This window comes from Microbacterium sp. SZ1 (assembly GCF_002362255.1).
Classification (GTDB): Bacteria; Actinomycetota; Actinomycetes; order Actinomycetales; family Microbacteriaceae; genus Microbacterium.
Map to the genome: position 1 here is coordinate 1 of NZ_LPVV01000009.1, position 52,644 is coordinate 52,644.

The 52,644-nt window shown below is 70.0% G+C and carries 48 protein-coding genes and 1 tRNA gene; 32 read left to right on the forward strand and 17 right to left on the reverse strand.

Annotated elements, in window-relative coordinates:
• Positions 1 to 25: 25 nt before the first annotated feature.
• The 4 genes from AUC47_RS06785 to AUC47_RS06800 all read right to left on the reverse strand — a co-directional run bounded on the left by AUC47_RS06785 (position 26) and on the right by AUC47_RS06800 (position 3,189).
• Complete coding sequence (locus AUC47_RS06785; protein ID WP_096714459.1) at positions 26 to 223, reverse strand: hypothetical protein; 198 nt, start codon at positions 221 to 223, stop codon at positions 26 to 28.
• A gap of 63 nt (positions 224 to 286) precedes the next feature.
• Positions 287 to 1,432 carry a YihY/virulence factor BrkB family protein gene (locus AUC47_RS06790; RefSeq protein ID WP_096714460.1) on the reverse strand — a complete coding sequence of 382 codons (1,146 nt, stop codon included), beginning with the start codon at positions 1,430 to 1,432 and terminating at the stop codon, positions 287 to 289.
• 134 nt (positions 1,433 to 1,566) lie between these two features.
• Entirely contained in the window at positions 1,567 to 2,301 is a 735-nt protein-coding gene (gene pepE / locus AUC47_RS06795) for a dipeptidase PepE (protein WP_096714461.1), read from the reverse strand.
• Between the two features lie 42 nt (positions 2,302 to 2,343).
• Positions 2,344 to 3,189, reverse strand: a complete 846-nt coding sequence (locus AUC47_RS06800) for an IclR family transcriptional regulator (RefSeq protein ID WP_218838209.1) — start codon at positions 3,187 to 3,189, stop codon at positions 2,344 to 2,346.
• 159 nt (positions 3,190 to 3,348) lie between these two features.
• On the opposite strand from AUC47_RS06800, the gene AUC47_RS06805 reads away from it, so the two are divergent.
• The 9 genes from AUC47_RS06805 (at position 3,349) to AUC47_RS06845 (ending at position 15,099) form a co-directional block, all read left to right on the forward strand.
• Complete coding sequence (locus AUC47_RS06805; protein ID WP_096714462.1) at positions 3,349 to 4,362, forward strand: ABC transporter permease; 1,014 nt, start codon at positions 3,349 to 3,351, stop codon at positions 4,360 to 4,362.
• On the forward strand, positions 4,349 to 5,260 hold the full coding sequence (locus AUC47_RS06810) for an ABC transporter permease (RefSeq protein ID WP_096714463.1): 912 nt from the start codon (positions 4,349 to 4,351) through the stop codon (positions 5,258 to 5,260). The genes AUC47_RS06805 and AUC47_RS06810 overlap by 14 nt, the downstream gene beginning before the upstream one ends.
• Before the next feature lie 23 nt (positions 5,261 to 5,283).
• On the forward strand, positions 5,284 to 6,849 hold the full coding sequence (locus AUC47_RS06815) for an ABC transporter substrate-binding protein (protein WP_096714464.1): 1,566 nt from the start codon (positions 5,284 to 5,286) through the stop codon (positions 6,847 to 6,849).
• A 102-nt stretch (positions 6,850 to 6,951) separates the two neighbouring features.
• A complete protein-coding gene (locus tag AUC47_RS06820; RefSeq protein WP_096714465.1) occupies positions 6,952 to 8,238 on the forward strand; it encodes a M20 family metallopeptidase in 1,287 nt (428 codons plus the stop codon).
• A 41-nt stretch (positions 8,239 to 8,279) separates the two neighbouring features.
• Positions 8,280 to 9,233 carry a DUF1177 domain-containing protein gene (locus tag AUC47_RS06825; protein WP_096714466.1) on the forward strand — a complete coding sequence of 318 codons (954 nt, stop codon included), beginning with the start codon at positions 8,280 to 8,282 and terminating at the stop codon, positions 9,231 to 9,233.
• Between the two features lie 44 nt (positions 9,234 to 9,277).
• On the forward strand, positions 9,278 to 10,957 hold the full coding sequence (locus AUC47_RS06830; protein WP_096714467.1) for an ABC transporter ATP-binding protein: 1,680 nt from the start codon (positions 9,278 to 9,280) through the stop codon (positions 10,955 to 10,957).
• On the forward strand, positions 10,954 to 11,628 hold the full coding sequence (locus tag AUC47_RS06835) for an AroM family protein (RefSeq protein WP_096714468.1): 675 nt from the start codon (positions 10,954 to 10,956) through the stop codon (positions 11,626 to 11,628). Before AUC47_RS06830 ends, AUC47_RS06835 begins: the two co-directional genes overlap by 4 nt.
• A gap of 195 nt (positions 11,629 to 11,823) precedes the next feature.
• On the forward strand, positions 11,824 to 14,250 hold the full coding sequence (locus AUC47_RS06840) for a glycoside hydrolase family 2 protein (protein ID WP_256999474.1): 2,427 nt from the start codon (positions 11,824 to 11,826) through the stop codon (positions 14,248 to 14,250).
• Between the two features lie 84 nt (positions 14,251 to 14,334).
• Complete coding sequence (locus tag AUC47_RS06845) at positions 14,335 to 15,099, forward strand: hypothetical protein (RefSeq protein ID WP_096714470.1); 765 nt, start codon at positions 14,335 to 14,337, stop codon at positions 15,097 to 15,099.
• Here AUC47_RS06845 and AUC47_RS06850 read toward each other — a convergent pair.
• The 5 genes from AUC47_RS06850 to AUC47_RS06870 all read right to left on the reverse strand — a co-directional run bounded on the left by AUC47_RS06850 (position 15,033) and on the right by AUC47_RS06870 (position 19,208).
• Positions 15,033 to 16,682: a RecQ family ATP-dependent DNA helicase gene (locus AUC47_RS06850; protein ID WP_096714503.1), complete on the reverse strand. Its 1,650-nt coding sequence runs from the start codon at positions 16,680 to 16,682 to the stop codon at positions 15,033 to 15,035. The genes AUC47_RS06845 and AUC47_RS06850 overlap by 67 nt on opposite strands.
• A 127-nt stretch (positions 16,683 to 16,809) precedes the next feature.
• A complete protein-coding gene (locus tag AUC47_RS06855) occupies positions 16,810 to 17,877 on the reverse strand; it encodes a spore photoproduct lyase family protein (protein ID WP_096714471.1) in 1,068 nt (355 codons plus the stop codon).
• Positions 17,878 to 17,921: 44 nt separating this feature from the next.
• Positions 17,922 to 18,323 carry a sigma factor gene (locus AUC47_RS06860; protein ID WP_096714472.1) on the reverse strand — a complete coding sequence of 134 codons (402 nt, stop codon included), beginning with the start codon at positions 18,321 to 18,323 and terminating at the stop codon, positions 17,922 to 17,924.
• Between the two features lie 78 nt (positions 18,324 to 18,401).
• The gene (locus tag AUC47_RS06865; protein WP_096714473.1) at positions 18,402 to 18,632 is read right to left on the reverse strand and encodes a hexameric tyrosine-coordinated heme protein; all 231 of its coding nucleotides are present in this window, start codon (positions 18,630 to 18,632) and stop codon (positions 18,402 to 18,404) included.
• Between the two features lie 30 nt (positions 18,633 to 18,662).
• Positions 18,663 to 19,208, reverse strand: a complete 546-nt coding sequence (locus tag AUC47_RS06870; RefSeq protein ID WP_096714474.1) for a carboxymuconolactone decarboxylase family protein — start codon at positions 19,206 to 19,208, stop codon at positions 18,663 to 18,665.
• Positions 19,209 to 19,328: 120 nt separating this feature from the next.
• Here AUC47_RS06870 and AUC47_RS06875 point away from each other — a divergent pair, with 120 nt between their 5' ends.
• The 8 genes from AUC47_RS06875 (at position 19,329) to AUC47_RS06910 (ending at position 29,058) form a co-directional block, all read left to right on the forward strand.
• Complete coding sequence (locus AUC47_RS06875; protein WP_096714475.1) at positions 19,329 to 20,180, forward strand: AraC family transcriptional regulator; 852 nt, start codon at positions 19,329 to 19,331, stop codon at positions 20,178 to 20,180.
• 57 nt (positions 20,181 to 20,237) lie between these two features.
• Complete coding sequence (locus AUC47_RS06880) at positions 20,238 to 20,873, forward strand: flavin reductase family protein (protein ID WP_096714476.1); 636 nt, start codon at positions 20,238 to 20,240, stop codon at positions 20,871 to 20,873.
• 113 nt (positions 20,874 to 20,986) lie between these two features.
• Positions 20,987 to 22,093, forward strand: a complete 1,107-nt coding sequence (locus AUC47_RS06885) for a LacI family DNA-binding transcriptional regulator (RefSeq protein WP_096714477.1) — start codon at positions 20,987 to 20,989, stop codon at positions 22,091 to 22,093.
• Positions 22,090 to 23,715 carry an FAD-dependent oxidoreductase gene (locus tag AUC47_RS06890; protein ID WP_218838210.1) on the forward strand — a complete coding sequence of 542 codons (1,626 nt, stop codon included), beginning with the start codon at positions 22,090 to 22,092 and terminating at the stop codon, positions 23,713 to 23,715. Before AUC47_RS06885 ends, AUC47_RS06890 begins: the two co-directional genes overlap by 4 nt.
• A gap of 51 nt (positions 23,716 to 23,766) precedes the next feature.
• Entirely contained in the window at positions 23,767 to 25,074 is a 1,308-nt protein-coding gene (locus AUC47_RS06895; RefSeq protein ID WP_096714478.1) for an ABC transporter substrate-binding protein, read from the forward strand.
• A 4-nt stretch (positions 25,075 to 25,078) separates the two neighbouring features.
• Complete coding sequence (locus AUC47_RS06900; RefSeq protein ID WP_096714479.1) at positions 25,079 to 26,029, forward strand: carbohydrate ABC transporter permease; 951 nt, start codon at positions 25,079 to 25,081, stop codon at positions 26,027 to 26,029.
• Positions 26,019 to 26,948 carry a carbohydrate ABC transporter permease gene (locus AUC47_RS06905; protein WP_096714480.1) on the forward strand — a complete coding sequence of 310 codons (930 nt, stop codon included), beginning with the start codon at positions 26,019 to 26,021 and terminating at the stop codon, positions 26,946 to 26,948. Before AUC47_RS06900 ends, AUC47_RS06905 begins: the two co-directional genes overlap by 11 nt.
• Before the next feature lie 100 nt (positions 26,949 to 27,048).
• Positions 27,049 to 29,058 carry a DUF1349 domain-containing protein gene (locus tag AUC47_RS06910; protein WP_096714481.1) on the forward strand — a complete coding sequence of 670 codons (2,010 nt, stop codon included), beginning with the start codon at positions 27,049 to 27,051 and terminating at the stop codon, positions 29,056 to 29,058.
• A gap of 83 nt (positions 29,059 to 29,141) precedes the next feature.
• Here the strand turns inward: AUC47_RS06910 and AUC47_RS06915 are convergent.
• Positions 29,142 to 29,212: transfer RNA gene (locus AUC47_RS06915), tRNA-Gly, on the reverse strand.
• Positions 29,213 to 29,305: 93 nt separating this feature from the next.
• On the opposite strand from AUC47_RS06915, the gene dcd reads away from it, so the two are divergent.
• Complete coding sequence (dcd, locus tag AUC47_RS06920; protein WP_096714482.1) at positions 29,306 to 29,911, forward strand: dCTP deaminase; 606 nt, start codon at positions 29,306 to 29,308, stop codon at positions 29,909 to 29,911.
• A gap of 1 nt (position 29,912) precedes the next feature.
• Positions 29,913 to 30,431, forward strand: coding sequence for a hypothetical protein (locus tag AUC47_RS06925; RefSeq protein WP_096714483.1), 519 nt, complete (start codon positions 29,913 to 29,915; stop codon positions 30,429 to 30,431).
• A 55-nt stretch (positions 30,432 to 30,486) separates the two neighbouring features.
• Here the strand turns inward: AUC47_RS06925 and AUC47_RS06930 are convergent, their stop codons facing one another.
• Complete coding sequence (locus AUC47_RS06930; protein ID WP_096714484.1) at positions 30,487 to 30,918, reverse strand: DUF6069 family protein; 432 nt, start codon at positions 30,916 to 30,918, stop codon at positions 30,487 to 30,489.
• A gap of 83 nt (positions 30,919 to 31,001) precedes the next feature.
• On the opposite strand from AUC47_RS06930, the gene AUC47_RS06935 reads away from it, so the two are divergent.
• Positions 31,002 to 31,589, forward strand: coding sequence for a TetR/AcrR family transcriptional regulator (locus AUC47_RS06935; RefSeq protein WP_256999475.1), 588 nt, complete (start codon positions 31,002 to 31,004; stop codon positions 31,587 to 31,589).
• Positions 31,590 to 31,659: 70 nt separating this feature from the next.
• On the opposite strand, the gene AUC47_RS06940 is transcribed toward AUC47_RS06935, so the two are convergent.
• Positions 31,660 to 32,391, reverse strand: coding sequence for a hypothetical protein (locus AUC47_RS06940; protein WP_096714486.1), 732 nt, complete (start codon positions 32,389 to 32,391; stop codon positions 31,660 to 31,662).
• Positions 32,392 to 32,493: 102 nt separating this feature from the next.
• On the opposite strand from AUC47_RS06940, the gene AUC47_RS16900 reads away from it, so the two are divergent.
• Together AUC47_RS16900 and AUC47_RS06950 are read left to right on the forward strand one after the other, a co-directional pair.
• Complete coding sequence (locus AUC47_RS16900) at positions 32,494 to 33,072, forward strand: MarR family winged helix-turn-helix transcriptional regulator (RefSeq protein ID WP_256999476.1); 579 nt, start codon at positions 32,494 to 32,496, stop codon at positions 33,070 to 33,072.
• A gap of 128 nt (positions 33,073 to 33,200) precedes the next feature.
• Positions 33,201 to 34,760, forward strand: a complete 1,560-nt coding sequence (locus AUC47_RS06950) for an HNH endonuclease signature motif containing protein (RefSeq protein ID WP_096714487.1) — start codon at positions 33,201 to 33,203, stop codon at positions 34,758 to 34,760.
• On the opposite strand, the gene AUC47_RS06955 is transcribed toward AUC47_RS06950, so the two are convergent.
• The 3 genes from AUC47_RS06955 to AUC47_RS06965 form a co-directional block, all read right to left on the reverse strand.
• On the reverse strand, positions 34,757 to 35,812 hold the full coding sequence (locus AUC47_RS06955; protein ID WP_096714488.1) for a cation diffusion facilitator family transporter: 1,056 nt from the start codon (positions 35,810 to 35,812) through the stop codon (positions 34,757 to 34,759). The two genes, AUC47_RS06950 and AUC47_RS06955, sit on opposite strands and share 4 nt — an antisense overlap.
• Before the next feature lie 39 nt (positions 35,813 to 35,851).
• A complete protein-coding gene (locus AUC47_RS06960) occupies positions 35,852 to 37,264 on the reverse strand; it encodes an MFS transporter (protein WP_096714489.1) in 1,413 nt (470 codons plus the stop codon).
• 178 nt (positions 37,265 to 37,442) lie between these two features.
• On the reverse strand, positions 37,443 to 38,336 hold the full coding sequence (locus AUC47_RS06965) for an Lrp/AsnC family transcriptional regulator (RefSeq protein WP_096714490.1): 894 nt from the start codon (positions 38,334 to 38,336) through the stop codon (positions 37,443 to 37,445).
• Positions 38,337 to 38,558: 222 nt separating this feature from the next.
• On the opposite strand from AUC47_RS06965, the gene AUC47_RS06970 reads away from it, so the two are divergent.
• From AUC47_RS06970 to AUC47_RS06990, 5 genes are all read left to right on the forward strand, one after another.
• Positions 38,559 to 39,881 (forward strand): MFS transporter, encoded by a 1,323-nt coding sequence (locus AUC47_RS06970; protein WP_096714491.1) that lies wholly within the window; start codon positions 38,559 to 38,561, stop codon positions 39,879 to 39,881.
• Positions 39,882 to 39,931: 50 nt separating this feature from the next.
• Entirely contained in the window at positions 39,932 to 41,599 is a 1,668-nt protein-coding gene (locus AUC47_RS06975; RefSeq protein ID WP_096714492.1) for an amidohydrolase, read from the forward strand.
• A complete protein-coding gene (locus AUC47_RS06980) occupies positions 41,592 to 43,220 on the forward strand; it encodes a thiamine pyrophosphate-binding protein (protein ID WP_096714493.1) in 1,629 nt (542 codons plus the stop codon). The genes AUC47_RS06975 and AUC47_RS06980 overlap by 8 nt, the downstream gene beginning before the upstream one ends.
• A gap of 35 nt (positions 43,221 to 43,255) precedes the next feature.
• The gene (gene speB / locus AUC47_RS06985; RefSeq protein ID WP_096714494.1) at positions 43,256 to 44,203 is read left to right on the forward strand and encodes an agmatinase; all 948 of its coding nucleotides are present in this window, start codon (positions 43,256 to 43,258) and stop codon (positions 44,201 to 44,203) included.
• A gap of 108 nt (positions 44,204 to 44,311) precedes the next feature.
• On the forward strand, positions 44,312 to 45,523 hold the full coding sequence (locus AUC47_RS06990; RefSeq protein WP_096714495.1) for an MFS transporter: 1,212 nt from the start codon (positions 44,312 to 44,314) through the stop codon (positions 45,521 to 45,523).
• A 116-nt stretch (positions 45,524 to 45,639) separates the two neighbouring features.
• Here AUC47_RS06990 and AUC47_RS06995 read toward each other — a convergent pair whose 3' ends face one another.
• The gene (locus AUC47_RS06995) at positions 45,640 to 46,557 is read right to left on the reverse strand and encodes a helix-turn-helix domain-containing protein (protein ID WP_096714496.1); all 918 of its coding nucleotides are present in this window, start codon (positions 46,555 to 46,557) and stop codon (positions 45,640 to 45,642) included.
• 94 nt (positions 46,558 to 46,651) lie between these two features.
• On the opposite strand from AUC47_RS06995, the gene AUC47_RS07000 reads away from it, so the two are divergent.
• Positions 46,652 to 47,113 carry a DUF3817 domain-containing protein gene (locus tag AUC47_RS07000; RefSeq protein WP_096714497.1) on the forward strand — a complete coding sequence of 154 codons (462 nt, stop codon included), beginning with the start codon at positions 46,652 to 46,654 and terminating at the stop codon, positions 47,111 to 47,113.
• A 53-nt stretch (positions 47,114 to 47,166) separates the two neighbouring features.
• Here the strand turns inward: AUC47_RS07000 and AUC47_RS07005 are convergent, their stop codons facing one another.
• Positions 47,167 to 48,096, reverse strand: coding sequence for an NAD(P)/FAD-dependent oxidoreductase (locus tag AUC47_RS07005; RefSeq protein ID WP_096714498.1), 930 nt, complete (start codon positions 48,094 to 48,096; stop codon positions 47,167 to 47,169).
• Between the two features lie 210 nt (positions 48,097 to 48,306).
• Here AUC47_RS07005 and dnaK point away from each other — a divergent pair, with 210 nt between their 5' ends.
• From dnaK to AUC47_RS07025, 4 genes are read left to right on the forward strand one after another with little or no spacing between them, the layout of a single operon-like run.
• Positions 48,307 to 50,172: a molecular chaperone DnaK gene (dnaK, locus tag AUC47_RS07010; protein ID WP_096714499.1), complete on the forward strand. Its 1,866-nt coding sequence runs from the start codon at positions 48,307 to 48,309 to the stop codon at positions 50,170 to 50,172.
• A 2-nt stretch (positions 50,173 to 50,174) separates the two neighbouring features.
• Positions 50,175 to 50,813 carry a nucleotide exchange factor GrpE gene (locus AUC47_RS07015; protein WP_096714500.1) on the forward strand — a complete coding sequence of 213 codons (639 nt, stop codon included), beginning with the start codon at positions 50,175 to 50,177 and terminating at the stop codon, positions 50,811 to 50,813.
• A gap of 7 nt (positions 50,814 to 50,820) precedes the next feature.
• Positions 50,821 to 51,804, forward strand: a complete 984-nt coding sequence (locus tag AUC47_RS07020) for a DnaJ C-terminal domain-containing protein (RefSeq protein ID WP_096714501.1) — start codon at positions 50,821 to 50,823, stop codon at positions 51,802 to 51,804.
• Positions 51,805 to 51,849: 45 nt separating this feature from the next.
• Positions 51,850 to 52,281, forward strand: a complete 432-nt coding sequence (locus tag AUC47_RS07025; RefSeq protein ID WP_096714502.1) for a heat shock protein transcriptional repressor HspR — start codon at positions 51,850 to 51,852, stop codon at positions 52,279 to 52,281.
• Positions 52,282 to 52,644 lie beyond the last annotated feature (363 nt).

Here is a 52,644-nt window from a genome sequence, read left to right on the forward strand (position 1 = left end):
CGGGCTCTTCATCTGTGTGCGGAGATCAGCCGCCCGAGGGGTTCTCGACGGGCGTGCCGTCGTCGTCGGTCGTTTCGGCGTCGAGAGTCTCGTCGGAGTCGTCGGGACCGTCGGTCTCGCCCGTGTAGCGCTTGTCGCCCGTGTCGTCGGGTGCGCCGCCCGAGGCCGTGTCGGCCTCTTCGTCGGAACCGGGAGTGCCCTGCGTGTTCGACGGATCGCTCATGTCGTCCTCCTCTGCTCGTGTTCGATCGTGTTCGACGACCCTAGATCCGGCCTCGGATGCGGGTCAGGGGGTTGACCGGTCCCGATCGCGGTGCCAGGGTCGTCCGTCATCCCCGCTGCCGTCCTCTCCGTCGCGCCGACCGGAGGCCTCGTCGCCCTCGTCATCGTTCTCCAGGCGGATGCGACGGCCCTCCTCGACGTCCTTCCGCTCCTTCTCGGCGCGCTTGTCGCTCTGCCGAGTGTCCCGGGCGGGGAGCTGGATGTCGCGCTCGGCCGCTATCCCGCCCTGCAGCTGCCTGCCGCGCTCGAGCTCGGCGTCGAACTCGGCACCGAACAGCAGCGCCAGATTGGCGATCCACAGCCAGAGCAGGAACACGATCACGCCGGCCATCGACCCGTAGGTGCGCTCGTAGTTCGCGAAGGTCGTGACGTAGAGAACGAAACCGAGCGTGGCGATCGCCAGCACGACGATCGCGACGACGGCGCCGACGCTGATCCAGCGGAACCGCGGCTGCTTCGCATTCGGGGTCGCGTAGTAGAGCACCGCGACCAGGAAGATGACGACGAACAGCAGCAGCGGCCACTTGGCGATGCTCCACGCGATCTGCACCGCCTCGCTCGCGCCGATGGCCGAACCCAGCGCCGACACGACGTCGCCGGACAGCACGAGCACGATCCCCACGATCGTGAGCGACACCACGGTGATGACGGTCACGAGCAGCTGCATCGGGCGCAGCTTCCAGAACGGCCGGCCCTCGTCGATCTCGTAGATGCGGTTCATCGCCCTGCTGAACGCCCCGACATATCCCGAGGCCGACCACAGGGCGAGCACGATGCCGGAGACGAGAGCCAGCCCGGCGCCCGGTGCCCGGGAGATCTGCTCGATCGGCCCGCGCAGGGCGTCGACGGTCTCCTTGGGGGCGACATCACCGAGGATGCCCAGGACGGCGTCGGCCGCGGCTCCGTCCTGACCGAGGACGCCGAGGAGCGAGAACACCGCGATCATGCCCGGGAAGATGGACAGCACGGCGTAGTAGGTGAGAGCCGCCGCGCTGTCCATGCACTGATCGGCGGAGAACTCGCGGATGCTCTTGACGAGCACGTACTTCCACGAGCGCTTCTGGAGATCGCCGGGGCTGTCCGGCTTGTCGCCTCGTTCGGGATCGGGCGCGGTGCGTGTTCCGCCCCGGTCGGTCCTGTCCTTCGCCATGATGCCTCCTCGACTCCACCCGCCGGACGGGCGTCCGCCGGGTCTTACGTCGTACGACCAGGAGCAGGTGCGTCACACGGGGGTTGCGCTATCGGGCGAGATGTGAAGGCGATCGAGGATGATGCGGGCGCGCCTCAACCGATGTCGAAGCGAGGCCGGCGGGAGAGCAGCCCGCTGACGTCACCGGCGACCTCGACGGGCGAAGAGCCGCGCTCGAACAGGATCGCCGGCCCTGGTGCGTGGGGCGACACCGCGGTGCCGCCGATGTGCGCCTCGTCGTCGTTCACGCGCAGCCATGTTCCCTCGCGGAGTCCGAGCACGGCAGCATCGTTCTCCTCGAGGAACTCCGTCAGCCGCTGCTCGCGGGTCTCACCGTTGTGGGTGCTCGTCGGATCCGCGTCGACGTAGTGCGGATTGATCTGGAACGGCACGAGACCGAGCGCGTCGAACGACGGCGGCTGCACGATGGGCATGTCATTGGTCGTCCGGATGGTCCGGCCGGCGATGTTCGTCCCCGCGCTCGCGCCCATGTACGGCATCCCGCTGCGCACGCGATCCCGCAGGAGATCGATCAGGCCCGTCGATTGCAGGCGCGCCAGTAGACGGAAGGTGTTGCCGCCGCCGACGAAGACCGCCTCCGCGCCCGTGAGTGCCGCAGCGGGGTCCGCGTGGTGGTGCACTCCGATCACCTCGATGTCGTGCGGGGCGAGAGCGCGGCGCACCGTGGAGGTGTAGCCGTCGTGATCGGCGAGCGCGTAGGGGACGAACGTCAGCGCGCGACCGGCGAGGTGTTCGAGCACGGGCTCGAGCGCGTGGGCGAGGTAGCCGCCGCCGTGGTTGGTGGAGTTCGAGAGGAGGAGGAGGTGCACGACGGTCCTTTCACGGCGGCGCGGCAGGCAGGGAGGGAGGGATCAGGCGCGGTCGATCGGGGGGCGGGGCGCGCGAGAGCGCCCACGCCGCCAGTCGCGATGAGCTCGGGCCTGGTTGCTCGCGAGCAGCGAGGCGAACTGTTCCGCCGCCGCCTGCAGCGCCGGAAGGTGGTCGTGCAGATCGTCGTCGTAGTCGTAGATCTTCGGCTCGACGAGGGTGAGCGAGCCGATCGGCTTCGTGCCGATGCGCACCGGCACGGCGATCGCCCTGGTCGTCGCGTCGTACTCGCCCTCGGAGTACGCCCACCCCGCCTTGTACGTCTCGCGCAGGAGCACTTCGAGGGCGTCTTCGTCGACCTCCGTGATCTCGGTGTACCGAGCGAACGGTCGACCCGCGAGCATGTTGCGCCGCACGAGCGGGTCGAGGAACGCGAAGTACGCCCGTGAGGTCGCGCCGGCGTGCGCCGGATACAGGTCTCCGACGAGCGGATGGGAACGCACCGGGCCGCTGAGGCCGTCGACCGCCGCGATGCATCGTACGTAGAATCCGTCAGGCACGGTGAAGGTGGCGGTTCTCCCCGTCGCCGCGGCGAGCTCCGCGATCACCTGCTCCGCGAGTCGCGCGAGGCCCCCGCCTCGTTCCCACAGTGCTGCCATGTGCCAGAGTGCCGGGCCCAGGCTGTACCGGCGCGAGTACGGGTCGGCGGTGAGGAATCCGCGACTGGCGAGAGCGGCGAGGAGCCGCTGACTGGTCGACGGGTTCAGCTCGAACGCCTCAGCGAGCTCGGTCACTCCCCAGTCCGTACGGCTGTCGCTGAACGACAGGAGGATCTGCAGCGCTCTGTCGACGGTCTGCAGCGGGGATCCGCTCGTGGACGCTGTGTTCAACCCGACCTCCGGTGATTTGGTCGTAAACATAGCAGTCGCGTTCGAAATGTGATCGTAACTTGCACATAGTGAGATGTCCTTGCACTCTCCGCGACGTGGCGCAGAGACTCGTCCACAACCCGGTCCCGAAGCCGGCTGTCCCGATCCTCCGAGGAGAACATGCGCTACGTCCTCCGCCGCGTCCTGGCGATGATCCCCGCGCTGCTCGGCGTCCTCGTGATCGTCTTCCTGATCACGCGTGTGCTGCCGGGCGATCCCGCACGCACGCTCGCCGGCGAGCAGGCGGATGCCAGCACCGTCGAGCGCATCCGCGAGCAGATGGGCCTCGACCGGCCGCTGCCCGCGCAGTTCGTCGACTACGTCACCGGCCTGTTCCGGGGTGACCTCGGCTTCGCCTGGCACACCGGACACCCCGTCGCCGAGGACCTGCTGACGCGCCTGCCCGCGACCATCGAGCTGGCCCTGTTCGCCCTGGGCATCGCGATCGTCATCGGCGTCCCGCTCGGCATCGCCAGTGCCGTGCGGCGCGGGAGGGCGATCGACCAGATCACCCGGGTCATCACCCTGGCCGGCGCCTCCATGCCCCTGTTCTGGCTCGGCCTCCTCGTCATCTTCGTCTTCTACTTCCAGCTCGGGATCGCCCCCGCTCCCACCGGTCGGATCGGCAGTGGCATCCACCCGCCGACCACCGTCACCGGGATGTACGTGCTCGACAGCATCCTCTCCGGCGATGTCGTGGCGCTGGGGTCGGCACTCGCCCACATCATCTGGCCCGCGATCGTGCTCGCCACCGGCGGCCTCGCCATGATCTCGCGGATGACACGGTCGGCCACCCTCGAGGTGCTGAGCCAGGACTACGTGCGCACCGCCGTCTCGAAGGGCCTCTCGCCGCTGGTGGTGGTCGGGAAGCACGCCTTCCGCAACGCCTCGCCCGCCGTCGTCACCGTGATCGGCCTGGAGTTCGGCCAGCTGCTCGGAGGAGCGGTGCTCACCGAGACCATCTTCAGCTGGCCGGGCGTCGGCTCGTACGTGACGCAGTCGATCCTCGCCACCGACTACGCACCGGTGCAGGCATTCACGGTGCTCGCTGCGGCGATCTACCTCGTGATCAACCTGCTCGTCGACCTTGCCAACGCCGCGATCGATCCGAGGGTCCGCTATGCAACGAAGTGACCAGACCCGGACCGCGACCCGGATCGCCACGGACCCCCGCCCGCGGCGAGGCGGTGACGGCACCGGCGTCCTGCGACTGCTGCTGCGCAACCGCCTCGGCATGGTCGGCCTCGGCATCATCCTCTTCTGGACGCTCGGCGGACTGCTCATCGGCGTGCTCAGCCCGTACGGCGCGGCGCAGACCGGGGCGGGCCCCCTTCTCGACGCTCCGAGCATCGCCCACCTGTTCGGCACCGACAACTTCGGTCGCGACGTGCTCACCCGCGTCTTCGAGGGCGCCCGCATCTCGCTATGGACCGGACTCATCGCCGTCGCCCTGTCGGTCGTGATCGGAGTGCCGTTGGGCGGCATCGCCGGCTACGTCGGCGGGGTCACCGGAGGCTTCATCATGCGCGTCATGGACGTCATGCTCGCCTTCCCCTCTCTCGTCCTCGCGTTCGCCATCGCCGCCTCCCTCGGGCCGGGCGTCGGCAGCGCGATGATCGCGGTCGGCATCGTCGGGATCCCCGAGTTCGCCCGCATCACGTACGGCCAGACGCTCGCGCTCACCCAGCGCGAGTTCGTCGAAGCAGGCCGCGCCCTCGGGCTGCGGAACGACACCATCCTGCTGCGTCACATCGTGCCCAATGCGCTCGCACCGATCGTCGTGCGCATGGCACTCGGAATGGGATACGCCATCCTCACCGCCGCGTCGCTCAGCTTCATCGGCCTCGGCGCACAGCCGCCCACACCCGAGTGGGGCGTGATGATCAGCGACGGACGTGGCTACATCATCAGCGGCGAGTGGTGGCTCACCCTGTTCCCCGGTCTCGCGATCGCCACCTCGATCCTCGGCTTCAACCTCTTCGGAGATGCGCTCCGAGACGTGCTCGACCCACGCCTGCGCACCACCCAGTGACCCCCTCACCCAAGGAGAACGACATGCGGAAGCTCGCACTCCCCGCCCTCGCCGTCACGGCGATCCTCCTCGCCGGCTGCAGCGCCAACGCGAACAGTCAGAACGGAGACGCCGACACCTCGGCATCCCTCACCGTCGCCTTCTCCGAAGGCGGCACGACCCTCAACCCGTCCGAGGCCAACGACGTCACGAGCGACACGTTCGTCGTCGCGGCCTACGACCAGCTCGTCACGTACGCGACCGAGGAGGTCGACGGCAAGCTCACCGCCAAGACCGACGAGATCGAGCCGATGCTCGCCAGCGAGTGGGAGGTGAACGACGATGCGACCGAGTACACGTTCACGCTGCGCGACGACGTGACGTTCCAGAGCGGCAACGAGCTCACCTCGGCAGACGTGGTCGGCAGCCTCGATCTCATCAAGGCGTCTGCCAGCGCGAGCTTCCTCTACGGCATGGCCGGCATCGACACCTACGAGGCGATCGACGACCACACGGTGAAGATCACGCTCACCGGCCCGAACCACCTGTTCCTGCAGATCCTGCCGATGTACTCGTTCTCGATCGTCGACACGAAGCTCGTCGAGGAGAACGGCGGCGCCGAATGGCTCAGCACCAACACGGCCGGCTCCGGCCCGTACGTCATCGAGTCGTGGGACCCCTCGACCCAGGCCGTCCTGTCGCGCAACGACGACTACTGGGGTGAGGAGCCCGCGGTCGCCGACGTGACGGTGCGCTTCATCACGGAGGCCTCGAATCGCGTGCAGCTGCTGAGCCGCGGTGAGGTCGACGTCGCGACCGAGCTCCCCGCCAAGGACGTGGCGTCCCTCGAGGACACCGACGGCGTCGTGGTCGACTCCCGCGCGAGCAACAAGATCCTCTTCTTCGCCATGAACAACGCGGTCGCGCCGTTCGACAACCAGAAGGTGCGCGAGGCGATCAGCTATGCGATTCCCTACGAGTCGCTCATCGACGACGTGATGCAGGGACAGGCGAGTCCGCTGACCTCGGCCGTGCCCAGCTCGATGCCCGGATTCGACGACAGCACCTACGGCTACGAGCACGATCTCGACAAGGCGAAGCAGCTGCTCGCCGACGCGGGCTACCCCGACGGGTTCACGTTCGACTTCACCCTCGGAGGCGGCTTCCAGGACTGGTCGGACGACGCCGTGCTGATCCAGGCGGAACTCGCGAAGATCGGCGTCACCATGAACATCAAGAACATGGCTCGCGCGCAGTTCCTCGAAGCGCTCGACACGAAGCAGATCCCCGCGTACATCTCGCGCTGGACATCGTTCGTCAACGACCCGCAGTACCACCTGGGGCTGCTGATGACGACCGACACCTCCAGCAACTACATGAACTACTCCAACCCGCAGGTCGATGAGCTGTGGAAGAAGGCTGCGGCCGAGACCGACGCCGACGTGCGGGCCGAGTACTACAGGGAGATCCAGGAGCTGATCACGGCGGATGCGCCGTGGGCGTACCTCTATGAGTACAACATCGTGGTCGGCCTGCACGAAGGCACCGAGGGGTACACCTCGTACCCCGACGGCATCATCCGTTTCGCTCAGCTGAGCGTCGCGGGCTGACGGCTCGTCCCGGCCGTGGCGCATGCACCACGGCCGGGACGGCCACCCGGATGACACGACATGAGGCGCCGGACGAGCGCGACACGAGAGAAGAAGGACACGATGGACACGGCAGCGTGGGAGGAACGACTCCTCACGGAGATCGACCGCCGCTCGGACGAGCTGCTCGAGCTCGCGGGCGCGATGATCCGCATCCCGAGCGAGAACCCGTCGGGCGACTGCACCGAGATCGCCGACTTCACGGCGTCCTGGCTGCGCGAGCGCGGGCTGGATGCCGACGTGATCGGAGATGCGGCCACCGGCCGTCTCAACGTGCTGTCGCGCAGCGGCGACGCCGCTGACGGCGACCGCCACCTCGTGCTCACCGGACACTACGACGTCGTGCCCGTCGGCGACGTCGAGCGCTGGAGCTTCCCGCCGTTCGCGGGGGACGTCGTCGACGGCTACCTGCGGGGCCGCGGTGCGAGCGACATGAAGGCCGGTCTCGCCGGTGCGCTGTTCGTGTTCGGCTTGATCGCCGAGCTGGGTGTGCCGACGGCCGGATCGCTGACCTTCCTCGGGGTGTGCGACGAGGAGACCGGAGACCGTGGCGGCGCCGACTGGGTGCTCGAGCAGGGGTACCTCGACGGCGTGACCGCGGGGGTGATCGCGGAGCCCGCTGAGCGGTCGCATCCGACGATCGGCCAGAAGGGCAGCAACTGGTTCCGGATGACGATCGACGGCAAACCGGGCCACGGCAGCCTGCAGCCCCTGCACGGCGTGAGCGCCAACCTCCTCGCCGCGAAGGCGATCGTCGCCCTGCAGAAGCTCTGGGACATGGTGCCGAACGCCCCCGAGGACGTGCGTGAGCTCATCGCCGAATCGAAGGCCTACGCCGAGGAGCGCGAGGGCTACGGCGCCGGCATCGGTGACGTGTTCGAACACGTCACCATCAACATCGGCCGCATCTCGGGCGGCACCTCGACCAACGTCGTCGCGGACCGCGCGATCGTCGAGGTCGACACCCGCGTGCCCATCGGACTCACGCGCGAGGAGGTCAATGACCGCATCCTCGAGATCCTCGCGGAGGAGGGCATCGAGGCGACCCTCGAGCCCCTCGGATTCCGGAGCGAGCCGAACTGGACCCTCCCCACCGACCCCATCGTCGAGACGCTGATCGGCGCCCTGCGAGACATCAGCGACCCCGGGGCGAAGGGCGTCCTGCAATGGGCGTCCTCCGACGCCCGCACCTTCCGCAGCCACGGCATCCCCGTGCTGCAGTACGGCCCGGCCGAACTCGCCACGATCCACGGCTTCGACGAGAAGGCTCCTGCCGACGACGTCGTGCTCGCTGCCAAGGTCTACGCCGCCACGACCCTCCGCTACCTCGGCCTGCACGCCGCAGGCTGACCATCGCGGCCCTCCTCCCACACCTCACCGGAAAGATCCTCATGCTCAACCACGTCCTCCCCGTCGTCGACCTGCTCGACTCTCCGACGGCCTCCGGCGCGTCGCTCGCCGACCACCTGCGCGCCCTCGCCCCCGCTGACGCCACCATCGAGGTGGAGACGGTCACCGCCGAGCGAGGTGCGACCGACTTCGTGCGCGTCGTCATCCCAGGTAGCGCCGGGCGCAGCTCCGGAGGTGACGCCCCCACTCTCGGCATCATCGGCCGCCTGGGTGGCGTCGGCGCCCGCCCCGAGCTCATCGGCCTCGTCAGCGACGCCGACGGCGCTGCCGCGGCGCTCGCCGCCGCCGCCAAGCTGCTGCAGATGGCCTCGCGCGGCGACCGGGTCGCGGGCGACGTCGTCGTGTGCACGCACGTCGACCCCGATGCCCCGACCGAGCCGCACGACCCGGTGCCGTTCATGTCGTCGGCCGTCGACATCGCCACCATGAACGCCAACGAGGTCACCGCCGACATGGAGGCGATCGTGTCTATCGACACGACGAAGGGCAACCGCATCCTCAACCATCGTGGCGTTGCGATCTCGCCGACCGTCAAGGAGGGCTACATCCTGCGGCCCGCCCCCGACCTCGTCGCCGTCTTGGAGACCGTCTCGGGCGAGCCTGCGAAGATCCTCCCTCTGGCACAGCAGGACATCACCCCCTACGGCAACGACCTGCACCACGTGAACTCCATCCTGCAGCCGGCCGTCGCGACCTCAGCGCCCGTCGTCGGTGTCGCGCTGACCACGGTGACCGCGGTCGCGGGGTGCGCCACCGGCGCGAGCCACGAGACCGACATCGCGCTCGCCGCGCGCTTCGCGGTCGAAGTCGCCAAGGGCTTCGGCACCGGCCAGGTCGCGTTCCACGACGAGTCGGAGTTCGCGCACATGATCGCGCTGTACGGCGAGAACGTGCGCTTCCAGACGCTCGGCGCTCCCGCGACCGCGACGGTCTGACCCGCACTCGTTCCCGCTGCCCGAGCCCCGTTCCGAGGAGACCCATGACCGAGCTGCTGCGCATCGAAGGCCTTCGCGTCGAGATCCCCACCTCGCGCGGACTGGTCGTGCCCGTCGACGACGTCTCGCTCGACATCCGCCCCGGCGAGATGCTCGGGCTCGTGGGGGAGTCGGGCAGCGGCAAGAGCATGACCGCGATGTCGATCCTGCGGATGCTGCCCACCCCGTCGGCGACGGTGTCCGGACGTGTTCTGCTGGAGGGTGAGGACCTGGCCGCGGCGAGCGAGCGGCGTCTGCGACAGGTGCGCGGCGGCCGGGTCGGCACGATCTTCCAGGAGCCGTTGACGGCGCTGAACCCGGTGTTCACGATCGGCGATCAGCTCACCGAGCCCTTGCGTCGCCACAAGGGGATGGGCCGCAAGGAGGCGTGGCGTCGCGGGGTCGAGCTGCTCGACATGGTCGGCATCCGCCGTGCCGACCGCATCATGACCGACTACCCCTTCCAGCTCTCCGGCGGCATGCGCCAGCGCGTCATGATCGCGATGGCGATGTCGTGCGAGCCGACGCTGCTGATCGCCGACGAGCCCACCACCGCCCTCGACGTGACGACACAGGCGCAGATCCTCGACCTCATGGTGGGGCTGCAGGAAGACCACGGCACCGCGATCCTGCTCATCACCCACGACCTCGGCGTCGTGGCGCAGAGCTGCCAGCGCGTCGCGGTCATGCACCAGGGGTCGCTCGTCGAGACCGCCGAGGTCGCCGAGCTCTTCGAGAACCCGCAGGCCGAGTACACCAAGCGTCTGCTCAGCTTTCGGCCCCCCGCGATCACCGAACCCGTGCGCGCGCGCATCGAGGCGGCGCCCGCCGCGCAGCCGCTGCTCGAGGTCACCGACCTCGTCAAGCACTACACGCGAGGTCGCGGGCGGAGGGCCGAGACCGTCGCCGCGATCGACGGCGTGAGCTTCTCGGTGGATGCCGGGCGCACGCTCGCGATCGTGGGCGAGTCGGGTTCGGGCAAGTCCACCACCGGCCGAGCGGTCCTGCGCCTGATCGAGCCGACGTCCGGCGCGGTGCGGTTCGATGGGCGAGACGTGCTCGGCATGAACCCCGACGAGCTGCGGCGCTGGCGCAGCGACGCCCAGATCATCTTCCAGGACACGTACGCCTCGCTGGATCCCCGATGGAAGGTCGGCGATTCGCTCGACGAGCCGCTGCGCCGTCACACCCGGCTCAGCGCCTCCGAACGTCGCGACCGCGTGGTCGAGTCGCTCGAGCTCGTCGGCCTGCAGGCGGATCACGCCGGCCGCTTCCCCCACGAGTTCTCCGGCGGTCAGCGCCAGCGCATCGGCATCGCGCGGGCCCTCGTGCTGCGGCCGCGACTCGTCGTCGCCGACGAACCCGTCTCGGCGCTCGACGTGTCGGTGCAGGCTCAGGTGCTGGGGCTCATGCGCGAGCTGCAGGACACGCTGGGCCTCACCTACCTCTTCATCACGCACGACCTCTCGGTGGTCGCCGAGATCGCGGATGACGTACAGGTCATGCACCTCGGACGCATCGTGGAACGGGGGCCGGTCGCCGACGTCCTGAGAGAACCGCAGCATCCGTACACCCGTGCGCTGCTCGCCGCGGTGCCGCCATCGGATCCGCAATCCGCGTGGACACGCGAGCACCGCCGCGAGGTCATCGCCGAGGGTCTCGCCGCAGCCGAGGCGTCGGCATGACCGACATGCTCGCGCTCGTGACGATCGGCCAATCGCCGCGCGTCGACGTGCTGCCCGACCTGCTCCCCGCCCTCGAGGGGCGACGCTTCGCCGAGTACGGCGCTCTCGATCACGCCACCGCAGAGGATCTCGTGGCGATCGCGCCCGGCGATGACGAGGTGCCGCTCGTGTCGAGGATGCGCGACGGTTCGCGCGTCTCGATGGTGCACGACCGCGTCCTGCCCCTCATCGCCGCGGCCATCGAGCGTGCGGCCGCCGACGGCGCGGCGACGGCGCTGCTCATGTGCACCGGCCACTTCGAGCCCTTCGCGACGTCGATCCCGGTGCATGCGGCCGAGCCGCTCGCCCAGCGGTCGATCGTCGAGAAGGTCACCGGCTTCGGCGTCATGAATCCGGTCCCGGAGCAGATCGAGGAATCCCGTGCGCGCTGGGAGGCCAGAGCCGGGGCCAGGGTGCCGGTCTCCGCTGCCGACCCGTACACGGCGACGGATCGCGACCTCGCGCGCGCCGCCCGAGAGCTCGCCGCACACGGTGCGAGCTCGATCGTGCTCGACTGCTTCGGGTACTCCGCCGCGATGGCCGCCGTCGTGCACGCCGCCACAGGACTCCCCGTGCACCTCGCCCGGACGATCGCCGTGCGAGCGGCCCTGGCCGAGATGGACGCGGCGTAGCCCAGGGCGGCGCGGTCGGATCGGCAGCGCTCGGCGTGGCCGTCGTGGACAGCGACCCGGATCAGCGTTGACTGGATGCTGCAGATGTGCGCCGATGCGGTCTTCCTCGCGGTGCGCCGGACGCATCCCGAGCCGTGACCGACGAAAGGCACCCCTGTGACCGTCTCCCGACGACCCCTGCACGACGGATGGACTGTGATCGCAGAGCGCGGCCCCGTGCCCCGCGAGATCGCCGAGGCCGGTGCGATCCCCGCGCAGGTGCCGGGCAGCATCCACACCGACCTGTCGGCGGCCGGGCTCATCCCCGACCCGTATCTCGATGAGAACGAGAAGACGCTGTCGTGGATCGGGCTCGTCGACTGGACCTACCGCACCGTGTTCGACGGGACGGGGTCGGATGCCGACGACTGGCACGACCTCGTGTTCGCCGGCGTCGACACGGTGGCATCGATCCGCCTGAACGGCGTCGAGATCGCGAGCGTGCAGAACATGCACCGTCCGCACCGCATCGACGTCACGTCGGCGCTGCGGGCAGGCGAGAACGAGCTGGAGGTGGCGTTCCGGTCGCCGATCCGCGCGGCGGACGCCGCGAGCCTCGTGCTCGGCGCCCGGCCGCACGCGAACCACCACCCGTACAACGCGATCCGGAAGATGGCGTGCAGCTTCGGATGGGATTGGGGCATCGACACGACGACCTCCGGCATCTGGCGTCCCGTCGCTCTCGAGAGCTGGTCGGGCGCGCGTCTCGCGGATCCGCTGATCGCGGGTGACGTCGTGGACGGCGTGCCGCGGGTGCGGGCCACGGCATCCGTCGAGGGAGTCCTCGAGGGTCTGCGTGCGCGGCTCGTCGTCGCGGGCGTGGAGCTCGAGGTCGAGTTCGACGCCGAGGTGCGCGACGGCGCGGTGCTGATCGAGGGCGATATGCCGTCGGCCGAGCTCTGGTGGCCGCGGGGCCACGGCGCACAGCCGCTGTACGACGCGACGCTGGTGCTGCTGCGCGACGGGGAGGAGATCGACGAGCATGCGCGGCGCGTCGGCTTCCGCTCGGTCGAGGCGCGGCTCGAGGAGGACGCGGACGGCGTGGGGTTCGCGATCGTCGTCAACGGCCGGCTCATCGAGATCCGCGGTGCGAACTGGATCCCCGACGACGCGTTCCCGCACCGGGTCGGTCGAGCGCGCTACGCCGAGCGACTGGCGCAGGCGGAGTTCGCCGGTCTCAATCTCATCCGGGTGTGGGGCGGCGGCATCTACGAGTCCGACGACTTCTACGCCGAGTGCGACGAGCGCGGGCTGCTGACCTGGCAGGACTTCCTGTTCGCGTGCGCGGCGTACTCGGAGGACGAGCCGCTGTGGACGGAGGTCGCGCTCGAAGCCCGTGCCGCGGTCACGCGGCTCGCCTCGCACCCGTCGCTCGTGATCCTCAACGGCAACAACGAGAACATCTGGGGCCGGCAGGAGTGGCGCTGGGAGGGCCGCCTCGACGGCCGCACCTGGGGAGCGCGGTACTACTACGAGCTGCTCCCCGCGATCGTCGCCGAGCTCGCCCCGCACGTGCCCTACACGCCGGGCAGCCCCTTCAGCCCCGACCGCGACGACCGGCAGAACGCCGCCGAACGCGGCACCATGCACGTCTGGGACACCTGGAACCAGAAGGACTGGACTCACTACCGCGACCACCGTCCGCGATTCGTCGCGGAGTTCGGGTGGCAGGGCCCGCCGACGTGGAGCACGCTGACGAGGGCGATCGGCGACGACCCGCTCACCCCGGAGTCGCCGGGGATGATCGTGCACCAGAAGGCGATCACCGGCAACGACAAGCTCACCGACGGCCTCGTGCCGCACCTGCCGCTGCCGAACGACATGGACGACTGGCACTGGGCGATGTCGCTCAATCAGGCGGTGGCCGTGCGCACCGCGATCGAGTGGTGGCGCTCGCTCGCCCCGTACAACACCGGCACGATCACCTGGCAGCTCAACGACTGCTGGCCGGTCACCTCCTGGGCCGCGGTCGACGGCGACGGCCGCCGCAAGCCGTTGCTCTTCGCGATGCGGGCCGCGAACGCGCCGCGTCTCGCGACGATCCAGCCCGGCGCCGACGGACTCGCCCTCATCGTGACGAACGACACGGACGAGGAGTGGCGGGCCGAGTTCGCGATCGCCCGACGGTCTTTCGACGGGGCGTCGCTCGCCGAGCAGACCTGGTCGGTCGCCGTGCCCGCGCGCGGCATCGAGCGGATCGACCTCGACGCCGACATCGCCACGGCGCAGGATGCCGCGGGCGAGCTGATCCGTGCCAGCGCCGGCGAGGGCGAGGCGACTGCCGAGTGGTTCTTCGCTGAGCCGCGGGACTCGTCGCTGCCCGCGGCGTCGACCGAGGTCTCCGCGGAGCGCACGGAGGAGGGGTGGACGGTCGACGTCACGGCCGGCACCCTCGTCCGCGACCTCACGCTGCTCGTGGACCGGATCGACCCCGCCGCCGAGACCGACGAGGCGCTCGTCACGCTGCTCCCGGGAGAGACGGCCCGATTCACGGTGCGCGGCGCGACGGATGCCGACCCCGCGGCGTTCTCGGACCGGCTGGTGCTGCGGTCGACGAACGACCTGATCGGACGCGCGGGCTGAGCGCCGGGCCTCCGCAGGGTAGCGCGCGTCAGCACTGCGCGCCACCGGGGTCCGGCATCCCTCGCAGCCGTCCACACTGGCGGCATGCCGACCACCGTCTCCCGTCTCGCCGGCGGCATGCTGCGCGCTGTCATGGCCGGCATCCTGCTGCTCCGGCGCCCTCGTCCGATCCATGCGCACGGGGCCGTCTTCGACGGCGACCTCATGCTCCTCGAGGGGCGGAGGGCCTCCGGCATCCGCTGGTTCGACGAACCGCCGGCAGCGACCGTACCCGTCGTGGTGCGCGTGTCACGGTCGGTCGGGTTGCCGCCGTGGCTGCCGGACGTCTGGGGACTGGGGGTGCGGTGGGAGCATGAGGGCCGTCACGTCGATCTGGAGCTGGCCTCGACCGGCGTCGGGGAGCCCGGGCGGCACGTGCTCCTGCCCCGACTGTCGCCGTCGCGGGCCATGATGAGCAGCATCTTCCCGTACAGGTCGCCACGAGGCCCGGTGCTGCTCGCCGCTCGCACGATGCCGGCTCGATCCCTGCCCGCCGACCTCGAGGGGTTGCGGGAGGCCGTCGCGCGGCATCCGTGGGTCCTGCGGCTCTACTCCGCGTCGCCGAGGGACAGGTGGCATCCGATCGGAGAGCTGTGTCTGCGTCACCCCCGTGCGGGTGACGACCCCGACCTGCGCTTCGACATCGATCGCAACCCGCTGCCCGGCGCAGACAGCTACGACTGGGCACGCGCGCTGCGTCGGCCGTCGTACCGACTGGCGCAGGGGACGGCCGAGGACGCCGGTCAGACCAGCGCGTCCTCGACGAGCAGCGCACCGCTGTCGATCGCGGAGAACGACAGCACCTTGTAGCCCTCGGACTCGAAGTAGATCGTCGCCCGATCCGCCTCGACACCCGTGACGGTTCCGACGCCCCAATCGCGGTGACGGACGCTCTGGTCCATCGCGACGGGCGCATCGGCGATCGCCGCCTCGTCGTGGGCCGCGGCCGAGGCGTCGCGCTGCTCGCAGCGGTCGCAGTTGTCGCACCAAGCGGGGCCGTCGACCCCGAAGTACTCGAGCAGCACCCGGCGCCGACACTGCATGGTCTCGGCGTACGCGCGCATCATCGCGAGGCGCGAGTCCGCGATCCGCTCACGAGACTCCAGCGTCTCCCGCACGGCCTTGGCCGCCTGGGCGGCGGTGACCGGGCGGACCAGGCGCACCCCGTCGGTCGTGTCGACGAGCCCCGCATCGACGAGGTCGTTCACCAGACGGGTGACCGTGCGCGTGGGCTTGCCCACAGCATCCGCCAGCGCACGAAGGTGCGCACCGGGCTTCGCGACGATCGCGGCGCGCAGCGCGCGGATGTCGGCCGGGCGCACCGAGCGCCTCGTGAAGAAGCGCCGCAGTCCGAGGTCCTCCGGCCGGTAGTGCAGGGCTGTGGTCGCGGGCTCCCCGTCGCGTCCCGCCCGTCCGACCTCCTGGTAGTACGCGTCCAGCGACTCGGTGACCGTGGCGTGCAGCACGAAGCGCACGTCGGCCCGGTCGATGCCCATGCCGAAGGCGGAGGTGGCGACGACGATGTCGAGGGTGCCGTCGCGCCAGCGGTCCTGCACGTCGCGCCGCTCCGCGGCCCGGAGTCCCGCATGGTAGGCGGCGACGCGGCGGTCGTCGGAGGCGATCTCCTCGGCGTAGCTCTCGGCCTCCGTGCGGGTCGCGACGTAGACGATTCCCGGGGCGGTCCAGGTACGCGCCTCCTGCACGACGACGGCCTTCTTCTCGGAGTCGCTCTCGTGCCGGTGCACGACGAGTCGGATCTCCGGGCGATCGACCCCGTGCACCTGCACGTCGACGCCGGTCATCGACAGCTTCTCGATGATCTCGGCGCGCACGGGCTCGGAGGCCGTCGCGGTCATCGCGAGCACCGGCGGGTCGCCGAGGTCGCGGCGCACGTCTCCGAGCCGCGCGTAGTCGGGTCGGAAGTCATGCCCCCACGACGACACGCAGTGCGCCTCGTCGACGACGAACAGCGAGACGCCGGCCGCCGCGAGGCGAGACACCGTCTCCTCCTTCGCCAGCTGCTCGGGAGCGAGCAGCACGTACACGGGACCGCCCTGGTCGATCAGTTCCCACGCGCGGGCGCTGTCGGCGGCAGACGTCGAGCCGTTGAGCGCGACGGCGGGCGGGGCGGCCGGCGCCTCGCGGATCGAGGCGAGCTGGTCGGCCTGCAGCGCCACGAGTGGCGAGACGACGAGCACTACGCCGCCGCGCTGTGCGCCGGCGACCTGATAGACGGCGGACTTGCCGCCGCCGGTCGCGAGCACGAGCAGCGTGTCGCGCCCGGCGGCCGCCGAGGTGATGGCCTCGCGCTGCCCGGGCAGCAGCTCGTCCCACCCGAATCCGTCGCGGGCGATGTCGTCGACGGAAGCGGGAGACGTGCGGGAGGAGCTCATGTCAGCGACGGTATCCCCGCGATCGGGAACGTGCGCGAGGGTTGACATCGGGATGCCGGCGGCGCACGGCATCCGCTCGCCTTCGCCTCGCATCGGGGTGGCTCGACGGTGGGTCTGAAGGGTGTCGTCAGAACGCGTAGCGGATGCGGCAGGAGGGCAGGTGCCGGGCGACGAGCTGCGTGAACGCATCGACGTGCGCGCGCTTGCGGTCGGCGCGGTATCGCACGTTGACGGCGCCGTTCTGCGACACCTTGGTCTCTTGCGTCGCCGGAGTCCACAGCAGGTCCTCGGCCTTCGGATGCCAGCCGAGGTTGACCTCGTGCAGGCGCTCGTTGTGAGTGAGGAAGATCACCTCGGCCGCCAGCTGCCGTTTCGCGGCCGGGGACAGCACGTCGTCGAGATGGACGAGCAGCTCGGTCCAGTCCTCGATCCAGGTGGGCGTGACGATGATCGGCGAGAAGTTCAGGTGCACCTCGTACCCGGCCTCGACGAAGTCGTCGATCGCCGCGATGCGCTCCGCCACCGGCGAGGTGCGGATGTCGGTGACCTTCGCGACGGATGCAGGCATGAGCGAGAAGCGGATGCGGGTGCGCCCGAGCGGGTCCCAGTCGAGCAGATCGCGGTTGACGTACTTCGTCGCGAACGAGGCCTTCGCCGTGGGGAGCATGCGGAACAGGTCGCAGACGTCGCGCACGTTCTCGCTGATCATCGCGTCGACCGAGCAGTCGCTGTTCTCGCCGATGTCGTACACCCAGGCGTCGGGGTCGCACTGGTTCGGCTCGGTCTTCGGCCCCTGCTTGCTGACGTGCCTGGCGAGGTGCGCCGTGATGCGGTCGATGTTGGTGAACACCGTCACCGGGTTGCTGTACCCCTTGCGCCGCGGCACGTAGCAGTAGGCGCAGGCCATGGCGCAGCCGTTGGCGAGCGAAGGGGCGATGAAGTCGGCCGAGCGACCGTTGAGGCGTGTGGCGACGCTCTTCTTCTCCCCGAGCACGAGCGCCTCGGTCTTGATGCGCACCCAGCGGGCGACGTTGCGCTCGTCGCCGTGCACCTCTGGGATCTGCCAGTGCGACTCGACGGGCACGATCGTCGCGTCCGGCCACCGGGCGATGATCTCCTGCCCGCGGGGCGAGCGTGCGGCATCCGGTTCCGCATAGATGCGCCTCACGTCGAGCAGGGGAGACGGTGCACGCATGCCTCCTGTCTACTCCGGGCCACCGACATCGCGCTCCGGCGACGTCAGGCCGGCTCGGGAGCCCTGGTGTGCGACCGCACGGCCGCGATGGTCTGCGCCGTCCGAGCGGCGATCTCGTACGGGGTCAGACCGGCGTAGTGCGGGAGATCGCGCGCCATCGCATACCGGTGTGCGATGCCGCACAGCCACACGGCGATCGTGTCACGGGCGACGTTGAAGTCGGCGGCGTGTCGCCACGCGTGCAGGTAGGTCTCCTGCAGCACCTGCTCCGCCGCGGTCCTGTCGCGAACGACGCGGAGGATGAGGCCGAACACCTGCGCGGAGGTGAGGTCGTACACCTGCGCGAGGGCGGTCTGGCCGCCGAGGGCGGCCTCGGCCATCAGGCGGCGCTCCGCGCCCCGCACAGCATCCTCACCGAAGGAGGAGGGCGGGGCGGGAGCATCCATGCCCTGATCGTCGCACGCGGCAGGATGTCGCGCGCCTGCTTGTAACGGGCCGGGAAAGGTGGTAGTGGGTCGCCCCGGCTAACTCCGCCAGTACCCGTTCGCCGCCGCGACGGTCTGGAAGTTGGTCGCGACGACATGGGAGATGGCGATGAGCGCGGCGAAGTCCTCGGCGTAGGCGGATCGGACGCGCTCGCGCACCTCAGCCGAGGGCTGGGTGAGCTTCACCGCGGTGCGGGACAGCTTCACCGCGAGGGCGTACCCGGCCTCGGGGGTCGGGGTGAGCAGCGACGGAAGCCAGGAATCGGTCATGGCAGTGCCTTTCGATGGATGCCGCAGAGATCAGCTCGCGCGGCGGAGGGGGATCGTGGGGAAGTCGATCGGGACGTCGAGGGCGATGTTCACGTAGTTCGTGAAGAGGTTCAGCGCCACCTGGCCGATGGTCTCGACGATCTGCTCGTCGCTCCACCCGTGGTCGCGGACGGTCTGGACGTCGGCCGGCGAGAGCTGACCGCGGTCGCTCACGAGCTTGAGCGCGAAAGCCAGCAGCGCGGTCGTCTTCGGGTCGTCGGATTCGCCGTCCTGCGCGGCCGCGAGGGCGTTGCGCGTGAGCCCTGCCTTCCTGCCGAGCGCAGTGTGCGCGGCCAGGCAGTACTCGCACGAGTTGCGGTTGGCGACGGCGACGGCGATCTGCTCGCCCAGGGCCGGTCCGAGAGTTCCGCCGCCGAAGGCGCCGAAAGAGCCCCACATGCTGGCGAGGGCGGCGGGCGAGTTGGCGACCGCGCGGAACATCGCCGGCACGGTGCCGAAGGCGCCCGAGATCTCGTCGAGGTGCTGCTTGACGGTGCCGGTGGCGTCGGTGCGGTCGATGAGGGGGACGTTGGCCATGTGCTTCTCCTTGTTCGGGCCACCCTGTTCGGTGGCGATGACTCCATCCTCCCGACACGGGCTGGACGATACGCACCATTGCGTCTTGATTAGTTGACCGAGAGTCCAGATACTGAGTTCGTGCCAACCGTCGACCGCCTCACACCCCTGCTCGCGCGATTCCGCGTGCGCACCCGCCTCTTCCACACGGGGCCGTTGTGCGGTGTCACCACGTTCCCCGCCGCGATCGGCCGCGGCTTCCTGCATGTTCTGCGGGAGGGGGAGATGGAGATGGAGGTCAGGCGGGCCGACGGTTCGTCGACGAGGATCGCGGTGACCGAGCCGAGTCTGCTGTTCTTCCCCCGGCCCACCGAGCACGTCTTCGTAGGCGCGCCGACCGAGGAGTCCGACTTCGCCTGCGCCACGGTCGAGGTCGACGGCGGCGCGCTGCATCCGCTCGTGCGCGCTCTGCCCTCCGTCGTCGTGCTGCCGCTCGACGAGGTCGTCACGCTGCGCCCCGCCCTCGACCTGCTGTTCGCGGAGGTCGACGACGTGCGCTGCGGACACCCGATGCTGATCGACAGGCTCTTCGAGGTGGTCCTCATCCAGATGCTGCGATGGATGCTCGACAACCCCGCCCGGCTCGCGCTACCGCCCGGACTGCTCTCCGGACTCTCCGACGAGCGGCTGGCGCGCGCCCTCTCGGCCGTGCACGAGGCGCCGGGGGAGCCCTGGACGCTGCACACCCTCGCCCGCACCGCGGCCATGTCGCGGAGCGCGTTCGCCGCGCGCTTCAAGGACGTGGTGGGAACGACGCCCGCCGACTACCTCACGGAATGGCGGCTCACGATCGCGCAGGAGCAGCTGCGCGCCGGGACTCCGGTGGGCACGATCGCTGCGGAGCTCGGCTACGCGAGCGCCTCGGCGTTCTCCCGCGCCTTCTCGCAGCGGCTCGGATGCAGTCCGCGGGCGTGGCTCGCGCTCGCCGCCTGACTCGCCCGGGAAGGAGCTCGATCTGCTTCCGCGCCTGTCGGTGCCGAGAATGGAGGGATGCAAGAAACGAGGGCTGTCGACCTGCCCGTGCTCTACTTCGGGACTCCTGTCGCCCTGATCACCACGGTGAATCCCGACGGATCGTCCAACATCAGCCCGATCTCTTCCTCCTGGGCGCTCGGGAACCGGTACATGCTCGGCCTCGGTTCGGAGGGGCAGGCGCTCGCCAACCTCCGGCGGATCGACCACCTCGTGATCAACCTGCCCTCCACGGATCTCGTAGAGGCGGTGGAGGCCATCGCCCCGACGACGGGCCGATCGCCCGTCCCGGACGAGAAGCACCCGGCCTACCGCCACGAGGCCGACAAGTGGAGCCTCGGCGGGTTCACTCCGGTCACCTCCGACGACGTGCTCGCTCTCCGGATCGCGGAGTGCCCCGTGCAGATCGAAGCGCGGGCCGCCCAGATCATCGAGATCGACGGCGGCAGTGCGGTCGCCGTCGAGGCGGAGGTGCTGCGCGTCCACGCGCACGAGAGCATCCTGCGCGAGTACGGTCCCGACCGTGTGGAGACGAGCCGATGGCAGCCGCTGTACTACAGCTTCCGCCACTACTTCGGGCAGGGCGAGCGCGTCGGCGCGAACTTCCGCGCGCCCTTGCTGGACGACGACGGGGCGGTCGTCGCCGGCTCGTGACGCACGCGCTGCAGCTACGGCATCCGCACTAATAATGCGTATTATCACGTTGACCATCTCGGTCCTCTGTCGCCAGAGTGAGGGAACACCCCGCTGGCGATCAAGGAGGATCGATGCCGCACCACCGCTCGACGCAGGCCGATGTCGCCGCTCTCGCTGGCGTCAGCCAGGCGACCGTCAGCATCGTCCTGAGCGGGCACACCCCGAAGGGCGTGCGCATCTCGGATGCCACGCGCAATCGGGTGCTCGAGGCGCTCCGCATCACCGGGTACTCGGCCAATCCGGTGGCGCAGCGCCTCGCCGGCGGCAAGAACCAGCTGCTCGGCGTCTTCACGTACGAGAAGACGTTCCCGCGCGGAGGCCGTGACTTCTACGGCGCCTTCCTGAACGGCATCGAGGAGGCCGCCGAGCAGCTCGGCGTCGACATGCTGCTGTTCACCTCGGCGCGGGTGGTCGACGGACGCCGACGGCTGGCGGGCGACGGATGGCAGCGGCTCGGCATCGCCGACGGGTGCCTGCTGCTCGGCCAGCAGGAGGACCGGGAAGAGCTGCAGCACCTGCTCGACACGAACTACCCGTTCGTCTTCATCGGCAAGCGTGAGACCGACAAGCACCTGCTCCCCTACGTCGGCGCTGATTACGTCACGGCCACTGCCCGACAGGTCGATCGGCTGGCCGCTCTCGGACACACCCGGATCGCCTACGCGGGTGTTCAAAGCGACGACCAGTCCACGCGCGACCGCGTCGACGGCTACCGCGACGCGATGACGGCGAAGGGGCTCGCTCCGCGCTTCCTCGACCTGCGCGACGCCGCGCGCGGCACCGGGGAGATCGTCGAGAGCGGCGTCACCGCCGTCCTGCTCGCGCCGGAGAACGACCCGGACGAGATCGTCGACGCGTTCGAGGCCAGAGGGCTCGCCGTGCCTCGCGACGTCTCCGTCGTGCTGCTGGGTCAGCCGCACCTGCCGCCACGCCGCGGCCGCCGCTGGTCGGGCTTCTCCGTCCCCCGCGAGGAGATGGGCGCTCGCGCCCTGGTCCTGCTGTCCCGCATCGTGCACCAGGATGCCGAACCGACGCGCCGTTCCCCGGTGCGCCCGTCCGCGGCCCTGCGGCTGACGGATGCCGACTACCACCAGATCATCGACTGTCCAGACGTCGAGGGCGACACCGTCGCACTGGCCCCCTCCCTCACCCGACCCTTCGAAAGGAACCCTTCGTGACAACGCGAGAACTGACCACCGACATCCTCGTCGTGGGCGCCGGCCTCGGCGGTGTGGCCGCCGCGCTGGCCGCCGCCGACCGAGGTGCCCACGTGATCCTCACCGAGGAGTACCCGTGGATCGGCGGCCAGCTCACCTCGCAGGCGGTGCCGCCCGACGAGCACCCCTGGGTGGAGGAGTTCGGCATCACCGCCCGATACCGTCAGCTGCGCGACGGCATCCGCGAGGTGTACCGTCGCCGCTACCCGCTGACGGATGCCGCGAAGGGCCGAGCCGACCTCAACCCCGGTGCGGGCTGGGTGTCGAAGCTGTGCCACGAGCCGCGGATCGCGGTCGGCGTGCTGGAGGAGATGCTCGCCCCGCACCGGTCGACGGGCCGCATCCGTCTGCTGGAGCGTGCGCGCCCCGTCGGGGCCGACGTCGACGGAGACCGCATCACCCGCGTCACCCTCGAGTCGGAGGTCGACGGCGAGACCGTCGCGGTCACGGCGCGGTATGTGCTCGACGCGACCGAGACCGGCGAGCTGCTGCCGCTGTCCGGCACGGAGTACGTGACGGGCTTCGAGTCGCGCGCCGAGACGGGCGAGCCGAGCGCCCCCGACGAGGCGCAGCCTGACAACGTGCAGGCGCTCAGCGTGTGCTTCGCGATCGAGCACGTCGACGGAGATCACACGATCGAGCGTCCGGCCGACTACGACTTCTGGCGCGATTACCTGCCTGAGGCCTGGCAGGGCAGCCGGATGCTGTCGTGGGAGGCCCCGAACCCGCGCACGCTCGAGATGGGGACGCGCGCGTTCGACCCCAACCCGGGCGACGACGTCGCCGAGGTCGACGCCGACCAGTCGCGCAACGCCGGCGACGCGAACCTGTGGACGTTCCGCCGGATCGCCGCCCGCGACCAGTTCGAGGCCGGCTTCTACGAGAGCGACATCTGCCTCGTGAACTGGCCGAGCATCGACTACTTCCTCGGCCCGGTGCTCGACGTCCCGCGCGACGAGGAGCTCGAGCACTACCGGAGGGCACGGCAGCTCTCGCTGTCGATGATGTACTGGATGCAGACCGAGGCGCCGCGCGCCGACGGCGGCGCCGGATACCCGGGCTTGCGGCTGCGCCCCGACGTGATGGGGTCCGACGACGGGCTCGCCCAGGCCCCGTACCACCGCGAGTCCCGGCGCATCAGGGCGCTCACGACGGTGACCGAGAACGACGTGTCGTACGAGGTGCGCGGCGACGAGGGCGCGACCAGGTACGAGGAGTCGGTCGGGGTCGGCATGTACCGCATCGACCTGCACCCCTCGACGGGCGGCGACACCTACATCGACGTGGCGTCCACGCCGTTCGAGATCCCGCTCGGCGCGCTCATCCCGCAGCGCACCGCCAACCTGCTCGCGGCGAACAAGAACATCGGCACGACGCACATCACGAACGGCTGTTACCGGCTGCACCCCGTGGAGTGGAACGTCGGCGAAGCGGCCGGCCACCTGGCCGCCTACTGCGCCGCGACGGGAACGACTCCGCACCAGGTGCACGGCGACGTCGGCATCCGCTCCGACTACCAGCGCGAGCTGGAGGCCGTCGGCGTCGAGCTGCACTGGCCGGAAGGCCGCGCCTACGCCTACTGACCACTCACCCACGATCCACCCGAATCACAGCACAGCAAGGAGAAGACAACCATGAGCACATCCGCATCGCGTCGTCGGCGTCTGCCGCTGACGGCCGGGGCCGGCATCGCCGCCGTCGCCCTCGTGCTCGCCGGATGCAGCGGAAGCCCCGAGGGCACCGCCACCCCCGACGAGCCCGTCGAGCTCCGCATGACGGTCTGGACGGCCGACGAGACGCAGCTCGGCCTCTTCCAGGAGATCGCCGACGAGTACGTGGCCGAGAACCCGGAGCTGGTCTCGAAGGTGACCTTCGAGCCGATCCCGTTCGACGACTACACGACGACGCTCACGACCCAGCTCGCCGGAGGCAACGCCCCCGACCTCGGGTGGATCCTGGAGAGCTACGCGCCGGAGTTCGTCTCGTCCGGCGCCCTCTACGACCTCACCGGCACGCTGCAGGACCACGAGGGCTACGAGTACGACGACCTGCTCGACTCGTCGCTCGCGCTGTGGCAACAGGACGACAAGCTCTTCGCGTACCCGTTCTCGAACAGCCCGTTCGCCGTGTTCGTGAACACCGATCAGATCGCCGCAGCCGGTCAGCCGAACCCCGCCGACCTCGTCGCCTCGGGTGACTGGACGTTCGACGCGGCCGGCGACATCTCCGCCGCCTCCGCCTCGACGTCGGGCAAGCAGGGTCTCGTGGTGCGCGACTTCGACTACAAGGTGTGGGAGAACCTCGCCACCATCTGGTCGTCGTTCGGCGCTTCGCCGTGGAGCGAGGACGGCACCAGCTGCACGCTGACGGATCCCGAGATGGTGGACGCCATGACGTGGATCCACGACGCGATCTTCGTCGACAAGGCGATGCCCGGACCGGGGGTCACCGCCGACTTCTTCGCCGGGGATGCCGCGATGACCATCACGCAGATCAGCCGTGCGTCCGCACTCGACGACTCGTTCGGCTGGGATGTCGTGCCGCTGCCCGACGGCCCCGAGGGGCGTCAGAACGTGATCGGACAGGCCGGCATCGGCGTGTTCGCGAACGCGGAGAACCCCGGTGTCGCCGCCGACTTCCTCGCCTACTTCACGGCACCGGAGAACGCCGAGAAGCTTGCGGCGTACTTCCCGCCTCCCCGCGAGTCGCTGCTGAACGCCGAGACCCTCGCCGCCGGCAACCCGCGCCTGACCGAGGAGCAGCTGCAGGCCGTGGTCGTCGACGGGATCCAGGACGCCGTCACGAAGCCGGCGCACCCGAACTTCGCCAAGATCCAGGACACGGTGCGCGCGCAGCTCGACGCCCTGTGGACCGCGGATGCCGACGTGGAGTCGGTGCTCGGCAGCACCTGCGAGACGATCGCCCCGCTGCTGGAGGGCTGATCGCATGACATCCTCTGCCGTCCTCGCGGCGGCCGACACCGCGGAGCGGAAGGGGCGTCCGGCACGCCCCCGCCGCTCCGCGGCGACGCGGCAGGACTGGATCGTCGGCTACACGATGGTCGCTCCCGTGGTGCTCGGCGCCGTCGCCTTCGTCATCGTCCCGCTCGTCGCGGTCATCTGGTTCTCGCTGCACGACTGGAACGTGCTCGCCAACACGTTCGTGTTCGCAGGAGCCGACAACTACGAGCGGATGCTGGCCGACCCCGGACTCAGGGACTCGCTGCTCGCGAGCCTGTGGTTCTCCATCGGGCTGGTCGTGCTCAACGTCACGCTCGCCCTCTTCCTCGCGGTGCTTCTCAACCAGAAGCTGCCGGGAACGACGACCTTCCGCACGTTCTTCTTCTCGCCGGTCGTCGTCTCGCTCGTCGCGTGGACCATCGTCTGGAGCTTCCTGCTGCAGTCGGACGGCGGCATCAACGGCTTCCTCGCCACCGTGGGAATCGAGGGGCCGAACTGGCTGCGCAACGACGTCACGGCGATGCTCGCCGTGATCGTGGTGCAGGTGTTCAAGAACGTCGGCCTCAACATGATCCTGTTCCTCGCCGCGCTCCAGGGCGTGCCGGAGGAGATCGGCGAGGCGGCGAAGATCGACGGGGCCGGCGCCTGGCGGCGCTTCCGCTCGATCACGCTGCCGATGATCAGCCCGACGATCCTGCTCGTGATGATCCTCACCATCGTCGGCTCGCTCGAGGTGTTCGCGCAGATCGCGGTTCTCACCGGAGGCGGACCCGGCAACTCCACGACCGTGCTCGTCTATTACCTGTACCAGCAGGCGTTCCGCTTCAACGACTTCGGCTACGCGAGTGCCATCGCCGTGCTGATGTTCCTCATCGTGCTCGTGCTGACGCTCGTGCAATGGCAGACCAGGAAGAGGTGGGTCTTCAATGAGAACTGACGTGATCGACCGGCCGAAGTCCCTCAGCACCCATGCCGTGACGACCGGATCCCCGGAGCGCCGCGAGCGGCCCGGAGCCGCCACCCGCCGTCGGCGCTGGTTCGCGGGAGGCCTCATCGCGCTCATGGCCGTGCTCAGCATCCCCTTCGTCTTCCCGACGCTGTGGATGATCACGAGCAGCTTCAAGCCGATGAGCGAGATCCTGCAGAAGGTCCCGACGCTGTGGCCGGCGAACCCGACGGCCGAGGCGTACGGCGAGGTGTTCCGCCTGCAGCCGTTCGCGCAGCAGTACTGGAACAGCCTGTACATCGCCGCGCTCGTCACCGTGGGCACGATGCTCGTCGCCGCCATGGCCGGGTACGCGTTCGCCCGCATCCGCTTCCCCGGCGCGAACGCGCTCTTCCTCGTGGTGCTCGTGGGGCTGCTCGTGCCGAGCGAGGTGACGATCGTCCCGCTGTTCCGCTTCGTGAACTCCCTCGGGTTGATCAACACCCACTGGCCGCTGATCGTCATCCCCGTGCTCGGAGCGCCGGCGGTGCTCGCGGTGTTCATCATGCGCCAGTTCTTCCTCGGGCTGCCGACGGAGCTGGAGGAGGCGGGTCGCATGGACGGGCTCGGCCGCTGGGGCATCTTCTGGCGCATCGCGTTCCCGCTGGCGCGTCCCGCGCTCGCCGCCGTGGCGATCTTCACGTTCCTGAAGTCCTGGAATCTGTACCTCGAGCCGATCGTGTACCTGTCGAGCAAGGACATGTTCACGCTGCCGCAGGCGCTGACGCAGTACGTCGACGCCTACGGCGGGCCGATGTGGAACGTGCAGCTCGCCGCGACGACCCTCACGGTCGTGCCGGTTCTGGTCGTGTTCCTCTTCGCTCAGAAGCAGTTCGTGCAGGGACTCGCCCACACCGGTCTGAAGGGCTGACCCGGAGCGCCCTCACTCGCATCACGCCCGGTTCCGACCGAGCGCTGTTCGTCGCGCCCTCGACAGGGCATCCATCGCAGGATCCAACGAAGGAGAAGCAATGAGAACGACAGCCAGCCGTGCGCAGCGACGCGCACTGTCACTCGCCGCCGTCGCCGTGGCCGCGGTCATGGCGGCGGGAGGCGCCCTCCCCGCCCAGGCGGCACCCGTCGGGTCGGGAGGCGGGGTCACCGCGGAGGTGGCACCCCCGCCCGCCGACTGGCCGGTCTTCGGCTACCAGGGGATCATCACCGACAAGCTCGACATGATCTACAACCCGACCGACGAGTACATCTTCCCCAGCGTCTTCCACGCCGGGGAACACTTCGCGGACCCGCTCGGCGAGTGGTACCTCTACCTCGCGCCGCACGACGATCCCGGCGGGATCGTGCTGATGTACGCCGACAGCCTCGAGGGTCCGTGGACCGAGTACGCCGCGGGGCCCGTCATCACGAACGACTGGCCGCCGCACTACGGCCCCGTGCCGCATGTGTCGAGCCCCGACGCGTTCTGGAACGCCGACGAGGGGAAGATGTTCCTCTACTTCCACGGCGACAACTCGGTGACGCGCTTCGCGACGAGCGACGACGGGGTGAGGTTCGAGTACGGCGACATCGCCGTCACGAACGCGATGGGCGACGTGCCGGGCACGCGGAGGATCACCGAGAGCTCGTACGCGCGGGTCTTCGACCACCCCGATCCCGACTCGCCGTACAACTACGCGATGTTCTACATGGCCAACGACGACACCCCGATCGCGGGCGGTCTCACCGGCATCCGCCGCATCCGGCTCGCGGAGTCCGTCGACGGGCGCACCTGGGTCGTCGACCCCGTGCCGGTCGTCGAGCCGGGCGAGGAGGAGGGAGCGAACGTCTCGGGGCCCAACCTCTGGGAGCACGACGGCCAGCTGTACGTGCTGTACCACGCGTCGAGCGGCAAGTCCTATTCGCGCACGATCGACCCGACGCTGCGCGACGTCGGGGAGACGCCGATCCTGCTGCACCAGTCGAGCGGGCTCGGCACCGACACCGGCCGCGTGGCATCGCCGGAGGTCGTGACCGACGGCGGTGAGACGTATCTGTTCTACGAATCCGGAGACCGTCTCGGCGGGACCATCGCCTGGGCGAAGGCCGGGGCGGAGACGGTCATCGAGCCCCCGTTCGGCGGGTTCGCCGAGGATGCCGCGAATCCGCTGTTCGCCACCTGCGCCGCCCCGGGCTCCGACGAGTTCGACGGCGCGCTGGGCGCTCAGTGGGATCGCACGATCAGGGCGGACGCCGCGCGGCACACCGTCACCGACGGCGCGCTGATCGTCCCGACCTACACGGGCGGGGTGTCGACGGCCCCGTTGCTGCAGCAGGCGCTGCCCGACGAGGCGTGGCAGGTGACGACGAAGGTCGGTCTGACCCCGACGCAGAACTTCCAGCAGGCCGGTCTGCTGCTCTACGGCAGCGACACGAACTATCTGAAGTTCGATCTCGGCAAGGCGACGCCGGGACGAGTCGTCGAGCTCGTGGGCGCGGGATCGCCGGCCTTCACCAGCCAGCAGCGCACCGACGTGAGCGAGGTCTGGCTGCGCCTCACCAGCGACGGGCGCGAGATCGAGGCGTCGGTGTCGTACGACGGCGCGACGTTCGAGGTGTTCGGCAGTCGGGTGCGGCTGGAGGCGTCTCCGGGAGTGCCCCGCTATACCCACGTCGGACCGTTCGCGTTCCGGGGAGCCACCGCTGCGGCTGAGCTCCCCGCGACGTTCGACTGGTTCCGCTTCTCGCCGACGCCCGATGCATATGCGGCGTGCGTCGCTGCCGGCACCGACCCGGGCACGGACCCGGGCCCCGACCCGGGCACGGACCCGGACCCCGGCGCCGGATCGGGCGGCGGCGCCGACCCGTCGACGGGAACGGATGCCGCGGACACTGCAGTCTCAGGCGCGGTCGCAGCCGCGCCCCGTCCGCGGGCAGGAGCGCTCGCGGCGACCGGAGCCGACCCCATGCCGTTCGTGCTCGCCGGAGCGCTGCTGCTCGGCGTCGGGGGCGTGCTCGTGCTGCGACGGAGGAAGCAGCTCGGCTGATCCATCGACGGCGGCCCATGACCTGACGCGCGGGTCGTGGGCCGTCGGCACGCGAGCATCGGTGACGAGCAGCGGTGAATCGGAGGGGCTGACGGGAATCGAACCCGCGCTGTCTGCTTGGGAAGCAGAAGTTCTGCCATTGAACTACAGCCCCGCACCCGCGTCCGAAAAGCGGGTGATCGCAAGCCTACCCGTCAGGCACGTCACGACCAAAGCGTCGCGCCGACACGGCAACTAGGCTGGTGCCGTGCTTCTCAGCGACCGCGACATCAGGGCAGAACTCGCATCGGGCCGGATCGGCCTGCAGCCGCACGAGCCGGAGATGATCCAGCCGTCGAGCGTCGACGTGCGTCTGGACCGCTACTTCCGGCTGTTCGACAACCACAAGTACCCGTTCATCGATCCGTCGGTCGATCAGCCGGAGCTCACGCGGCTGATCGAAGTCGACCCCGACGAGCCGTTCATCCTGCACCCGGGGGAGTTCGCGCTGGGGGCGACGTTTGAACAGGTGACGCTCGCAGACGATGTGGCTGCGCGTCTCGAGGGCAAGTCGTCGCTGGGGCGCCTCGGGCTCATCACCCACTCGACCGCCGGCTTCATCGACCCTGGATTCACGGGGCACGTGACGCTCGAGCTCGCGAACGTCGCGACGCTGCCGATCAAGCTGTGGCCGGGTATGAAGATCGGGCAGCTGTGCTTCTTCCGCTTGACTTCGCCGGCCGAGAACCCGTACGGATCGGGTCCGTACGGCAACCGTTACCAGGGGCAGCGGGGGCCGACGGCATCCCGGTCGTTCCAGAATTTCCACCGCACGGACGTCGGAGTCACCGACGTCGGAGCCCTCGGAGGCTGACATGAGCGACGACAGCACACGCCCGCACGACGACTCGGCGGATGCTGTCGCGCCACCGCCCGCGACCCCGGTTCCCGATGAGCTGCTCGCCACGCCCCCGGCATCCGACACCCCCCTCCCGGAGGGGCTGCTGACGCCTCCGCCGGCATCCGACGCCCCCGTGCCCGAGGGGCTGCTGACGCCTCCGTCGGCCGACATCCCACCCGCGGATGCCGTGATCCCGCCCCCTCCGGCGGATGCCGAGCTGCCGACGACCCGCAGCGCTCGCCGCCGTCCGGCCGTGCTCTCGGACGACGCCCCGTCGGCGGTCGCCGACGACTGGGCGCGTCCGTCGGTGGCGCCGCAGGATCCGGACCCGGGGTCGTACCGCGGGCTCGCGGTGGTGGTCTTCGCAGTGCTCGTGCTGCTGCTGATCGGCGCGATCGCGGCGGCAGCCTATCTCGCGACCTCGGTCGGCCTGCCGTTCGCGGCGGATGCCGTCGCCGCCCCGATCGCGGCGGTCGCAGCGCTCGGCGGCTGACGGTGCTCGGCCGACAGCGGCTCGACTGACGCGGCGGAGACCGGCACTCTCTCGTTCAGCGTGTCCGCGAGGCGAGCGCGTACGCTGGAACCGCGACGGCCACGACGACGACGTGCATCACCATGAGCGCGATCACCGCGCCGGTGGTCGTGCCGGGGATGAAGCCCAGCGCGAGCAGCAGCACATCGGGGATGAACGAGGCGATCGTCACGACCGGGACGAGGATAGACAGCGTCCTGCGCGGGTACTTCGCGTGCCGCCGTACGAGCGACCAGCCGACCCACCCGGCGGCGACTCCGAGCGTGGTGAAGAGCCCGAACGCGGGCGGGGTGAGGGGTCCGTAGGCGGCGGGTGCGCCGGTCGCGATCGCGACGGCGGCGACGACGGCATTGAGTGCGATGGCGATGGCGACGGCGGCTGTGAGGATCAGCGCCGCGCGGACGCGTGGTCGGGTCGCGGCGGGCTGTGCGGGTGTGGTGGCGACCATGACGACTCCTTGCTCGAGGAATACGGTACTGATCAGTACCGCTATATACGGTACTGCTCGATCCCGGAATGTACAATGGGCTCGTGGGAGCGGACGAGGCGGGCAGGGCGGCGGGTCGCCCGCGCGACCCGGGAGTCGAGTCGGCGATCCTCTCGGCGGTGCAGGACCTCCTCATCGAAGACGGCTACGAGGGCACGACCATCGCGGCGGTGGCGGAGCGGGCCCGGTGCGGCCGGTCGGCGATCTACCGCCGCTGGGAGAACAAGGCCGAGCTCGTGGTCGCCGCGGTCCGGGCGTTGCAGATCACGACCGAAGCGCCCGATACGGGGACTCTTCGCGGTGACCTGCTGGCCGCCGCGCTGCACTTCGCCGACGCGGACGAGCGCACCGCGACGGTGCTCGCCGGCATCCTCAGCGAGATCGGCCGCGATGAGGAGCTGCGCGCCGTCGCCTATCGCGTGATCGGCGGGCCGCCCGTGGCGGTGCTGACCGCCGTGATCGAGCGATGGAGGGAACGCGGCGAGGTGCGCGCCGATGCACCCGTCGCGCTCGTCGCCGGGATCGTGCCGACCGCGGCGTTCGGCAGCGTGAGCCTGCGCCGTCGGGCGCTCGAGCCGGAGACGGTCGCAGAGCTGATCGACCAGGTGGTGCTGCCGGCCCTGCGGTCCTAGGCGACTGCCCGCGGGATGCGGAACGCCCCCTCCGGCGGACCGGAAGGGGCGTTCGTGAAGGCGCATGCCGTCAGGCATCGCGTCCGCGGGTGTAACCGGCGTCGAAGCCGCGCTCGAAGGCGTGCTGCGCCAGGCGGGTCGCGCGAGCGCCCGGGTGGCCCGGGTACCGGTGCCCAGCGATCTCGGACTCGCCGTGCATGCGGCGGGCGCGGTCATGTCCGCGGTGGCCGCAGTCGCGGTCGCCGTGCTCGGCATCCGGTCCGAAGTCGCGGTCGAAGCCGTGACGCGGGTCGAAGTCGTGCCGGCGCCCGAAGGGGCGGCCGAAGCCGTGTCGCGGGCCGAAGCCGTGGCGTCGACCGAAGCCGCGGCCGTGCGTGCGTCCGCGGGGGAGGGGCGTCTCCTCATCCCAGCCGAGTGCGCGAGCGATGCTCTCGAGGGAGCTCAGCGTCGTGGCGAGGTCCTCCGGCGAGACGGCGTCGGTGACCGTCGCGCGGATGCCGTCGACGAGGGCGCCGAGCCGGTCCTTGGCGTCGCGCCCCTCGTGGGTGAGCGCCCAGCCGTCACCATCGGCGACGATCCAGCCGCGATGGACGAGATCGTGCAGCTTGTGCCCGGTGAGCGGGCGGCGGGCGGGCGCCGTTCCGTCCACGACGTTCAGCAGTCGCCAGTCACGGCGCGTCGCGTGCTCGTCGGCGAAGGCTGCGTCGAACTGCGCGGCCATCAGGCGGTCGACAGCCTTCAGCCAGTAGTCGAGGGAACGGTCGGGGGTCTGTTCGGTGTTCTGTGAGTCGTTGGTGTTCATGGGAGTCCTTAGATGTCAGAGTGCATGTGCTTGTCGCAGTGCATGTATATGTAGTGTGACATGGAGTCTGATTACATGTCAAGTCGCATGTAAAATCGAGCTGTGACGACTTCAGATGACGACCCCACCGAGGCGATCGCCCGCGCACTCGCGCGGTTGCGTGGCAGGCGCCCGGGCGAGCGGGAGCGGGGTCCGGGCGGGCATGGGCGGCACGGGTGGCACGGCGGACCGCATCCCGACCACGTCGAGCACGCACATCCTGGTCACCCGGGTCACCCGGGCCACCCGGGTGACCAGGGTCGTCCCGGGATGCCGCCCTGGATGGCCGACCCGTCGGGGCGATTCGGCGGACCGGCGCGGATGCGGATGCTGGAGGCGCTCGCCGCGGCATCCTCTCCCTTGAGTGTGAGTGATCTCGGTGCCGCGATCGGCGTCGATCAGCCGCGGGCTTCCCGCCTGGTCCAGCAGGGCGTCGCGCACGGCTGGGTGCGGCGGGAGGCCGACCCCGACGATGCCCGCCGGACGCGGATCGCGCTGACCGACGAGGGGCGCACGCTCGCGAAGGGGATGCGCGGCGAGCGGCGGGAGATGCTGGGGAATGCTCTTGCCGCGTTCACCGATGAGGAGCGGATGGAGCTGGCTCGGTTGCTGGGCAAGCTGGCCGAAAACTGGGGCTCGTAGGTGCGCCCCCCGACGATTATGGGGATATGCCGGAACGATGGTCGCGTGTTTCGGAATACTGCTGTGAACTGGGATAAATCGACCGGTTCTCGCGTCTGAATGTCGGTGGCTGCGGGTTGGATGAGGGCATGTCATCCCGCACCCTCGAACTCCTCGATCAGATCGCCTCCGATCTCGATCGTGCGCTCGGCGATGACGCGCTCGCCGGACTGACCGACGAGGAGCGCATCGCGATCATCGCTGCGGCGGGCGCGGTCATGCGGCGCGTTGAGGCGGTCGTCGTCGAGGCGCTCGCCACCGGGGACGCCGTCGACCTGCCGCACCTCGCCGGCTGCCGCTCGCAGAACGAGCTGCTGCAGCGCGCTCTCGCCGTCGACGCGTCGGCCGCGACGCGGTTCGGCCGGGTCGTCGACCTCGTGCGACGAGACGTCAATCTGCTGTCGGGAGAGCGGATGCCGGCGCGATGGCCCGCGCTGCGTGATGCTCTGCTCTCCGGCCGGGTCGGGATCGCGGGGATGCTGGCGGCGACCGCGCCGATCGAGACGGCGTGGGAGCGGCTCACCGCCGACGAGCGAGCGGGTGCCGACGAATGCCTCGCGGAGGCGGCTCGTGCGGGTGCGAGCGGCGCCGACATCGAGACCGGCGCTGAAGCCGATGAGGGCACTGACGAGTTCAGTGGCGCCGACGGCCCGGCCGGCGCGGCGGGGCCGGTGCCGACTCCCGATGACCTGGCGTATCTCGCGCACACGATCGTCGCCGTGCTTGATCCGGACGGCGCAGAGCCCGACGACCGCAATGCGCAGCACCGCCGCGGCATCACGCTGGGGCGGCTTCGCGACGGCCTGCGATCGATCCGCGGATGGCTCTCGCCCGAGGTCGCCGCGCAGCTCGAGGCCGTCATGGATGCGGTCAACAATCCGGCGGGGGAGGGGTCGGCGTCGCGAGTGGCGTTCTTCCCGTCCGAGCGATCAGACGGGGCCGAGGCCGACGATCCAGACCCGTCCGGCTCCGATCCGCTCGACTCCGATCCGTTCGACTCCGATCCGTTCGACTCCGACCCCTTCAACTCCGATTCGCGTGCGGTGATCGACCCGCGGACGGCGACGCAGAAGCGTCACGATGCGTTCGCTGCCGCGCTCGGCATCGCCGCGCGCCACCGAGACATGCCCACTCTGGGCGGTGCAGCGCCGACACTCGTCGTCACCGTCGACGCGCGAGACCTCGACGCGGGATCGGGATGGGCGAGCCTTCCCGGTGCGCACGGCGATCCGCAGGGTCAGGTGCCGGTCAGGGTCGCCGCGCAGGCGGGGTGCTCCGGAACGATCCAGCGCGTCACGATGCGCGAGGGTCGGATCGTCGGCATCGACAGCACCGACAGGGTGTTCACCGTGCATCAGCGACGCGCGATCGTCGCGCGCGACAAGGAGTGCCTGATTCCGGGATGCCATGTTCCGGCGGCCTGGTGCGAGATCCATCACGTCACCGAACATGCCCGCGGCGGACCGACGACCACCGACAACGGAGTACCGCTGTGCTGGTGGCATCACAGATCGCTCGACGGATCCGGGTGGGAGATCCGCATGAGCGACGGTGTTCCCCAGGTACGGGGACCGGCGTGGTGGGACCGCGAGCAACGATGGCGAACGCCTCGGCTCAGCACGGAGCCGCGGCTCGCACGAGCAGGTTAGTCGGCGCCGGTACCGGTACCAGCGCCGGTCCCGGTAGCAGTGCCGGTGCCGGTGCCCGTGCCCGTGCTGGCACTCGATCCTGCGTTCGCTCGTGCGTCGGCGTTCGCTCGTGCGTCTGCGTTCGCTCGTGCGCTCGCGCTCGTCCCGAAGTCCAGCGACTTCTCGTCGTCGACCGACAGAGAGAGCACGACCGTCTCGACCACGGGGTGCGATTCGATCTGCCGTTCGACCTCGCGCAGGCGCCGGGCCACGTCGTGCTCCCGCGCATCGCCGGCGAGGTCGACCTCCGCGACGATGAACAGCCGGTTCGGGCCCACGTACTCGATGTGCAGATACGTCAGCCGCTGGATCTGCGGCGACGTCAGCAGCGCGCGACCCACCCGCTCGCGCAGAGCCGGCGACGCGTTCGACCCGATCAGGAACGCGATGTTCCGGCGGATGAGTATCAGCGCCACCACGCCCAGCAGCACACCGACGAGGATCGAACCGATCGCATCCCACGCCGCGACGCCCGTGATCTGATGCATCGCGATCGCCCCGCCGGCGATGGCGAGCCCGATCAGGGCCGCCGCGTCCTCGAAGAACACGGCACGCAATGTCGTGTCGCTCGTCTCGAGCACGTAGTCCCACGTCGACGACCCCCGCTCGCGCGCGAGCTTGCGCGACCGCACGAGCGCCTGCGTGAACGACGCCCCCTCGAGCACGAACGCGACACCGAGGATCGTGTACGCGATGCCGGGGCTCTCCACGGGTCCCGTGTCGGAGAGCTCCTGCACGCCGTGCATGATCGACACGATCGATCCGGCGGTGAAGATCCCGAACGCGGCGACGAGCGACCACACGAACGCGGCGCGTCCGTAGCCGAGCGGATGACGCTCGTCCTTGGCCTTCGCGCCGTGCCGGTCGGCGATGAGCAGGAAGACCTCGTTCCCGGCATCCGCCCACGAGTGCGCCGCCTCGGCGACCATCGACGCCGACGACGTCAGCACGGCCGCCACCGTCTTGGCGATCGCCACGAGCACATTGGCGAGGAACGCGATGATGACCGTCACGCGGTCAGGCTACTCCCGTCCGTGAGGGGTGGGCGTCGCTCAGCGGGCAGCCGTCGTCTTGACCGGCAGTAGCAGGAGGAACCCGGCGATGAGCACGATCACGATCCCGACGATGCCGAAGGCGGTCGCACCCGTGAGCACGATCAGCAGCGTCCACGCACCCGACGACATCCAGCTCGCCGCGCGACCCGTCGTCGCGTACAGGCCGAAGATCTCACCCTCCCGGCCGGCAGGAGTGACACGGGCGAGGAACGAACGCGCCGCCGCCTGCGCGGGACCCACGAACGCGCAGAGGATGAGGCCGCCGATCCAGAACACGACGGTGCCGGCATCCACGAGGAAGAACACCGCGAGGCCGGCGACGATCATCGAGGCGAGCGAGACGAGGATGATGCGCTTCGGCCCGTACGTGTCGTCGAAGCGCCCGGCGATGATCGTCGAGACGCCTGCGATGAGGTTCGCCGCGATGCCGAAGATCACGAGCTCGAGGAACCCGAATCCGAACACCTGACCCGCGATGATCGCGCCGAACGCGAAGACGCCGCCCAGTCCGTCGCGGAACACCGCGCTCGACAGCAGGAACCAGAACGTGTTGCGCGTCTCGGGGTTGCGGTACAGGCCGACGACGTCCTTCACGAGCAGCCCGTACGACGCGAAGAACCCGACCTTCCGCTCCGGGCGACCGATCGACGGCTCGGGCACGTTGAGGAAGATCGGGATCGAGAACACGATCGCCCAGATCGCGCACCCCACCGCGATGATGCGGAACGGCAGTCCGCCGTCCTCCGGCACGCCGAACCAGTCGAGCATGTAGAACACGACCACCAGCACGAGCGCGAGGATGCCGCCGATGTACCCGAAGCCCCAGCCGAGACCCGAGATGCGCCCCACCGTCTTCGGGTTCGCGATGCCGATGAGCATCGCGTTCGAGTTCACCGCGGCGATCTCGCCGAACACCGACCCCGCCGAGATGAGCGCCACGCCGAGCCAGAACAGCGCAGGGGTCGGCTCGACGAACCACAGGCCGAACATGCATGCGATGAGCGCGCCCGTGCCGATCCCGAGCCACAGCTTCTGCCTGCCGGCGGCATCGGCGCGCTGACCGAGCACCGGGGCGATGAGCAGGATCGCGATGCCCGCGATCGTCGAGCCGAGCCCGAGACCCGAGGCGAGATCCGCCTCGGCCGCCAGCCGCACCGGGTCCTCGGCGTCGAGAGCGGCGACATCCGCGGGCAGGAACGCCTCGGTCGTCAGATACAGCGCCGTGAAGATGAACGTGAGGATGACCGTGTTGAACGGCTGCGTCGCCCAATCCCACAGCGCCCACGAGAACACCTGCTTCTTCGGTGCGGGGGTGTCGCCGCGCAGGTCGAGGCCGATGACGCCGACCGCGCCGCTGTTCGCCGTCGCGGCGGGTTCGGGCACTGCGCCGTTGTGCGGAGATTCGCTCATGTTCGCAGTCTGGCGGCGCGCGGTGAACGGGCGGTGACGGCACGCCGGGTGCTTCCCTCCACTGCACCCGAACCACCCCCTCGCGGACGAGCGGCCCCCTTTGTGCCCGTCGGCAGAGGGGTGGATCGGGCGCAGAGGGGTGGATCGGGCACAGAGGGGTGGGTCGGCGAACGGGGACTCAGATCGCGGGCGCGTGCAGGGTGCGGGCGTAGTCCTCCTTGAGCACGGCGAGATGCAGCCACGCCTCGATGCGCGTGACCCCGGGCAGCGACCGCAGCCGCTCGAGGCTCGCGTACAGCGCGCCGGCCGACGGCTCGACGAGGGTCGCCACCGCGTCGAAGCGACCCAGCGTGCGCGCGGCGAAGTCGATGCCGCGGCCGGTCCGCAGCTCCTCGATCACCGCGTCGTCGTCGTGGTTGAGGTTCAGCCCCACACCCATCGACAGCTGCCGGTGCGCGAGGCCGCGCGCCTCGACGGCGCTGATCTTGATCACGCCGCCGTCGATCAGCCGCTGCACGCGGGTCGCCACCGCCGAGGGGGAGAGGCGCACCGCCTCGCCCAGCGCGCGGAAGCTCATCCGTCCGTCCGCCTGCAGATGCTCGATGAGGTCCTCGTCGATCGTGTCCAGGGCGACGTCGCCGTGGTACTCCGACACGAAGAATCCCTTCACGACCGTCGAGTAGATGATCGTGTTGATGTCGAGCACCCCGTCGATCGCGCGGATCTGCGCGAGCAGGTCGTGCAGATCCTCCATCGACCCCAGACGGACCTCCGTGACCAGGTCGTGCGCACCGCCGACCGCCGACACGAGCACCGTCTCGCTCATGTCGCGCAGGTGCTCGGCGACCACCTCCACCGAGCCGTCGGTGCGGATCGACACATGGGCGAGCACGTGCTGCCCCAGGAACACCGGATCGACCGCAGCGACGACCCGCACGGTGCGATCGTCGAGCATCGTCCGAAGGCGGGCCGCCACGGCCGCCCGCGACTGACCGAGACGCACCGACAGCGAACGGATGCTGGCGCGACCGTCCTCCTGCAGGGCGCGGATGAGTTCGGCGTCGAAATCCATGAGTCCGCCCACATTCGTCAGTTTCCCGCGAACGCGCGGCTGCGCGTGCACATCTGCAGTGTAAGCGCACTCACTGCGGGCGGGAAGGCGCGAGATGTGTCCACGCACGATCAGAAGTCCAGTGAATCGTCTGTCACGCTGGAGTTCTGGTCTTGTCGCCGACCGGTCTCGTCCGTAGCATCCTTCGCTATCCGAACACCTTCCGCAAAGGAGCGGTCCCCCATGGCCTCCACCCACAGCAAGGCGCGGCGCGCAGGCATCGCCGCCTTCGTCGGCACCACCATCGAGTGGTACGACTTCTACGTCTACGCGACCGCCGCGGCGCTCGTCTTCGGCCCGCTGTTCTTCCCGAGCGGCGACCGTCTGGCCGAGACTGCGGCCGCGTTCGCGACCTTCGCCGTCGCCTTCCTCGTGCGCCCCCTCGGCGGCATCATCTTCGGTCACATCGGCGACAAGCTCGGACGCCGCGTCTCGCTGGTGATCACGCTGCTGCTCATGGGCGTCGCCACGGTGCTGGTCGGCTGCCTCCCCACGTATGAGAACATCGGCATCCTGGCCCCGATCCTCCTGATCCTGCTCCGGGCGATCCAGGGTCTCGCGGTCGGCGGCGAGTGGGGCGGTGCCGTGCTCATGAGCGTCGAGCACGCCCCCGAGAAGTCGAAGACCTTCTACGGCGGATTCACGCAGCTCGGCAACCCGGCCGGTGCGCTGCTCGCCTCGGGCATCTTCGCGATCATGTCGCGCGGCGGCGAGGACTTCATCATCGACGGCGGCTGGCGCATCCCGTTCCTCCTCTCGATCGTGCTCGTCGGCGTCGGCCTCTGGGTGCGCTACCGCGTCGAGGAGTCGCCGGTCTTCGAGAAGAAGATCGAGGGCCGCAAGCAGTCCATGCCCCTGGCGTTCGCGCTGCGCGCCAACTGGAAGCCGATCCTCCTCGGCATCGGCATCCTGCCCATTTCCACCGGCGGCTACTACCTCGCCACCACATTCGCGACGGCCTACGCCACCGGCGAGCCCATCGCGATCAGCGAGCAGGTCATCCTCGACGCGATGACGATCGCCTCGTTCGTCGAGTTCCTCGTCACCCTCCCGGTCGCCTGGCTCGGCGACAAGTGGGGCCGCAAGAACGTCATGTACATCGGCCTCGTGACCTCGGTGCTGACCTTCGTGCCGTTCCTGCTGATCATGCCGGGGCGTGTCGAGCCGCTGATCTTCCTCTTCGCCTCGCTCGTGCGCATCGCGATGAGCGCGACCTACGCCCCGATCGCCGCGATCCTCGCGCAGATGTTCCGTCCGCAGGCCCGCTACACGTCCATCGCCCTGTCGTACGGCGTCGGCGCCGCGGTCTGGGCCGGGTTCTCGCCCTGGTTCGCGACGCAGCTCATCGCCTGGACGGGCAGTGTCTGGGCGGTCATCGCGATGTTCATCGGCATGGCGATCATCGCCGGCATCTGCACGCGCCTCGCACCGCAGCACTCCGACGAGGCGCCGGTCACGGCATCCTTCACCGCCCGCACCGACACGACGGCGAACCGGCTGCCCTGACGCCCCGCCGCGCCCGCCCCACCCCGACCGCATCGACAGCGAACAGGCCCATGAGAAAGCTCACCCCCTTCGACCGCTCCGCCCAGACGACGCCGCGACTGTTCACGGCCCGTGCGATCCACACGGTCGATGCCGACGCCACGACCGCGACGGCCCTGCTCACCGACCGCGGTCGGATCGTCGCGATCGGCTCCCTCGCGGAGTGCGAGCAGGCGGCGGAGCGGGCGGGCATCCGCCCCGAAAGGGTCGACCTGGGCGATGCGGTCGTGGTGCCCGGTTTCGTCGACGCGCATGCGCACCCGCTGATGTTCGGGCAGATGATGACGTGGGTGGACTGCGGACCCGAGAAGGCCGGCAGCATCCCCGAGATCGTGGCGCTGCTGAAGGCCGCGGCGGCCGAGGCTCCGGCCGGACGCCCGGTGCGCGGGTACGGCTACGAGCAGCGCAACCTCGCCGAGAAGCGGCACCCCACCCGGTTCGAGCTCGACGAGGTCGCCCGCGACCGCGAGGTGTACCTCATGAACGCCTCCGGCCACGGCGGGGTCGTGAACTCGTACACGCTCGAGGCAGGCGGCGTCGACCGCGACACCCCCAACCCCGAGGGCGGCGAGTTCTTCCGCGACGCCGATGGAGAGCTGACGGGTGAGCTGTCGGATGCCGCGTGCAACATCCTCACCGGCGTGCACGGCGTGAAGATCGGCCACCACGGACCGAACTTCCACCTCGCCGACGAGCCGGAGGAGCACCTGCGTCAGCTGGATGCCGCGACGCAGCGCTTCCTCGCGGGCGGCGTCACGTCGATCGGCGACTGCCAGGTCACCCGGCGCGAATTCGACATGTACCTGCGGCTCGCCGAGGCCGGACGCCTCGAACTGCGCGTGTCGATGTACCTGCTGTCGCACCTGCTCGACGAGGCGCTCGAGATGGGCCTGGTCGGTCAGTTCGGCAACGCGCACCTGAGCTTCGCCGGCATCAAGTTCTACGCCGACGGGACGCTCGGCGGATGGACGGCGTACTTCCCCGACGGCTACGTGGGCGACCCCTGCCGCACGGGGCAGCTGTATCACGAGCCTGCCGACTACGCCGCGCTCATCGCCAAGGCGCACGCGGCGGGCCTGCAGACCGCGACGCACGCCCAGTCGCCGACGGCGATCGAGATGGTCGTGTCGGCGATCGAGGCCGCGCTCGCCGAGCATCCGGACGCCGACGCCCGTCACCGCATCGAGCACTGCGGCCTGCCGACGCCGGAGCAGATCGATCGGATGGCCGCCGCCGGCATCCGCCCCGTCAACCAGACCCAGCACTACTTCAACTGGGGCGAGGGCGTGGAGGAGGCCATCGGCACCCCCGGTGAGCGCTTCAACCCGCTCGGCGAGTTCGAGCGCGCCGGCGTGCCGATGACGATCTCGTCGGACGCACCGGTCGCCGAGCCGATCCCGCTCGAGGCGATCCAGACCGCCGTCACGCGCGTGACCCGGCGAGGGCACATGCTCGGCCCCGACGACCTGCGCATCTCGGCCGCCGCCGCGCTCCGGGCGCACACGTACGAGGGCGCGACGTCGATCGGCCGCGAAGACGACCTGGGCTCGCTCGAGGTCGGCAAGTACGCCGACTTCGTCGTGCTGTCGGACGACCCGCTCGCGGTCGCCGGCGAGGACATCGCGCAGATCGCGGTGCGCGAGACGTGGGTCGACGGCGAGCGGAGATACCGTGCCTGACGTGAACGCCGCCTCCGAGACCCCTCCGGACTACTCCGACACCGTCGGGCGGGCGGTGCTCGAGACCATCCGCGGGTACGGGGTCGACGCCGTGTTCGGCATCCCCGGCACGCACAACCTCGAGCTGTACCGACCGCTCGCCGACCTCGGCATCCGCGCCGTGACGAACCGTCACGAGCAGGGCTCCGGCTACGGCGCCGACGGCTGGGCCCAGCAGACCGGCCTGCCCGGCGTGGTCATCACGACCTCGGGCCCCGGCCTCCAGAACGCCATGAGCGCCATCGGCACGGCGTTCTGCGAGTCACGTCCGCTCCTCGTGCTCTCACCGGGCGTGGCGCGGGGCGCGGAGTTCGCCGACGTCGGCACCCTGCACGAGACGAAGGACGCGACGGCGATGGTCGGCGCGATCGCCGAGTGGTCGCGCCGTGTCACGAGTGGGGCGGAGGCGGTGGATGCCGTGCACGACGCGTTCGCGCTGTTCCGCACCGGCCGGCCGCGCCCGGTGCACATCGAGATCCCGCTCGACGTTCTCGAGGCGCCGGCCGACGTCCCGGTCGAGGCGCGGCGCCCACGCCCCCTCCCGCCGCGCATCGCGGGCGGTCCCGGGGCGCTCGCCGAGGCCGCCCGCCTGCTGGCCGCCGCTCAGCGGCCGGTCATCGTCGCGGGCGGCGGATCGACGGATGCCGGGAACGAGCTCACCGCGATCGCCGAGCGCCTGGGTGCACCCGTGCTCACGACCCTGAACGGCAAGGGCGTCGTCGACGAACGGCATCCGCTCTCCCTCGGCTCGAACCTGCGCCTCGCCGCCGCCCGCGCGGTCGCGGAGGACGCCGACGCTCTGCTCGTCGTCGGGTCGAAGCTCGGCGAGGCCGAGCTGTGGGCCCCGCGGCTCGAGGCACGAGGCGCGGTCGTGCGCGTCGACATCTCGCCGGCGCAGCTCGACAAGAATCTCGCCGCCACGGTGGGCCTGGTCGGAGACGCCGCGGCCGTGACCGGCGAGTTGCTGCCACTGCTCCCCGCCGAGCAGCGGATCGCGCGCGACGTGAGCGCCGAGCGCGCCGCCATCCAGCGGGAGTCGCGGGAGACCGCGCCCGAGACCGTCGCCCTCGCCGAGCTCATCGCCGAGGCGCTTCCCGACGACGCGATCGTCGCCGGCGACTCCTCGCAGATCGTGTACATGGCGCTCGGCAGCGTGCTGCGGTCGCCGCGTCCGCACACGCTGCTGTACACGCCCACGTACGCCACCCTCGGCTATGGCCTGCCGGCCGCGATCGGCGCGCGGGTCGCGCAGACGCAGCATCCGGTCGTCACGGTGATCGGCGACGGTGCCCTCATGTTCTGCGTGAACGAGCTCGTGACCGCCGTGGAGCAGCGCCTCGACGTGACCGTCGTGTGCGTCGACAACGGCGGGTACGCCGAGATCCGCCAGAACGAGGTCGACCGCGGCATGGCGCCGGTCGGCGTCGACCTCGTGCAGCCGGATTGGGCCGCGCTCGCCATGGCTTTCGGCGCGCACGGTCGCCGGATCGAGCGTCGGAACGACGTCGTGCCCGGCATCCGCGACGCGATCGCGGCCGGCGGGGTGCAGCTCGTGCACCTCCCGCAGCACCTCCTCGACTGATCACACCCCCGCTTCCGAGACGAACAGGAACGACCATGACCGACCGCATCGGCCCCATCGACGCCTCCGTGAACCCCCGCTACTCCGGCATCGCGACCTTCGCGCGGCTGCCTCGGATCGAAGACGTCGAGCGCGCCGACATCGCCGTCGTCGGCATCCCCTTCGACTCCGGGGTGAGCTACCGACCGGGCACGCGCTTCGGCCCGTCGCACGTGCGCGAGTCGTCGCGCCTGTTGCGTCCGTACAACCCCGCGCAGGACGTGTCTCCGTTCGAGCTGGCCCAGGTGGTGGATGCCGGCGACATCCCGGTCAACCCGTTCGACCTCACCGAGGCGGTGACCGAGGTCGAGACCGCGGCCCGCGCCCTCGGCGAGCAGGTGCAGCGCATCGTGACGATCGGCGGCGACCACACCGTCGCATTGCCGCTGCTTCGGGCGGTCGCGGCCAAGCATGGGCCGGTCGCTGTGCTGCACTTCGACGCCCACCTCGACACCTGGGACACGTACTTCGGTGCCCCCGTCACGCACGGCACGCCGTTCCGCCGGGCGAGTGAGGAGGGGCTGATCGACCTCACCGCGAGCTGCCACGTCGGCACGCGCGGACCGCTCTACTCGAAGCAGGACCTTGAGGACGACGCCCGTCTCGGCTTCTCGATCGTGTCGAGCGAGTACATCGAGGAGCACGGCGTCGAGGCCGGCATCCAGCGCATCCTGCAGCGCATCGGCGACCGCCCGCTGTACGTCTCGATCGACATCGACGTGCTCGACCCCGCGCACGCGCCCGGGACGGGAACCCCCGAAGCCGGCGGCCTCACGAGCCGGGAGCTGCTGCGCATCCTCCGGGCTCTGCGTGACCGCGACATCGTGGGCGCCGACGTCGTCGAGGTGTCTCCCGCCTACGACCACGCACAGATGACCGGCATCGCCGCGAGCCACGTCGTGTACGAGCTGGTCACGCTGCTGGCGGCGCGCCTGGCGCGCTGAGCGGCGTCGGCGGGGGCTCGACGCCGGGCGGTCCCGATCCGGACGAACGGTCGGATGCCGTGGACGCCCCGTCGGGCGCGCGCTTCGTGAGACGGGGATGCTGGAGTGATGACCACGACCGCTCCCGTTCCCGTGACGCCCTCGCGAGCCGACCGCATCCGCTACGGCGGCCTCGTCGTCCTGATGCTGATGGGCTTCCTGCTCGTCACCGCCGAGTTCCTGCCCAACGGCGTGCTCACCGAGATGGCCGACGCGCTCGGGGTCACGCCCGGCCAGGCCGGGCAGACCGTGACGGTCACCGCGCTGGTCGGCCTCGTGGTCGCCCCCACGGTCGGCCTGATCTTCCCGCGGCTCGACCGGCGGTCGCTGCTCGTCTGGATGGCGCTCGCCGCGGCCGCCTCGAACCTGGTGGTCGCGATCGCGCCGAACCTCGTCATCGTGCTGCTCGCGCGGTTCCTGCTCGGTGCCGCGCTCAGCGCCTTCTGGGCCATGTCGATCACGGTGGCGGTGCGTCTCGCCGGGCCCGAGCACCTCGGCCGCGGGGTCATGTTCACCTCGGCGGGTGTCTCGCTCGCGACCGTCGCTGGCGTGCCGCTCGGCGTCATGCTCAGCGAGTTCGTGAACTGGCAGGCGGTGTTCGCGATCGCCGGCGTGCTCATGGTGCTGCTGGCCGTCGCGCTGCGATTCGTGCTGCCGTCGGTCCCGGCGGAGCAGGCGTCCAGCATCCGACTCCTCGTCGACACCCTGCGCCGCCCGGGCATCGGGCTCGGCATGGTCGGCCACGTGTTCGTCGTGCTCGGGCACTTCCTCGCTTACACCTACGTGCGGCTCGCGCTCGAGCGGATCCCCGACGTCGACGCCTCCACGATCGTCGTGCTGCTCGCGCTGTTCGGCCTCGGCGGACTCGCGGGCAACCTCTCGATCGGGTTCGTCATCGACCGCCGCTTCGCGTTCTTCGCCGTGTTCGCGCCCGCCGTGATCGCGGCGTCGGTGCTGTCGATGATCCTGCTCTCCGGCACCGTCATCGGGGTCGGGATCGTCGTGCTCGTGTGGGGCTTCTTCTTCTCGTCGTGGCTGCTCGTCGCGAACACCTGGGTGGGGCACCGCATGCCCGACCGGCTCGAGGCGGGCGGTAGCCTGGTCGTCGTCGGGTTCCAGGGAGCGATCACTCTCGCCGCCGGCGTCGGCGGGCTGCTCGTCGACACGCTCTCCATCGAGCTCGTCTACGTGATCGGCGCGGTCGTGCTGGTGCTCGGCGCCGTGCTGTTCGGGGCGTCGAACCGCGTCAGTTCGCGCGCGGCGCGCGCGGCGCTCGGCTGAGAGGTCTGGGAAACCCAGACCGCACGGTGTGACGACGGCGTGTCGCGGACCGACACGCCGCGTTTCGCGCCGGGAACCTGTGCTCTCCGGGTGGGCTCAGACAGGGACGGGCGGCCTCAGGCAGGGACGGGCGTGCGCTGCGAGGCGCGCCAGGCCGACGGGGTCAGGCCCGTGCGGCGGCGGAACGCACGGCTGAACCCTTCATCGGAGGCGTAACCCAGCTCGCGCGAGGTCTCCGACACGGAGCGGCCGGCCGACAGCATCCCCTTGGCCACGTCGATGCGCACCTCGGTGACGTAGTCGGCGGGCGAGCGGCCGATCGCGTGGCGGAAGCGCTCTGCGAATGCCGACCGCGACATCGCCCCGACACTGGCGAGGCTCTCGACGGTCCAGTCCCGACCGGGCTGTTCGTGGATCGCCGCGACGACGCGGTCGAGGAACGGATCGGGGGATGCCGAGGGCCAGCCCTCCGGCACGCAGCCGTTCGCGGCCCACGCCCGGATAACCGAGAGGAGCACGGTCTTCGCCATCATGCGGCAGATCAGCTGATCGCCCTGGCGCGCCGGAGAGCCGGGAGGATCCGTCGGACCCATGCTGCCGGCGAGAGCCGCGGCCGCCGGTTCGAGCGCGTCGAACGCGATGACCGTGACGGGGTCGGGCAGTCCCGCGACGAGCGCCAGCGCAGCGTCGGAGAACTCCAGATCGAAGACGACCAGGTCGGTCTGCTCGTCGGCCTCGAGCGCGAACGCGGTGCGCCCGAGTGTGAGAAACGCGTCGCCGACGGTGAGGGTTGTGTCGGCCGGTTGTTCGTCGACCTCGATGAGGGTCGAGACGCGGTCGACATCGAGGCGGCATCCCGTGTTCAGCGGCGGGTGTCCGTGCACCGCGCCCTCAGCGATGTACACGAGGGTCGCCGCGCCGGACGGAAGTGAGAGACGGTCACCGGCGCGCAGGACGGCACGGCGGGCGACGCCGACCGTGAGGTCGACGCCGTCGAGCACCCGGGTGAGGGCGGAGGGAACGGTCGTCACCATGCCTCAGGCAACGTCTGCGCCGCGACCGGTATTCCGATTCGAGGGCCGGCGCGACCCCCGGTTACGCTGGCAGGACATCCACCCGAGGAGTCCCGTGTTCCGCTCACCCGGCCGTCTGTTCCGTGTCCTGGCGATCGCGGAGGCGATCACCTGGACCATCCTCATCTCGGCGATCATCGCCCGCGCGCTCGGCGCCCCGGGAGTCGTCGTGACGGTGGGCGGCGGCATCCACGGATTCGTGTTCCTCGCCTACGGGGCGACAGCCGTGCTCGTCGCCCTCAATCAGCGCTGGCACGTCGGGGTCGCGGTCGTCGCGATCGCGAGCGCCGTCGTGCCCTACGCGACGATCCCCGTCGAGATCTGGCTGCAACGCACGGGCCGGCTCACGGGGGAGTGGCGTCTCGCCGAGACGGACGACCCGCGTGACGCCCGCTGGTACGACCGTCTGATGCGCTGGTTCCTGCGGCGGCCGTGGGCGCTGGCGATCCTGCTCGTCGTCGCGATCGTCGCGCTGTATGTGATCCTGCTGCTGGCGGGTCCTCCCGGCGGCAAGTAGCAGGTTCCCGCGCCGCACTCGCGCCGGGTCGTGACCGGCGCCGAGCGCAGCGCTCAGTGCGCGAACTCGACGCCGACGGCATCCCGAACGATCGTTCTCGCCGCCTGAGCTCCCGCACCGGCGGCGACGATGAGCTGCTGCGGCCCGGGCGCCGCCGTATCGCCCGCCGCATAGAGCCCCGCGATGTCGGTGCGCCCGCTGCGGTCGACCAGGACATGCCCGTTCTCGTCGACCGCCGGGGTCATCCCGCGCAGGAACGACAGGTCGTTATGCCACTCCGGGCGCACGAATCCGCCGTCGATCGGCGTCCCGCCGCCGCCCTCGACCCGCACCGCCTCAATGCGTCCCCGATCGCCGACCAGCTCGGTGATGCGCTCGCGTCTGACGCGCACGCCGAGCGCGCGCAGCGCGGACTCCTGGGCCGTCGTGACCGCCTCCGAGCCGTTCGTGAAGACGGTGAGGCTCGGCGTCCAGTGGGCGATCAGGCGCGCGCGGTCGGCGAGGTCGTGCGTCTCGCCGATCAGGGCGAGCCGGCGCCCCTGCAGCTCCCACGCGTCGCACGCGGTGCAGCTGAACAGGCTCATGCCGTAGAAGCCGCGCAGGTTCGGCACGTCGGGCAGCGTCTCGCGCAGACCTGTCGCGAGCATCACACGGCGGGCGATGACCGTCTCGGTCGGTTCGCGGCGTCCCAGTGCGGCGGAGAAGACGTCGCCGTCCCGACTCAGCGCGAGCACCCGCACCCGGGAGCGGATCTCGACGTTCGGGTAGGCGGCCAGTTCGGCGCGCGCCAGGCGGCGGAGCTCGTGCGGGGGAACGCCGTCGCGCGTGAGGAACCCGTGGGATGTGAGCGTCGCGGCGTTCCGGGGGCGGTCGGCGTCGATCACGAGCACGCGCAGCAGCGAGCGGCCCAGGTTCAGTGCGGCGGACAGGCCGGCCGGCCCTCCACCCACGATCAGCGCGTCGTAGGGCGTCGTGTCGGTCATTCGTGCCTCCGCCTCCATCCTGCCAGCAGGCGGTGAGGGTGGCCTTACCTCCGGTCACCATTCTCGGCTGATTCAAAGTTGAGCCACTTCATATCAAGTTTGTTTGACAGCATCCGGCCCGCGGAGTACAGTTGAGTCATCGCGACTCAGGTTTCCCTGATCGCCCCGAACTTTCCGACCATCAGACTCAGCAACACAAAGGAGAAGAACATGGCACGTGCTGTAGGAATCGACCTCGGTACGACGAACTCCGTCGTCAGCGTCCTCGAGGGCGGCGAGCCGAAGGTCATCGCCAACGCCGAGGGCTTCCGCACGACCCCCTCGGTCGTGGCATTCACGAAGGACGGCGAGGTGCTCGTCGGCGAGACCGCGAAGCGCCAGGCCGTCACCAACGTCGACCGCACCATCGCGTCGGTCAAGCGTCACATCGGCACCGACTGGTCGTTCGACGTCGACGGCAAGAAGTGGACGCCGCAGGAGATCTCCGCGCGCATCCTCCAGAAGCTCAAGCGCGACGCAGAGTCCTACCTCGGCGACACGGTGACGGATGCCGTCATCACCGTCCCCGCCTACTTCAACGACGCCGAGCGTCAGGCCACCAAGGAGGCCGGCGAGATCTCCGGCCTCAACGTCTTGCGCATCATCAACGAGCCGACCGCCGCCGCTCTGGCGTACGGCCTCGACAAGGGCAAGGAGGACGAGCTCATCCTCGTCTTCGACCTCGGCGGCGGAACGTTCGACGTCTCGCTCCTCGAGGTGGGCAAGGACGACGACTTCTCGACCATCCAGGTCCGCGCGACCGCCGGCGACAACCGTCTCGGCGGCGACGACTGGGACCAGCGCCTGGTCGACTACCTGATCAAGCAGTTCAAGGAGACCACGGGCGTCGACGTCTCGGGTGACAAGATCGCCCTGCAGCGCCTCAAGGAGGCCGCCGAGCAGGCGAAGAAGGAGCTCTCCTCCTCGACCTCGACCAGCATCAACCTGCCGTACCTGTCGCTGACGGAGTCCGGTCCGGTGTCGCTGAGCGAGACCATCACCCGCGCGAAGTTCGAGGACCTCACGAAGGACCTCCTCGACCGCACCAAGAAGCCCTTCGAGGACGTCATCCGCGAGGCCGGCATCAAGGTCGCCGACATCGACCACATCGTGCTCGTCGGTGGATCGACCCGTATGCCCGCCGTCGCCGAGCTCGTCAAGCGCGAGACCGGCAAGGAAGCGAACAAGGGCGTCAACCCGGACGAGGTCGTGGCCGTGGGCGCAGCCCTGCAGGCCGGTGTCCTCAAGGGCGAGCGCAAGGACGTGCTGCTGATCGACGTCACCCCGCTGAGCCTCGGGATCGAGACCAAGGGCGGCATGATGACCAAGCTCATCGAGCGGAACACGGCCATCCCGACCAAGCGCAGCGAGACCTTCACGACGGCCGACGACAACCAGCCGTCCGTCGCGATCCAGGTCTTCCAGGGCGAGCGCGACTTCACGCGCGACAACAAGCCGCTCGGCACGTTCGAGCTGACCGGCATCGCGCCTGCCCCCCGCGGCATCCCGCAGATCGAGGTCACGTTCGACATCGACGCCAACGGCATCGTGCACGTGTCCGCGAAGGACAAGGGCACCGGCACCGAGAAGTCGATCGTCATCTCCGGCGGCTCGTCGCTGTCGAAGGAGGACATCGAGCGCATGGTGCGCGAGGCCGAGGAGCACGCCGCTGAGGACAAGCAGCGCCGCGAGGCCGCCGAGGTCCGCAACCAGGCCGAGACGCTCGCGTACTCGATCGACAAGCTGCTGACCGAGAACGACGACAAGCTGCCCGAGGACGTGAAGACCGAGGTCAAGGCCGACGTCGACGCGCTCAAGACCGCGCTCGCGGGCGAGGACGACGAGGCCGTGAAGACCGCGTTCGACAAGCTCAACCAGTCGCAGTCGAAGATCGGCGAGGCGCTGTACGCCTCTTCGCAGGCGGAGGGTGCTCCGAGCGCCGGCGCTGAGGGCGACGCCCCGGCCGGTGATGGCGCCTCCTCCGACGAGGACGTCATCGACGCCGAGGTCGTCGACGACGAGGACGAGAAGAAGTAATCATGACGGACAAGAACTTCGACGACGACGAGGTTCGCAGCGAGGGGTCGGATGCTCAGGCATCCGGCCCCGAGCCGCAGAACCAGGACTCCCGCGAGGCGATGGCCGCCGAGGGCTCGGACGAGACGCCGGTCGACGGCGCCCCCGACGACCTCACGGTCGACGACATCCTGAACGCCGGGCAGACCGAAGACGCCGCGGCAGGCGACGCCGCACTGGCGGATGCCGAGGACGCGCTGCTGCACGACCTCAAGCGCCTGCAGGCCGAGTACGCGAACTACCGCCGCCGCACCGAGGAGCAGCGCCAGATCGAGATCGAACGAGCGAAGGGCGAGGCGGCCAAGGGCCTGATCCCCGTGCTCGACGACCTCGCGCGCGCCGCCCAGCACGGTGATCTCGTCGAGGGCACGCCCTTCGCCGTGATCGCCGACAAGGTGCGCGCCGTGGTCGATCGCCTCGGCGTGGTCTCGTACGGCGAGAAGGGCGAGGAGTTCGACCCGCAGCGCCACGAGGCCATCTTCCAGCAGCCCACCCCCGGCGCCACGACCACCACGATCCTCGAGGTGGTGGAGGTCGGATACCGCCTCGGCGACGTCGAGCTGCGGCCAGCGAAGGTCGTCGTCGCCGTACCTGCCGAGTAGGTGATGAATGGCTAGCCAGGACTGGTTCGACAAGGACTTCTACAAGACCCTCGGGGTCTCGAAGGACGTCAGCGACGCCGATCTCAAGAAGACGTACCGCAAGCTCGCACGCAAGTACCACCCCGACTCCAATCAGGGTGACGAGAAGGCGGAGGCGAAGTTCAAGGAGATCAGCGAGGCGTACTCGGTGCTCTCCGATTCCGAGCAGCGCAAGGAATACGACGAGATCCGCGCCATGGGCTCGGGCGCCCGCTTCACGGCGGGCGGCCAGTCCGGCGGCGGCTTCGAAGACGTCTTCAGCCGGTTCGGCCAGCAGGGGCGCGGACAGTCCGCCGACTTCGAGGACATCTTCGCGATGTTCAACCAGGGGCAGGGCGGCTCGTTCGGCTCCGGCCGGTTCGGGCAGACCTCCGGCGGCTTCCGCGGCTTCGGCGGCCCCCAGCGGGGCGCCGATGTCACGGCGCGCACCACCCTCGACTTCGTCACCGCCGTGCAGGGCGAGACCATCACCCTGCAGGGCGAAGACGGCAAGCCGTTCAAGGTGAAGATCCCCGCCGGCGTCTCCGACGGGCAGAAGATCCGCCTGCGCGGCCGGGGTCGCCCGTCGCCGGACGGCGGCGAGAGCGGCGACATCGTGGTGCAGATCACAGTGCGGCCGCATCCCGTCTTCACCCGTGACGGACTCAACCTGCGCATCGTGGTTCCGGTGACGTTCACCGAAGCCGCGCTCGGTGCGACGATCGAGGTTCCGACGCTCGGAGGCGAGACGGTGAAGCTGCGGGTCGCGCCCGGCACCCCCTCCGGTCGCGTCCTGCGCATCAAGGGACGGGGTGTCACCACCTCGAAGGGCACCGGCGACCTGCTCGCCGAGCTCCAGATCGCGGTGCCGTCTCACCTCGACGAGGAGGCCAAGGAGGCGCTGCAGAAGTTCCAGGCCCTCGAACCGAACGAGAATCCCCGCGCCGACCTCATGGCGAAAGCGCGGCGATGACCCCGACGACGATCACGAACACCGGACGGAAGAAGGTGACACTCCATGGCTGACATGCAGATGGATGCCGACACCCCGGTGTTCGCGATCGCCGTCGCGGCCGAACTCGCCGGGATGCACCCGCAGACCCTGCGGCAGTACGACCGGATCGGGCTCGTGGTGCCCGGCCGCACCTCCGGCGGCTCGCGCCGCTACTCGACCCGCAACATCGAGCAGCTCCGCGAGGTCGCGCAGCTCTCGTCGGAGGGAATGAGCCTCCCGGCGATCGCGCGTCTGCTCGACCTCAAGGACGAGAACCGGATGCTGCGGCGCCGCATCGTCGAGCTGGATGCCGCCCTGCGCGCGGAGCGGGAGAACCGTCCGGGAGTTCGGGTGTTCGCCGCGGGATCGTCTGGTGTCGTCCCGATGCCGAGCGGTCGGCGGATCCGCCGGTCGACGGACCTGGTGCTCTGGCGCCCGGGCAGCGGTCGCGGCTGACTGCACGAACCCGATCCGTCTCCGACACGCCCGGCGGATCGGGGCGATTTGCCGGACCCGGCGAACCCACGTAAGTTATTACCTGTTCGCCCCACAGGGAAGCGGAGAGGCCGAGAGCCTTACCCCCCTCAAGCGGAGAACCACCTCCCTCAGATCAGCTCCTCGGAGCGGATCACGGACACACTTCTGTCCGACGTGGGAGCTTCCCGAAAGGGACGGCGGTCGATTTGACAGCCGGACCGGAACGGATAAACTAGTGAAGTTGCCCGAGCGCGATCAGCGCGGGGCGCAGAACTGGGCCTGAACCACACGGCGTGTCGATTTGACAGCCTGGATGGCACAGGTAAGATTGAGAAGTTGCCC

What these genes read in the sequence shown, in the direction of transcription:
- AUC47_RS06790 (WP_096714460.1), bottom strand. Translation starts at nt 1,432, where the DNA reads ATGGCGAAGGACAGGACCGACCGGGGCGGAACACGCACCGCGCCCGAT.
- AUC47_RS07025 (WP_096714502.1), top strand. Translation starts at nt 51,850, where the DNA reads ATGGCTGACATGCAGATGGATGCCGACACCCCGGTGTTCGCGATCGCC.
- AUC47_RS06895 (WP_096714478.1), top strand. Translation starts at nt 23,767, where the DNA reads ATGAGCACATCCGCATCGCGTCGTCGGCGTCTGCCGCTGACGGCCGGG.
- AUC47_RS06990 (WP_096714495.1), top strand. Translation starts at nt 44,312, where the DNA reads ATGACCACGACCGCTCCCGTTCCCGTGACGCCCTCGCGAGCCGACCGC.
- AUC47_RS06940 (WP_096714486.1), bottom strand. Translation starts at nt 32,391, where the DNA reads ATGAACACCAACGACTCACAGAACACCGAACAGACCCCCGACCGTTCC.
- AUC47_RS06785 (WP_096714459.1), bottom strand. Translation starts at nt 223, where the DNA reads ATGAGCGATCCGTCGAACACGCAGGGCACTCCCGGTTCCGACGAAGAG.
- AUC47_RS06950 (WP_096714487.1), top strand. Translation starts at nt 33,201, where the DNA reads ATGTCATCCCGCACCCTCGAACTCCTCGATCAGATCGCCTCCGATCTC.
- AUC47_RS06975 (WP_096714492.1), top strand. Translation starts at nt 39,932, where the DNA reads ATGAGAAAGCTCACCCCCTTCGACCGCTCCGCCCAGACGACGCCGCGA.
- AUC47_RS06880 (WP_096714476.1), top strand. Translation starts at nt 20,238, where the DNA reads ATGCAAGAAACGAGGGCTGTCGACCTGCCCGTGCTCTACTTCGGGACT.
- AUC47_RS07015 (WP_096714500.1), top strand. Translation starts at nt 50,175, where the DNA reads ATGACGGACAAGAACTTCGACGACGACGAGGTTCGCAGCGAGGGGTCG.
- AUC47_RS06805 (WP_096714462.1), top strand. Translation starts at nt 3,349, where the DNA reads ATGCGCTACGTCCTCCGCCGCGTCCTGGCGATGATCCCCGCGCTGCTC.
- AUC47_RS06930 (WP_096714484.1), bottom strand. Translation starts at nt 30,918, where the DNA reads ATGGTCGCCACCACACCCGCACAGCCCGCCGCGACCCGACCACGCGTC.
- AUC47_RS06860 (WP_096714472.1), bottom strand. Translation starts at nt 18,323, where the DNA reads ATGGATGCTCCCGCCCCGCCCTCCTCCTTCGGTGAGGATGCTGTGCGG.
- AUC47_RS06835 (WP_096714468.1), top strand. Translation starts at nt 10,954, where the DNA reads ATGACCGACATGCTCGCGCTCGTGACGATCGGCCAATCGCCGCGCGTC.
- AUC47_RS06970 (WP_096714491.1), top strand. Translation starts at nt 38,559, where the DNA reads ATGGCCTCCACCCACAGCAAGGCGCGGCGCGCAGGCATCGCCGCCTTC.
- AUC47_RS07020 (WP_096714501.1), top strand. Translation starts at nt 50,821, where the DNA reads ATGGCTAGCCAGGACTGGTTCGACAAGGACTTCTACAAGACCCTCGGG.
- AUC47_RS06995 (WP_096714496.1), bottom strand. Translation starts at nt 46,557, where the DNA reads ATGGTGACGACCGTTCCCTCCGCCCTCACCCGGGTGCTCGACGGCGTC.
- AUC47_RS06815 (WP_096714464.1), top strand. Translation starts at nt 5,284, where the DNA reads ATGCGGAAGCTCGCACTCCCCGCCCTCGCCGTCACGGCGATCCTCCTC.
- AUC47_RS06960 (WP_096714489.1), bottom strand. Translation starts at nt 37,264, where the DNA reads ATGAGCGAATCTCCGCACAACGGCGCAGTGCCCGAACCCGCCGCGACG.
- AUC47_RS06855 (WP_096714471.1), bottom strand. Translation starts at nt 17,877, where the DNA reads ATGCGTGCACCGTCTCCCCTGCTCGACGTGAGGCGCATCTATGCGGAA.
- AUC47_RS06850 (WP_096714503.1), bottom strand. Translation starts at nt 16,682, where the DNA reads ATGAGCTCCTCCCGCACGTCTCCCGCTTCCGTCGACGACATCGCCCGC.
- AUC47_RS06905 (WP_096714480.1), top strand. Translation starts at nt 26,019, where the DNA reads ATGAGAACTGACGTGATCGACCGGCCGAAGTCCCTCAGCACCCATGCC.
- speB (WP_096714494.1), top strand. Translation starts at nt 43,256, where the DNA reads ATGACCGACCGCATCGGCCCCATCGACGCCTCCGTGAACCCCCGCTAC.
- AUC47_RS06885 (WP_096714477.1), top strand. Translation starts at nt 20,987, where the DNA reads ATGCCGCACCACCGCTCGACGCAGGCCGATGTCGCCGCTCTCGCTGGC.
- AUC47_RS07005 (WP_096714498.1), bottom strand. Translation starts at nt 48,096, where the DNA reads ATGACCGACACGACGCCCTACGACGCGCTGATCGTGGGTGGAGGGCCG.
- AUC47_RS06810 (WP_096714463.1), top strand. Translation starts at nt 4,349, where the DNA reads ATGCAACGAAGTGACCAGACCCGGACCGCGACCCGGATCGCCACGGAC.
- AUC47_RS06870 (WP_096714474.1), bottom strand. Translation starts at nt 19,208, where the DNA reads ATGGCCAACGTCCCCCTCATCGACCGCACCGACGCCACCGGCACCGTC.
- AUC47_RS06865 (WP_096714473.1), bottom strand. Translation starts at nt 18,632, where the DNA reads ATGACCGATTCCTGGCTTCCGTCGCTGCTCACCCCGACCCCCGAGGCC.
- AUC47_RS06900 (WP_096714479.1), top strand. Translation starts at nt 25,079, where the DNA reads ATGACATCCTCTGCCGTCCTCGCGGCGGCCGACACCGCGGAGCGGAAG.
- dnaK (WP_096714499.1), top strand. Translation starts at nt 48,307, where the DNA reads ATGGCACGTGCTGTAGGAATCGACCTCGGTACGACGAACTCCGTCGTC.
- AUC47_RS06965 (WP_096714490.1), bottom strand. Translation starts at nt 38,336, where the DNA reads ATGGATTTCGACGCCGAACTCATCCGCGCCCTGCAGGAGGACGGTCGC.
- AUC47_RS06910 (WP_096714481.1), top strand. Translation starts at nt 27,049, where the DNA reads ATGAGAACGACAGCCAGCCGTGCGCAGCGACGCGCACTGTCACTCGCC.
- AUC47_RS06825 (WP_096714466.1), top strand. Translation starts at nt 8,280, where the DNA reads ATGCTCAACCACGTCCTCCCCGTCGTCGACCTGCTCGACTCTCCGACG.
- AUC47_RS06925 (WP_096714483.1), top strand. Translation starts at nt 29,913, where the DNA reads ATGAGCGACGACAGCACACGCCCGCACGACGACTCGGCGGATGCTGTC.
- AUC47_RS06820 (WP_096714465.1), top strand. Translation starts at nt 6,952, where the DNA reads ATGGACACGGCAGCGTGGGAGGAACGACTCCTCACGGAGATCGACCGC.
- AUC47_RS06830 (WP_096714467.1), top strand. Translation starts at nt 9,278, where the DNA reads ATGACCGAGCTGCTGCGCATCGAAGGCCTTCGCGTCGAGATCCCCACC.
- AUC47_RS06845 (WP_096714470.1), top strand. Translation starts at nt 14,335, where the DNA reads ATGCCGACCACCGTCTCCCGTCTCGCCGGCGGCATGCTGCGCGCTGTC.